Genomic DNA, 55,463 nt, shown 5'->3' with positions numbered 1-55,463 from the left:
GCATGCTCCGCATTCACCACCCGCCATGCCATCGACGGTGCGCAGGGCCCGTGCTCCTCTACGAAGCGCATCGCGTGCGAACCCGGCTCGGCGTTGACCACATAGTTGATATCGCCCTGCCGCCACACCGTGATCTTCTTGGTCCGGTGCCTGGCGACGGGCGTGTAACCCATTCTTTTGAATAGCTCTTCGAGCTTCGCCGGCTCCTCGTGTGCGAATTCCACGAACTCGAAACCGTCCGTGCCCGCCGGATTTTCGGCGCTGATTTTCGCGGGCGGCGCGTCGTGCGGAAAGGGTCCCATCGTCTTCTCCTGTGCAGGCCGGTGTCGATTGTGCTGAATCGTAGCACCGGCGCTTCGCAAAGTGCTTGCATTCGGAGTGTTCGGGCGCACTATGGATGCGAGTAAGTTGCGCGTAGGGGAGGCTTTGGATGACGAACGAGCGCATAGACGGCTTTGACCGCAAGATACTCTCGCTTTTGCAGGAAGATGCGCGGCTCACCAACAACGACCTTTCGGAGCGCGTGAACCTGTCGCCCTCGCAATGCTCGCGCCGTCGCCAGCGGCTCGAGGACGAAGGTCTCATCAAGGGTTATCGCGCCGTCCTGGACCGCGACCGGCTGGGTTTCTCGCTGGTAAATGTCATCTCGGTCACGCTCGCGACCCACAACCGCGACAACGCGCGCCGCTTTGCCGACCTGCTCACCCGCCTGCCGGAAGTGCAGGAGGCCCATGCCCTAACCGGCGAGATGGATTACGTCCTCAAGGTCGTAACACCGGACCTGAAGTCGCTTGCGGACTTCGTCAACGATGTGCTTCTGCCGCACGATTCCGTCCAGCATGTGAAGACGGCGATCGTCCTGGAGACGCTGAAGGAAACCACCGCGCTGCCGATCTGAATGTTACAAAAATTCGGCGCCCGGGTGCTTTATTGTTACATAAAGTTCTGTAGGATCGCCTGACCGAGCCGGGTAGGAAGGCAGTGAGGAGCCACTCGGCAGTCGGATCATTCAGGGAGGAACGGAATGAAGCCTGCATCCATCAGATCACTCGTCATCGCCGCGTCGCTGGCCTCGGCCGGCTGGCTGGCTACCACCTCGTCCACTCTTGCGCAGGAAGTGACCCTGCGCCTGCATCAATTCCTGCCCGCGCAGGCCAACGTGCCGACGCATGTTCTCACCCCATGGGCGGACAAGGTCGAGGCAGAGTCCAACGGCCGCATCAAGATCGAGCGCTATCCCGCCATGCAGCTCGGCGGCACGCCGCCGCAGCTCATCGACCAGGCGACCGACGGCACGGTCGATATCGTCTGGACCCTGCCCGGCTCGACGCCGGGCCGCTTCCCCTCGACTGAAGTGTTCGAACTGCCGTTCATGATGACCAATGCGGAGGCGACCTCGCGCGCCTATTGGGACCTCTTCGAATCCCGCATGAAGGATGGCGAGTTCGCCGATGTGCACGTCATCGCCGCCTGGGTGCACGGCCCCGGCGTCATCCATTCCCGCACCCCCGTCGAGAAGCTTGAAGACTTGCAGGGCATGAAGGTGCGCGCGCCGACGCGCGTCATCACGGCTCTGGTGGCCGAACTGGGCGGCACTCCGGTGGGCATGCCCATCCCGGCCGTGACGGAATCGCTCTCGAAGGGTGTCATCGACGGCGCCGTCACGCCGTGGGAAGTGGTTCCTTCGCTGCGCGTTCAGGAGCTGGTGAGCAACCATACGGAGTTCGGTGGCGATCACGCGCTTTACACCACGACCTTCGTGCTCGCGATGAACAAGGCGAAATACGACAGCCTGCCGGACGACCTCAAAAAGGTCATCGACGACAATTCCGGGCAGGACGTATCGGCACTCTTCGGCAAGACGCAGGAGCAGTACGATGCGCCCGGCCGCGAACTCGCCGTGGGCCGCAACAACAACATCATCACGCTGAGTGCGGAAGACGTCGAAGCCTGGAAGGCGGCTGCCGAGCCGGTCATCGCCAACTGGGTGAGCGAACTGGATGGCCGCGGGGCCGACGGTCAGGGACTTCTGGATGAAGCGCGTTCGCTGATTGAGAAGTACACGGCCGCGCAGTAGATTGTCCTTCTTGAGGAATCGGGGCGGATGTCGAGTCCGCCCCGCTTTGTATCCGGGGGGAGGGTAATGAGCGTAATCGTAGCCGGCGGCGGCATCGCGGGTCTTTCGCTGGCCCTGTCCCTGCATCAGGCGGGCGTCGCCGTACGCGTGTTCGAGCAGGTGGCGTCTATCCGGCCGCTCGGCGTCGGCATCAACGTCCAGCCTCACGCAGTGCGGGAACTGTTCGAGCTGGGGCTCGAAAATGAGCTCGAAGCCATCGGCGTACGCACGCGCGAAGTCGCCTACTACTCCAGCAAGGGCGGCCTGATCTGGTCGGAGCCGCGCGGCATGCTTGCCGGCTACAACTGGCCCCAGTTCTCGGTGCATCGCGGCAGGCTGCAGGCCATGCTTCTCGATGCGGTTCGCAAGCGCCTCGGCGCGGATGCCGTCATCACCGGCGCTGTCGTCACCGGATTTCGCGAGGCAGGCGGCAAGGTTGAGGTCTTCGTGCGATCCGCCGACGGTACTGAACGCGCCGAGCAGGCCGATATTCTGGTGGCAGCCGACGGCATCCATTCCGCCGTCCGCGGTCAGCTTTTCCCGCATGAGGGCCCGCCGCGCTGGGGCGGCGCGGTGCTGTGGCGCGGCACGACGACGGCCAAGCCGTTCCTGAGCGGCGCTACGATGGCGATGGTCGGCCACGAATGGCAGAAGTTCGTCACCTACCCGATATCCAAGCCCGATCCGGAAACCGGCGAGGCGCTCATCAACTGGATCGGCGAGCTGAAATACGAACCGGGCGCGGGCTGGAACCGCGAGGACTGGAACCGCAAGGGCGATTTCGCCGACTTCCTGCCCGCCTTCGAGGACTGGCGGTTCGACTGGCTGGACTGCCCGGCGCTGATGCGTGCCGGCGGCGAATGCTACGAATATCCGATGGTCGACCGCGACCCGCTGGAGCACTGGAGCCACGGCCGCGTCACGCTGATCGGCGATGCGGCGCACCCCATGTATCCGATCGGCTCGAATGGCGCTTCGCAGGCCATCATCGACGCTCGTGTGCTGACTCGCGCCTTCCTCGACCACGGCGTCGGGCAGGAGGCGCTGGCGGCCTACGAAGACGAGCGGCGCCCGGCGACCACACGCATCGTCGTAGCCAATCGCGGCAACGGGCCCGATCAGGTGATGCAGCTGGTGGAAGAGCGCTGCGGCGGTGTCTTCGACGATATCTCACAGGTTCTGTCGCGCGCGGAGCTGGAAGAGACGGCGGCCGGCTACAAGAAGATCGCGGGCTTCGATGTCGAAACGCTGAACAGGCGTGCATCGATCGTGCCGCCGGCTCCGCACGCTTCCATTCCGGCTTGATGCTGCGCGCAGATGTCTGTTATGTTCCATAACAAAAGAAGGGAGCCTTCCGGTTGCTCCACGTTCGTGCAGGTAGTAGCGTCGGGCGTGCAAATCCTGGTGGGTGGAGGAGTGTCATGAGGCGATCTGCGGCCATAGAATGGCTCGCGCGCGCGCTTGCCATACTTGGCGGGCTGGTGCTTGTCACCATCACGTTGCTGACGGTCTTCAGCATCACCGGCCGTGCCTTCGTCCGCTATGGGCTGGGGCCGATACCGGGCGACTTCGAGCTCGTCGAGGCGATGACGGCCTTTGCCGTATTCTCGTTCCTGCCATGGTGTCAGCTCAGGCGCGCGCATGCCACGGTGGACGTGTTCACCAGCTTCCTTCCCGACAGCGTCAACCGGATCATTGACCTGGTGACTGAAGTGCTGATGACGCTGGTCATGCTGCTGATCGCATGGCGGCTCTGGTACGGAATGATGGACAAGATCCGCTATCAGGAAACGACTTTCATCCTGCAGTTTCCGGTGTGGTGGGGTTTCGCCGCCGCAATGGCCGCCCTTGTCATCGGCGTGATCGTGTCGCTCTACATGACCGTCGTCAGGTTCTACGAAGTGATCGAGGGCGACAGACAGTTCGCGCCGACGCAAGGGGGAGACGCCTCGTGAGCGGTATCGAACTGGCGCTGTGGTCCTTTCCGGTCCTGCTTGTCCTGATCTTCCTGCGTGTGCCCATCGGGCTGGCGATGCTGATGTGCGGCCTGACGGGCACCTATCTTATCATGGGCAGCACGGCCCCCATCCTCGCCCGGCTCAAGGGCGAGACCTACTCGACATTCTCCAGCTATTCGCTGTCGATCATCCCGCTGTTCCTGCTGATGGGCCAGTTCGCCACGCTTGGCGGCATGTCGCAATCGCTGTTCAGGGCGGCCAACGCGTTTCTCGGGCACAGGCGCGGCGGCGTCGCCATGTCGGCCATCGGCGCCTGCGCCGGCTTCGGCGCGATCTGCGGATCGTCGCTGGCAACTGCGGCCACCATGGCGCAGGTGGCGCTGCCGGAGCTCCGCCGCTACGGCTACTCCGGCGCGCTGGCCACGGGAACGCTGGCTGCCGGCGGCACGCTGGGCGTGCTCATTCCGCCTTCGGTCGTGCTGGTTCTCTACGCCATCCTGGCAGAGCAGAACATCGCCAAGCTGTTCGTCGCGGCGTTCATTCCCGGCATTCTCGCTGCGATCGGCTACATGATCGCGATCTCGATCTACGTTCGCCTCTATCCCGATTCCGCGGGCTCCAGCCCGCGCCAGTCCTATGCCGAGCGCTTCCGCGCGCTGGCCGACGTGTGGCCGGTTCTGCTGGTGTTCCTGGCGGTGGTGGGCGGCATCTACACGGGCTGGTTCACGCCCACGGAGGCGGCCGCCGTGGGTGCTGCCGGCACCGGCCTCATCGCGCTCATCAATGGCGGGCTCACCCGCGAGACGCTGATAAGCTCCATCCTGTCGACCGCATCGGCCACGGCGCTGATCTTCTTCATCGTCTTCGGCGCGGCGATGTACAACAGCTTCCTGGCGCTGGCGCAGTTGCCCATGCAGGCAGCCGCCTTCATCACCGAGCAGGGCTTCAGCCCGTGGACGGTGCTGATCTGCATGCTGGTGTTCTACCTGCTGCTCGGCTGCTTCATGGATTCGCTCTCCATGATCCTGCTCACCGTGCCGATTTTCTTCCCGATCGTGATCGGGCTCGATTTCGGCCTCGGCGCGGAAGAGTTCGCCCTGTGGTTCGGCATTCTCATCCTGATAGTCGTGGAGGTGGGGCTGATAACGCCACCGGTCGGCATGAACCTTTTCGTCATCAATTCGATGGCGAAGGACATTCCGATCCTGCACACCTATCGCGGCGTCACGCCCTTCGTCATCAGCGATATCGTGCGAACGGTGGTACTGCTGGCGTTCCCCGTCATCTCGCTGTTCCTCGTGCGGCTGCTCTACTGACGCGCACGAAAAAACGGCCGGGACATGCCCGGCCGTTCGATCGCTCCATCGAAGTGTAGGCTTCTCAGCCCTGCTGCTCGCGCACCAGCGCGTACAGGTTGGTGCAGCGTGCGCCTGAGCGGCAATAAGCCAGCACAGGCTTAGGCAGGGAGCCGAGAGCTGCGGCCTGATCGTCCACGTTTTCCTGCGTCATCTGCCCGCTGATAACGGGGATGTAGCGGAACTCCAGCCCCGCTTCGCGCGCGGCCGCCTCAACGGCATCATGCGGCACCGCGCCGTCTTCCGTGTCGGGCCGGTTCGAGATGATGCTCTTGAAGCCCGCCGCCTTGATGAGCGGCACGTGCTCGAGGCCGATCTGCGGCGCGACGGAATAGTCTTCGGTGATCTGGCGGATTTCCATGGCGTATCCCTTGGTTCGTTCCGGCTTGATCTAGGCTTTCGCGCCGTGCTTGCCAAGGCATAGGTTTCCACGTGGCTACGCCGCCATCAGACCGCCCTTGGCCGCCAGTTCGCGCAGATGGTGGTCGCCGTCGCCGAAAAGCGTGTCGATCATGGTCACCCGCTTGAAATAGTGGCCGACGGCATATTCCATCGTCATGCCGACGCCGCCATGAAGCTGGATGGCGTTCTCGCCCACGATGCGGGCGGCGCGGCCGATTTCGGCCTTCGCGGCGTGCATGGCGCGTCCGCGCTCGTCGGCATCGTCGCTGTCGGCCATCATGGTCGCGAAAAGCGTGATGGAGCGCGCCTGCTCGATGGCAACGAACATATCGACAGCCGCATGCTGCAACACCTGAAACTGGCCGATCGCCACGCCGAACTGCTTGCGCACCTTGAGGTAATCGACCGTCAGCGCGTGCATGGCCGACATCGCGCCGACGGCTTCCGCGCAAAGAGCCGCGATGCCCGTATCGACCACGCGGCGCACCAGCGGCAGGCCGTTGGCGGGATCGCCCAACCCGTCCGCCGCGCCCACCTTCACGTTCTCGAAGGTGATTTCGGCGGCACGCGCGCCGTCCTGCGTGGGGTATCCGCGCACCGTCACGCCCGGCGCCTTGGCGTCGACCAGAAACACGCCGATCCCCGCCTCGTCGCGCGCGCCGCCGGACGTTCGCGCCGTGACGAGGAACCTGTCGGTGCTGTCGCCATGCAGCACCACGCTCTTCTGTCCGTTCAGCACGAAACCGTCGCCGTCCTTCGCGGCCGTGGTTTCCACATGGTGCAGGTCGTAGCGCGAATGGCGCTCCACCTGCGCGAAAGCGAGCTTCAGCGACCCGTCGGCGACGGCCGGAATATATTCGGCCCGCTGGTCGTCATTGCCGCCGAAGCGCAGGAAGGAGCCGCCAAGGATTACCGTCGAGAAATAGGGCTCCAGCGCCAGCGCGCGGCCCAGCGCTTCCATGACGATCGCAGTCTCGACAGGTGTGCCGGCCAGCCCGCCATCGGCTTCCGCGAACGGCAGCGCCATCAGCCCCATCTCGGCATATTGCGTCCACATGTCGGCGCTCCACCCTTCGGGCGAGGCCATGTGGCGCTTGCGGTCCTCGAAGCCGTAGCGGTCGGCCAGAAGCCGGTCGAGCGAATCCTTCAGGATCGACTGCTCTTCGGAAAGGTCGAAATCCATATGCGTCGCTCCCTAAAGTCCCAGCACGGCCTTGGCGATGATGTTCTTCTGAATCTCGTTCGAGCCGCCATAGATCGAGACCTTGCGATAGTTGAAATAGCCGGGTGCTGCATGCGCGGCGTAATCCGGCTCGATCGGCGGCTCGTTGGAGCCATCGATTTCGTCGGCATGGTAGGGGAGGGCGTGCGGCCCCATGACCTGCATGAGGAGCTGCGTCGTCGCCTGCTGGATTTGCGAACCCTTGATCTTGAGGATCGAGGATGCCGGGTCTGGCCGGCCGGTGTTGCCGCGTTTGGCATCCGCCGCCACCACCCGAAGCTGGGTCAGTTCCAGCGCCTTCAGCTCGATCTCCACCGCCGTCAGCTTTTCCAGGAAGCGCTGGTCCTCGATGAGCGGGCGCCCGCCCGACATCTCCAGCCCCGCCAGCTCGCGAATGCGCGCGATGCGCTGCTTCGACATGCCGACGCGCGCGATGTTGGTGCGCTCGTTGCCCAGCAGGAACTTGGCGTAGTCCCAGCCCTTGTTCTCCTGCCCGACGAGGTTTTCGGCCGGCACCCGCACGTCGGTGAGGAACACCTCGTTGACCTCGCGTCCGCCGTCGATGGTCACGATGGGGCGCACCTCGATGCCGGGCGACTTCATGTCGATGAGCAGGAACGAGATGCCCTCCTGCTTCTTGGCCTGCGTGTCGGTGCGCACGAGGCAGAAGATCCAGTCTGCGTACTGCGCCAGCGTGGTCCACGTTTTTTGGCCGTTGACGATATAGTGGTCGCCGTCCCGCACCGCGCGGGTCTTGAGTGACGCAAGGTCGGACCCTGCGCCGGGCTCGGAGAAGCCCTGGCACCACCAGTCGTCCAGATTGGCGATGCGCGGCAGGTATTTCGCCTTCTGCTCTTCATTGCCGAAAGTGTAGATGACCGGGCCGACCATGTTGACGCCGAAGGCCAGCGGCTGCGGCGCGGGCCATTTCTGCGTCTCTTCGAGGAAGATGTACTGGCGCATGGGGTCCCAGCCGGTCCCGCCATGCTCGACCGGCCAGTGCGGTACCGCCCAGCCCTTATCGTTGAGGATGCGCGACCAGCTTACGAGATCGTCCTTGTTGCCGTATTCGCCGTTTCCGAGCCGCTGGCGAACGTCCTCCGGCAGGTTCTCCTTCAGGAATGCCCGTACCTCGTCGCGGAATGCGATTTCCTCAGGCGTGTAGCGAAGGTCCATGTTCTATTCCTCCCTCGACGTGTTCAGGCGGTCTGCGTGGCGAGCTTGCCTTTTTCCGCCGCAAGCCGGCGCAGCAGCGGTGCGGGCTCGAACACGGCCTTGCCGGTCTTGCCATGCCAGTGATCCAGCCGCTCCACGAGGGTGCCGAGCCCTTCCAGATCGGCCCAGAACATTGGCCCACCCTTGCCGATCGGAAAGCCGTAGCCGTTGGTCCAGACGATATCGATGTCGGACGCGCGTGCGGCGATCTTCTCTTCCAGAATGCGCACGCCTTCGTTGACCATCGGATAGAGCGTGCGCTCGATGATCTCGCGGTCGGTGATTTCGCGCCGTTCGATGCCGCGTTCGCGCGCCTTTTCCTCGATCAGCCGGGCGATCTCGGGGTCGGGCTTGGGCGTGCGCGAGCCTTCCTCGTAGAGATAGATGCCCTTGCCGGTCTTCTGGCCGAAACGTCCCATCTCGCATACCGCATCGCCGATGATCGCGGTCGTGCCGAGCGCCTTGCGCGTGCGCCAGCCTATGTCGAGGCCGGCCAGATCCCACATCGCGAACGGCCCCATCGGGAAACCGAAATCGGTGAAGACGCGGTCGACCTGCTCGGGGGAGGCACCCTCCAGCAGTAGCGGTTCGAGGTCGTCGCCGCGCGCGCCCAGCATGCGGTTGCCGACGAAGCCGTGGCAGACGCCCACGACGACCGGCACCTTGCCGATCCTGCGGCCGACGGTCAGCGCGGTCAGGAGCACGTCGGGCGCGGTCCTGTCGCCACGCACGATCTCCAGCAGTTTCATGACGTTGGCCGGCGAGAAGAAATGCAGGCCGACGACATCCTGCGGCCTGCCGGTGGAGGCTGCGATCTCATTGACGTCGAGATAGGAGGTGTTGGTGGCGAGGATCGCGCCCGGCTTTGCGATCTTCTCAAGCTTGCCGAACACGTCTTTCTTGACCGACATTTCCTCGAAAACGGCCTCGATGATGAGATCGCAATCGGCAAGATCGGAATAATTGGTGGTGCGCGAAAAACGCGCCAGACGCGCGGCCTTCTCGTCCTCCTTGAGCGAGCCGCGCGCAACCGAGATCGCGTAGTTCTTCTCGATGGTCGCAAACCCGCGATCGAGCGCTTCGTCGGTCATCTCCAGAACGGTGACGGGCACGCCGCCATTCACGAAGGACATGGCGATGCCGCCGCCCATCGTGCCAGCCCCGATGACGCCCACCTTACGGATTTCGCGGGGCTGCACGTCCTTGCCGATGCCGGGCACCTTTGCGGCCTCGCGCTCGGCAAAGAAGAGGTGACGCTGGGCGCGTGACTGGTCGCCCTGCACCAGCTTGATGAAGAATTCGCGTTCCTTCGCCAGCGCCTCGTCGAAGGGCAGGGTGATCGCGTTTCGCACGGAATCGGCGCAGGCAAGCGGTGCTTCCAGTCCGCGTGCCTTCTTCGTCAGTTCCTTTACGGCCGCGTCGAATGCGGCAAGGTCGGCGCGGGCGGCCTCCAGCTTCTCATCGCGGTCGCGCACCGGAATGTGCGCTCCGCCATCCTTAGCCTTGGTTTTCGCGAACGCCACCGCCTCCGCCGTGAGGTCGCCTTCGGCGATGGCATCGACGACGCCTGCCGCAAGCGCCTGCGCCGAACCTATCGGATTTCCCGACACGATCATCTTCAATGCCGCTTCCGGCCCGATCAGGCGCGGCAGGCGCACGGTGCCGCCCGAGCCCGGCAACAGGCCAAGCTTGACTTCAGGCAGGCCGACCTTCGCCTGCTTGTCGGCGACGCGATAGTGGCAGGACAGCGCAAGCTCCAGCCCTCCGCCCAGCGCCGTGCCGTGGATGGCCGCGACGGCAGGCTTCTTCAGCGTTTCGAGCAATGCGCACAGATCCGGCAGCGACGGGCTGGCCAGCGCCTTGGGAGAGCCGAACTCGGTGATGTCGGCACCCGAGATGAAGGTGCGGCCGGCGCTCGCGATCACGATGCCTTCGACTGCATCATCGTCGCGTGCGGCCTCCAGCGCAGCAAACAGCGGTTCGCGCAGATGCAGGCTCAGCGCGTTGACCGGTGGGTTGTCGATCGTGATGACCGCGATGCCGCCGTCGTTCGCGACTTTCACATATTCGCTCATGGGACGTTCCTTGATTGTCGTGCGCTCAGCGCCAGCCCGCTTCGTTCAGGAAATCGCCGATCAGCCGCGCCGTCTCGGCCGGCTTCTCGACGCAAGGGATGTGGCCCGCACCTTCGATGATCTCGAAGCGCGCGCCCTCGATCAGTTGCGAGGTCGAGCGTACGAGGTCCGGCGGTGTCGATCCGTCTTGGTCGCCGACGATGCACAGCGCCGGCAGCTTTAGTGCGCGGGTGGATTCGGTGAGGTCCGCATCGCGGATCGCGGCACAGGTGCCGGCATAGCCGTCAACCGTCGTGCGGGTCAGCATCGCGGTGTAGCCGACGAAATCGGCGTTCTCCGGCTTGCGGTAGGCTGGCGTGAACCAGCGCTCCAGAATGGCGTCGGACATCGAGGCGATGCCCTTGGAGGTGACGGTGTCTATGCGGGCGTTCCACATCTCGGCGGTGCCGATCTTGTGGGCCGTGTCGCACAGCACCATCGCCGAAATGAGGTCGGGACGCATCGCGGCAAGCCCCTGCACGATCAACCCGCCGACGGACAAGCCGACGACCGCGGCCTTCTCGATGCCGAGGTGATCGAGCAGGGCGAACAAATCCGCGACATGGTCCATCATGCGGTAGGGGGCGGGGGTCGCTTCCGACAGGCCATGGCCGCGCTTGTCATAAAGAACGATGCGGTATCGCTTGCCGAGCGTGTCGACCACCTCGTTCCAGATGCGAAAATCGGTGCCGAGCGAATTGGAGAAGACCAGCGCGGGCGCGCCCGCGTCGCCGCGAACCTCATGATGCAAAACGACGCCGTTTACGCGCGCAAACGCCATGCCGGCTCCTCCCTTCCGGAAAACATACTACCGAGTATGTTGCAATTGTCGAACGTGGTCAATTCGCCAACGTGATTTTCACATACCCTGACGACCCTGTTGACGAATGTGTGCCTTATAGAGAACATATTGGCGGTGAAGATACAGACTACGCCACAGTTCGACAAATGGCTGCGCCGACTGCGAGACAAGCGTGGCCAGGCGCAAATCCTGTCCCGGTTGATGCGCCTCGAAGACGGCTTCTTCGGGGACGTGAAGTCGGTTGGCTCTGCTGTCAGTGAGATGCGGATAGATGTCGGACCTGGATACCGCGTTTATTTCACCCGGTTGGGTAATGTGACCGTCCTCTTGTTGGCAGGCGGCGACAAGCAGACGCAATCACGGGATATTGTTCTTGCGCGGAAGCTGGCGCGCGAGTGGAAGGAAGGCGCCAATGAGCCTGAAGCTTAGAGAGTTCGATCCTGCGGAGTATCTCGATACCGAGGAAGGCATCGAGGAATTCATGCTTGCCGCCTTTGAGACCGGCGATCCTGCTTTCATCGCAAAGAGCCTTGGCGTCGTGGCCAAAACCCGCAACATCAGCAAGCTGGCGCGGGAAGTCGGCATGAGCCGGTCGGCGCTTTATCGGGCATTGAGCGGCGAAGGAAATCCCGAATTTGCAACCATTGCCAAGGTTATGCACGCGCTGGGCATGGAGTTGACGGTGAGCCTTTCGTCCCGCGATGCTGCGTGATGATGGACTTCAGCCCCGGTCAAGTCCGGTCAGGTCGAGTTCGTCTTCCAGGGGGGCAAAGTAGGCGTCGATGTCGGCTTCGGTCACGTCTGGCAGCGCGGCGGGCGTCCATTTCGGGGCGTTGTCCTTGTCGATGATGACGGCGCGTACGCCCTCATAGAAATCCACGCCCTGCGCCACGCGGCTGACGATGCGATATTCGATGCGCATGCAGTCCTCGAACCCGGCTTGCGCTCCTTCCTTCATCTGGCGAAGCGCAATCTTCAGGCTGGTCGGAGACTTGGTGAGGATGATGGACGCCTGCTTGCCCGCCCACTCGGCAGGGTCGCCGGCCTCCGCGTCGAGGCGGGAAAGAATTTCCTCCACCGTCTCGCCGGAAAAGCAACGGTCTATCACCGGCTGGAGACAGGGCACCGCTGCTTCGGCTGCCGGTGCGGCTGAAAATGCGGCGAGTGTGGTGTCCGGGTCTCCCTTCTCGCACAGCGCATTGAGGATCGCCTCGAAGCTGGCGGAAGGCGCGGCATGGGTGGCGAAGCCCGTCCATAGCGCATCGGCCTGACCGAGCCGCGCGGCGGTGAGGCCCAGCCATGTGCCGACCTTGCCCGGCATCCGCGGCAGGAAGAACGTGCCACCGACATCGGGGAAGAAGCCGATGCCGGTTTCAGGCATCGCGAACATCAGTCGCTCGCCCGCTACGCGGTGGCTGCCATGGACGGAAAGCCCGACGCCGCCGCCCATCACGATGCCGTCCACCAGCGCGACATAGGGCTTGGGATAGCGCTTGATGAAGGCGTTGAGGCGGTATTCGTCGTGGTAGAAGGCGCGCATGGCCGGGTCGCCCGCCTTGCCCCAGTCGTGAAGCTGGCGAATATCGCCGCCTGCGCAGAACGCCTTTTCGCCGGCCGCCTTGACGATCACCAGCTCCACCGACGCGTCGTCGGCCCATGCGGCCAGCTGCGGGTGCATCAGCGCGACCATGTTGGCGTTGAGAGCGTTCAGCGCCTTGGGCCGGTTGAGCGTTACGATACCCGCGCGTCCGCGCTTCTCGAAGATGATCTCGGGTTCGGTGGACATGCGCGAGCCTCCCTGCGTTTTCCGGCGACAATAGCGTTTGATGTGCCCAACGGAACGTCAAAATCTGCATTGCCGCTGTGCGTCAATCCAGCCTGTAGGGCACCGCGCCGCGGATGTTGTGGTCTACGACCAGTCGCCTTTTCAGCGGCGGCACCGCGCGCTGGGCGCAGCCGGAACGCTCGCAGATGCGGCATGATATGCCGATCGGGTCGAAGGCGGCGCGGTTTGTGAGATCCATGTCGTCCGCGTAGACGAAGTCGCCCGCATGGGTCACCTCGCAGCCGACGGCGATGGCATATCGGCGCTGCGGGGCGCGGAAGCCGCCACCGCCCTTGGCGATCTCGGTGGCCAGGCACAGATAGCGCACGCCGTCCGGCGTCTCGGCCAACTGGCGAATGATGCGCCCCGGCGTCTCGAACGCTTGATGCACGTTCCACAGCGGGCAGGCGGCGCCGAACCGGGCGAATTGCAGCTTGGCGGCGCTGTGGCGCTTGGTGATATTGCCGGCACGGTCGATGCGCGCAAAGAAGATCGGCACGCCCTTGCGGCCGGGCCGCTGCAGCGTCGAAAGCCGGTGCGCAACCTGCTCCACACTCGCGCCAAAGCGCGTGGCGAGCAGGTCGAGATCGTGGCGTAGCTCGCGTGCCGAAGACAGCAGCGCTTCGTAGGGCATCATCAGCGCGCCGGCGAAATAGTTGGCAAGCCCGATGCGGCAGATGTCGAGCGCCTCTGCGGTGCGGAAGCCGGCATTCTCGGCAATCGCAGTTATGGCGTCGGCCATCTCCAGTTCGCCGATCTGGAACGCGGCCTGGAAGCTGCGCGTGGAGACGGGGGAGAAGGGGTTGAGATAAAGCGTTCGGGTCTCGGGATCGAAACGGCGTAGCACGCCTTCATCCGCCCCGCCGCGCACGGTGCGCACGCCGTGCCGCTGTTCCAGATGGTCTGGCAGGGCGGCAGAAGGGTCGCGCTCGGGGATGCCGAGCTTTGCCGCAAGCTCTTCGGCCGCAAGATCGAGCTCGTGAATATAGTTATCCACGAAGTGGAAGAAGTCGCGCACTTCCTCATACGCGCTCGGCTCGGCAAAGCCGGTGTTGCGGCCCAGCGTGTCGTCGAAGCTGGCGAGCTGCTCGGAATTGCGCCGGTAGGCCTGATGCGCGGCAATCAAAGCATGTGCGAAGCCCGGCGCGTTCTGGGCCACCAGCTTCAGTTCCTGAAGGCTCGGCCGGAATGTCTCGAACAGCGGGTCGTTCAGCGCCTCCGAGAGTGCGGAAAGCAGCCGCTCGCTCTCGCCGGACGACAGGTCGGAGATGTCGATGCGAAAGGCTTCGGCCAGCGCCAGAAGCACCGATGCCGAGACGGACCGCTGGTTGTTCTCGATCTGGTTGAGATAGCTGGTGGAGATGCCGATGCGCTCGGCGAACGCGGCCTGCGTCAGCCGATTGGCCTCGCGCAGGTCACGTATCTTGCGGCCGATGAACAGCTTGGTGTTACGCATTTCGCAAATTCGCTTTGTGCAATATTGCGAAGTCTACTTTATGCGCCTCCGCCCGTTCAAGCCTTTTCGCTTGACCGCGGAGGAGATATGCGGAGCCATACGGCCTATATTGCCAAAAACACGAACGAATTTCCGGGGGAATGCCCGATGCCCAAATCCCTTCTGACAGCGCGAGGCTGCTGCTGATGCGCGAGATACTGGAACAACTGGAGGAGCGGCGCGCGCAGGCGCGTCTGGGCGGCGGGGCAAAGCGCATCGCCGCGCAGCACGCCAAGGGCAAGCTCACCGCGCGCGAGCGTGTCGAGGTGCTGCTCGACGAGGGCTCCTTCGAGGAGTTCGACATGTATGTCGCGCACAGAGCGGTCGATTTCGGCATGGCCAGCCAGAAATATCCGGGCGACGGCGTGGTCACGGGCTGGGGCACCATCAACGGCCGCCTCGTCTATGTCTTCAGCCAGGACTTCACCGTGCTCGGCGGCTCGTTGTCGGAGACCCACGCGCAGAAGATCTGCAAGATCATGGACATGGCGGTGCGCAACGGTGCGCCGGTCATCGGCCTCAACGACTCTGGTGGCGCGCGCATCCAGGAAGGCGTCGCCTCGCTTGCAGGCTATGCCGACGTGTTCAAGCGCAACGTCGACGCCTCGGGCGTGGTGCCGCAAATCTCGGTCATCATGGGGCCGTGCGCGGGTGGCGCGGTCTACTCCCCGGCCATGACCGACTTCATATTCATGGTGCGGGACTCTTCGTACATGTTCGTGACCGGCCCCGATGTGGTGAAGACCGTAACCAACGAGATCGTCACGGCCGAGGAACTGGGCGGCGCGCGCACGCACACCCAAAAGTCGTCCGTCGCCGACGGGGCTTATGACGACGACATCGAGACGCTGGAGCAGGTGCGCCGGCTGTTCGACTACCTTCCGCTCAACAACCGCGAGAAGCCGCCGGTCCGCCCCTTCCACGACGATCCGTCACGGCTCGAAATGCGGCTCGACACGCTGATCCCGGATTCGGCCGCCAAGCCCTATGACATGAAAGAACTGATCCTCGCGCTGGCCGACGAGGGCGATTTCTTCGAGATACAGGAAGCCTACGCCCGGAATATCGTCACCGGCTTCCTGCGCATCGAGGGCCAGACGGTCGGCGTGGTTGCCAATCAGCCGATGGTGCTGGCCGGCTGCCTCGACATCGACTCCTCGCGCAAGGCTGCGCGCTTCGTGCGCTTCTGCGACGCCTTCAACGTTCCCATCCTGACGCTGGTGGACGTGCCGGGCTTCCTGCCGGGCACCGCGCAGGAATATGGCGGCGTCATCAAGCATGGCGCAAAGCTGCTCTTCGCCTACAGCCAGGCGACCGTGCCGATGGTGACGCTCATCACCCGCAAAGCCTATGGCGGAGCGTATGACGTCATGGCGTCCAAGCATATCGGCGCCGACATCAACTATGCGTGGCCGACAGCCGAGATCGCCGTGATGGGCGCGAAGGGCGCGACCGAGATCCTTTACCGTTCCGAGCTTGACGATCCCGACAAGATCGCCGAGCGCACCAGGGAATACGAGGTCAATTTCGCCAATCCGTTCAAGGCGGCCGAGCGCGGCTTCATCGACGAGGTGATCATGCCGCATTCCTCGCGCAAGCGCATCGCCCGCGCCTTCGCCGCGCTCCGGACCAAGAAGGCCGAGCAGCCCTGGAAGAAACACGACACGATGCCGCTGTGAGGAAACCATGACCGACGAAAAATTTCCGCCCGAGAAGAACTTCCCCGCGGGCTACGTTCCGCCGAAGGTGTGGACGAACACCGCAACCGGCGGTGCGTTCGCGTCGATCAACCGTCCGATCGCCGGCCCGACGCATGAGAAGGAACTGCCGGTCGGCAGGCATCCGCTTCAGCTCTATTCGCTCGGCACGCCCAACGGCGTGAAGGTCACGGTGATGCTGGAGGAACTGCTCGAGGCTGGCCATTCCGACGCGGAATATGACGCCTGGCTCATCAAGATCGGCGAAGGCCAGCAGTTCGGATCGGGCTTTGTCGAGGTCAATCCGAACTCGAAGATTCCCGCCCTGATGGACCGCGCGCCCAAGGGCGGCGGTGAGCCGGTGCGCGTGTTCGAATCCGCTTCGATCCTCTTCTACCTCGCCGAAAAGTTCGGCGCGTTCCTGCCGACCGACCCGCGCGGCCGCACGGAGACGATGAACTGGCTGTTCTGGCAGATGGGTTCCGCGCCTTTCCTCGGTGGCGGGTTCGGCCACTTCTACGTCTACGCGCCGATGAAGATCGAATACGCCATCAACCGCTACGCCATGGAGGTGAAGCGCCAGATGGACGTGCTCGACCGGCATCTGGCCGACAACGAGTATATGGCGGGTGCCGAGTACACCATCGCCGACATGGCGATCTGGCCGTGGTACGGCCGGCTGGCGGCCAGCGGCGCCTATGAGGACGCGGGCGATTTCCTCGAGGTCGAGAAGTACGAGCACGTCCAGCGCTGGCGCAAGCTCGTCGGCGCGCGGCCGGCGGCCGAACGCGGCTCGATGGTCAACCGGACATTCGGCGACCCCGCAAAGCAACTCCACGAAAGGCACGACGCTTCGGATTTCGAGACGAAGACGCAGGACAAGTTGGCCCAGGAATGACGATCAGGAAAATCCTCATAGCCAATCGGGGCGAGATCGCCTGCCGGGTCATCAAGACGGCGAAGAAGCTCGGCATCGCAACCGTCGCAGTCTATTCGGACGCCGACCGCGATGCGCTGCACGTGAAGATGGCCGACGAGGCGGTGCATATCGGCCCGCCGCCGTCGAACCAGTCCTATATCGTCATCGACAGGATCATCGACGCGATCCGCCAAACGGGGGCCGATGCGGTGCATCCGGGCTACGGCTTCCTTTCCGAGAACGCGGCCTTCGCACAGGCACTGGAAAAGGAAGGCGTCATCTTCATCGGCCCGCCGGTGAAGGCGATCGAGGCGATGGGCGACAAGATCACCTCGAAGAAGCTGGCCGCCGAGGCGGAGGTTTCGACCGTGCCGGGCCACATGGGGCTTATCGAGGATGCGGACGAAGCTGTCCGCATAGCTGGCTCGATCGGCTATCCGGTGATGATAAAGGCGTCGGCCGGCGGCGGCGGCAAGGGCATGCGCATCGCGTGGAACGACGCCGAGGCGCGCGAAGGCTTCCAGTCGTCCAGGAACGAGGCGAAATCGTCATTCGGCGACGACCGCATTTTCATCGAAAAGTTCGTCACCCAACCGCGTCACATCGAAATCCAGGTGCTTGGCGACCGCCACGGAAACACGCTTTATCTGGGCGAGCGCGAATGCTCCATCCAGCGCCGCAACCAGAAGGTCGTTGAGGAGGCGCCGTCGCCTTTCCTCGACGCGGCCACCCGCAAGGCGATGGGTGAGCAGGCTGTCGCTCTTGCCAAGGCTGTCGGCTATTTTTCGGCCGGCACGGTCGAGTTCATCGTCGATGGCGACCGAAACTTCTATTTCCTCGAGATGAACACCCGCCTGCAGGTCGAGCATCCGGTGACCGAACTCGTCACCGGTATCGACCTCGTGGAGGAGATGATCCGCGTTGCCGCCGGCGAGAAGCTGAGGATGACGCAGGACGACGTGAAGCTCGAAGGGTGGGCGATCGAAAGCCGCCTCTACGCCGAAGACCCCTACCGCAACTTCCTCCCATCCATCGGCCGTCTGACACGTTACCAGCCGCCGGAGGAGGGCAGGCAGGATGACGGCACGGTGATCCGCAACGACACCGGCGTGTTCGAGGGCGGCGAAATCTCGATGTATTACGACCCGATGATCGCCAAGCTGTGCACGTGGGGCGAGACCCGCGAAGCAGCCGTGGACGCGATGTCGGCGGCGCTCGACGATTTCGAGGTAGAGGGCATCGGCCACAACCTGCCGTTCCTGTCGGCGGTGATGGAGCACCCCCGCTTCAGGGAGGGCCGGCTGACCACCGCCTTCATCGCCGAGGAATGGCCGGACGGCTTCGCCGGGGTGGAACCGCATGGCGACGAGGCGCGCACGCTTGCCGCCGTCGCCGCCTTCCTCAACCTGCGCGTCCAGAAGCGCAACGTGCTGATTTCTGGCACGTTGGCCAACCATCCCCGTACGGTGGGCAAGGAGTGGATCGTCCGGCTCAACGGCACCGGCGAGTTCGCCGTTTCGGTGCGCGACGAGGGCGGCAAGACGCTTGTCGATTTCGGTGACGACGCGGTCGTCACCGTGTCGTCGGGCTGGCTGCCGGGGCGCAGCCATGCGCATTTCACGGTGGGCGGCAGGCGTGTGGGCATCAAGGTGGAAGTGGTCAACTCCGCCTTCCGCCTGCGCTGGCGCGGCATCGACGCAAAGGCCCATGTGCGCTCGCCGCGCGTGGCGGAACTGGCGCGCCTGATGCCCGAGAAGCTGCCGCCCGACACGTCGAAGATGCTGCTGTGCCCCATGCCGGGCGTGGTGACGTCCATCGCCGTCGAGGAGGGCGACGATGTGCAGGAAGGCCAGCCACTGGCCACTGTGGAAGCCATGAAGATGGAAAACGTGCTGCGCGCGGAGCGGCGCGGTACGGTGAAGAAGGTGGCGGTAGAGCCCGGCGCCAGCCTCGCGGTGGACGAGCTGATTCTGGAGTTCGAGTGATGGTCGGTGTGCGAGGCACCTCCCTCTGGCCTGCAGGCCGCCCATTGAGGGCTTTGAAATGACCAACCCGAAGCTGGGGCAGTGGCGTGCTGCCGCCGAAAAGGAGATCAAGCGTGATCCCGACACGCTGGTCTGGAACACGCCCGAGGGCATACCGGTCAAGCCGGTCTACACCGCCGACGATCTCGAAGGCATCGGCCATCTGGATTCGCTGCCCGGCATGAAGCCCTTCGTACGCGGCCCACGCGCGACTATGTACACCGGACGGCCGTGGACGATCCGCCAATATGCCGGCTTCTCCACCGCTGAGGCGTCGAACGCCTTCTACCGCAAGGCGCTGGCGGCGGGGCAGCAGGGCGTGTCGGTCGCCTTTGACCTCGCCACCCATCGCGGCTACGACAGCGACCATCCGCGCGTCGAGGGTGATGTCGGCAAGGCGGGCGTTGCGATCGATTCCGTCGAGGATATGAAGATCCTCTTCGACGGCATCCCGCTCGGTGAAATTTCGGTGTCGATGACCATGAACGGCGCGGTGATCCCGATCCTCGCGAATTTCATCGTCGCGGGCGAGGAGCAGGGCGTCTCCCGCGCGCAGCTTTCCGGGACCATCCAGAACGACATCCTCAAGGAGTTCATGGTCCGCAACACCTACATCTATCCGCCCGAGCCCTCGATGCGGATCATCGCGGACATCATCGAATACACCGCAAAGGAGATGCCGAAGTTCAACTCGATCTCCATTTCCGGCTACCACATGCAGGAAGCCGGTGCGACGCTGGTGCAGGAGCTCGCCTTCACGCTGGCCGACGGGCGCGAATATGTCCGCGCTGCGCTCGCCAAGGGGCTCGACGTCGATGCGTTTGCCGGCCGCCTGTCCTTCTTCTTCGCCATCGGCATGAATTTCTTCATGGAAGCCGCCAAGCTGCGCGCCGCGCGCCTGCTCTGGACGCGGATCATGGAGGAGTTCGAGCCGAAGAAGGCGTCGTCCCTCATGCTGCGCACCCACTGCCAGACGTCCGGCGTGTCGCTGCAGGAGCAGGACCCCTACAACAATGTCATCCGCACGGCCTACGAGGCGCTGTCCGCCGCGCTGGGCGGCACGCAGTCGCTGCACACCAATGCGCTCGACGAGGCGATCGCGCTGCCGACGGAGTTCTCCGCCCGCATCGCACGCAATACGCAGTTGATCCTCCAGCACGAGACCGGCGTGACCAAGGTGGTCGATCCGCTGGCCGGCTCGTATTACGTCGAGAGCCTGACCAACGACCTTGCCGAGAAGGCCTGGGCGCTGATCGAGGAGATCGAGGCGATGGGCGGCATGACCAAGGCGGTCAATGACGGCTATCCCAAGCGTCTGATCGAGGAAGCCGCGACGCGCAAGCAGGCGGCGATCGACCGCGGCGACGAGGTCATCGTCGGCGTCAACAAGTACCGTCTCGAGACCGAGGACGACCTCGACATTCTCGACATCGACAACAAGGCTGTGCGCGAGGCGCAGATCGCGCGCATCGAAAAGACCCGCCGCCAGCGCGACCCGAAGAAGTGGGAAGAAGCGATCGCTACGCTGCGCGAGGTCGCGAAGACTGGCAACGGAAACATCCTCGAAGCCGCGGTCGAGGCCGCCCGCGCCCGCGCCACGCTCGGGGAGATTTCCGATGCGCTGCGCGAGGCCTTCGGCGACCATTCGGCGGTGCCGAAGGTGGTGCGCAAGGTCTACGGACCCGCATATGAAGGCGAGCCGGAATACGAAAACCTCGTGCAGCGGCTTGACGAGTTCGCCAGGGTTCTGGGCGAGACGCCAAAGGTGATGGTCGCCAAGCTCGGCCAGGACGGCCACGACCGGGGAGCGAAGATCATCGCGTCTGCGTTCGGGGACATCGGCTTCGAAGTGATTGCAGGCCCGCTGTTCCAGACGCCGGACGAAGCGGCCGATCTGGCAGTGGCGCAGAAGGTGCATGTCGTCGGGATGTCGTCGCTGGCAGCCGGCCACAAGACACTGGCGCCTCAGCTCGTCGAAGCCCTGAAGAAGAAGGGCGCGGAAAACGTCATCGTCGTGGTCGGTGGTGTGGTGCCGCGTCAGGACTACCAGTTCCTTCTGGACCACGGCGTCGCGGCGGTTTTCGGCCCCGGCACCAACGTGCTGGATGCCGCCCGCGGCGTGCTCGACCTGATGGAAGGGAAGCGCCGCAACGTGTAGCCGACAGATATATTTGCTATCCTTCGCTTTCGCTTTTCGCTATTCTTGGCGAAAACGAAAGCGAAGGAAGCGCCCATGTTCCTGCCGCCGCGCCATGCCGAAATCATCCAGATGGCCAAGGATAACGGCCGCGTGCTGGTGGATGATCTCGCAGGCCATTTCGGCGTAACGCCGCAGACGATCCGCAAGGATTTGAACGACCTTTGCGAGCGGCGGCTGCTGACGCGCATTCACGGCGGCGCGCTGTTTCCCTCAGGCATCGAGAATGTCGAATACGAGGCGCGGCGCAAAATCGCGTCCGACGAGAAGGAGGCGATCGGCAGGGCCGCCGCGCGCATCATTCCCGACAACGCCTCGCTGTTCATGAACATCGGCACCACGACGGAAGCCGTGTCGAATGCCCTGCTCGACCATGAAGGCCTCATGGTCATCACCAACAACATCAACGTCGCCAACAGGATGCGCGTCTTTCCCACCATCGAGGTGGTCATTGCAGGCGGCGTTGTGCGCGGGTCCGACGGCGGCATCGTTGGCGAGGCGGCGGTGGACTTCATCCGCCAGTTCAAGGTGGATTATGCGGTGATCGGCGCATCGGCCATCGACCACGACGGCGCGCTTCTCGATTTCGACTATCGAGAGGTCAAGGTCGCGCAGGCGATCATCGCCAACGCGCGCCATGTCATCCTCGTCTCGGATTCGACCAAGTTCGAGCGCACGGCGCCCGTCCGCATCGGTCATCTCAGCCAGGTCGACACCTTCATAACGGACGCGTGCGACATTGCCTCGATCCGCACCATCTGCGCCGAGGCGGAGGTCGAGCTGATCGAGACGTCGAGAGGCGATTAGCGGGCTCGTTTTCGTTTGACATTCGTTATGATTGCGAAATAATCCAGAGGACTTTCGATAGGCGGCGTATCGCGCATTTGCAGCGCGCAAGGAGGTTTCCTTGGGCGAAAACCCCATCCACGACATCTTCGTCATCGGCGGCGGCATCAACGGCTGCGGCATCGCCCGGGACGCGGTGGGCCGGGGCTATTCCGTGTTTCTGGCCGAGATGAACGACCTTGCCAGCGGCACGTCGTCCGGCTCGACCAAGCTGATCCATGGCGGCCTGCGCTATCTGGAGCATTACGAATTTCGCCTCGTGCGCGAGTCGCTGATGGAGCGCGAGGTGCTGTGGAAAAACGCGCCGCACATCATCTGGCCTATGCGTTTCGTGCTGCCCCATCACCGCGGGCTTCGCCCTGCATGGCTGCTGCGGCTGGGCCTGTTCCTCTACGACCACATCGGCGGGCGCAAGCTGCTGCCCAAGACACGCACGCTCGACATGGAGCGCGATCCCGCCGGCCGGCCACTCAAGAAGCTGTTTTCGCGCGCCTTCGAATATTCCGACTGCTGGGTGGACGATGCCCGCTTCGTGGTCCTCAACGCGCGCGATGCGGCCGACCGTGGGGCGACCATCGTCACCCGCTCCAAGGTGACGGGCATTCGGCGCGAGGGCGATGTCTGGAGCGTCGATGTGGAAGATACGGCGGGCGCCCGCTACACCGTCAGGGCGCGCCTCGTCGTCAATGCCGCCGGCCCATGGGTCGATGCCGTGCTGGGGGAGGGGGTGCACAATGTGCGCCTGGTGCAGGGTAGCCATATCGTCGTGCGCAGGAAGTTCGACGATCCGCGCGCCTACTTCTTCCAGAATGCCGATGGCCGCATCATCTTCGCGATCCCTTATCAGGATGATTTCACGCTTATCGGCACCACCGACCGCGACTACACCGGCGATCCAGCCGACGTCGCCATCAGCGATGCGGAGGCCGGCTATCTTTGCAACGCGGCCAGCGAGTATTTCGCAGAGCCCGTGCGCCGCGAGGACATCGTCTGGACCTATGCGGCCGTGCGCCCGCTCTACGACGACGGCGCGTCGAAGGCCCAGGAAGCCACGCGCGACTACGTGCTGAAGGTTGAGGGCGGCGACAACGAGGCCAAGGTGGTCAATGTCTTCGGCGGCAAGATCACCACCTACCGCCGGCTTTCCGAGCATGTGCTGGAAAAGATCGAGGTCGTGCTGGGCGCGAAGGGCGCCAGCTGGACGAGGGACGCGCCGCTTCCCGGCGGCGATTTTCCACCGGAAGGCTTCGACGACGAGGTTGCGCGGCTTGCGCGCGACTATGTGTTCCTACCGCCCGCGCTGGCGCGCCGTCTCACGCGTCTCTACGGTACCCGCGCTGGCACCATGCTCGGCAACGCCGCATCGCTCGAAAATCTCGGCCGCTGCTTCGGCGCCAACCTGTATGAAGCCGAGGTGCGTTACCTGATGGATTGCGAATGGGCGCGCACCGCCGAAGACGTGTTGTGGCGACGAACGAAGCTCGGGCTTCGCCTCACGCCGTTGGAAGCCGGGGAGCTTGACCTTTACATGCGCGCAGCCGAAACGCAGGAAGGTGGCAGGGCGGCAAGCTAGCCGTGCTGCGATGCGGACCATCCGGGGAGGGGATATGAGCGGCTACATACTGGCCATCGACCAGGGCACCACGTCGAGCCGCGCGATCGTCTTCGACGGCGAAATGAAGATCGTGGCTACGGGCCAGAAGGAGTTTACCCAGCTTTACCCGGCATCCGGCTGGGTCGAGCACGATCCGGAGGAAATCTGGTCGAGCGTCGTCTGGTCGGTCAGGACGGCGCTTCGCAAGGCGAAGATTACGGCTTCCGACATTGCCGCCATCGGCATCACCAACCAGCGCGAGACCGTCGTCATCTGGGACAGGGCCACCGGCGCGCCGATCCACAACGCTATCGTCTGGCAGGACCGCCGTACCGCGCCGCTCTGCGCGAGGCTGAAGAAGCAGGGGCTGGAGCCCAAATTCACGAAAAAGACCGGTCTGCTGCTCGACCCGTATTTTTCCGGCACCAAGATCGCATGGATGCTGGACAAGGTGAAGGGCGCGCGCAGGCGTGCGGTGAAGGGCGAGCTGCTGGCCGGCACCATCGATGCGTTCCTGATCTGGCGTCTCACAGGTGGCAAGGTGCACGCCACCGACGCAACGAACGCGTCCCGCACGCTGGTCTACAACATCGAAAAGAACGAGTGGGACGCCGAGCTTCTGGACCTGCTAGACATACCGGCAGCGATGCTGCCGGAAGTGAAGGACTGCGCCGCGGATTTCGGCGCTACCGAAACGAAACTGTTCGGCGCGGCGATCCCTATTCTCGGCGTCGCGGGCGACCAGCACGCCGCCACCATCGGTCAGGCCTGCTTCGAGCCCGGCATGATGAAGTCCACCTACGGCACCGGCTGCTTCGCGGTGCTGAACACGGGCGACAAGCTCGTGCGGTCGCGCAACAAGCTCTTGACCACCATCGCCTACCGGCTCGACGGCAAGACGACTTACGCGCTCGAAGGCTCGATCTTCATTGCCGGTGCGGCCGTGCAGTGGCTGCGCGACGGCATCAAGGTCATCGGCAAGGCGGCGCAGAGCGGCGAGCTTGCCGCGAGGGCTGACGACGCGCAGAACGTCTATCTCGTGCCGGCCTTCGTCGGCCTCGGCGCGCCGCACTGGGATGCGGATGCCCGCGGCGCGATCTTCGGCCTGACGCGCAACACCGGCCCGGCGGAGTTCGCCCGCGCCGCTCTCGAATCCGTCGCCTACCAGACCCACGATCTTCTGGTCGCGATGAAGAAGGACTGGAAGGGCGGCGACGCGAAAACGGTGCTGCGCGTGGACGGCGGCATGGTCGCGTCCGACTGGACCATGCAGCGGCTTGCCGACCTGCTCGACGCGCCGGTGGACCGGCCGACCATCCTCGAGACCACGGCGCTCGGCGCGGCATGGCTGGCCGGCCAGCGCGCCGGCGTCTGGCCCAAGGCCGCCAAGTTCGCCAAAAGCTGGGCGCTCGACCGGCAGTTCCGCCCGTCCATGGACGACGCAACCCGAAAGGCGAAGCTGGCCGGCTGGGCCGACGCCGTCTCGCGCACCCTGTCCAAAGGCTGAGTAGGGCCGACCCATGTGCCCGCCTGACGGGACGCCTGTCCGGTGCTACAATACGCGCCGTCGCGAAGGGGAGGGGAGACCCGGTCGCGGGAGGACGCAGCCATGCGCAGGACGGCGCTGTTTCTGATCTGCCTCTTCGGTCTATGGGGGTGCTCGACGCCGCCGCCGCGCGTCGATCCCAACGACCCCGGCATCGTGTCCGGCAAGCTGATGGTGTTCTGGGACGGCGAGGACCGTTTCGTCTACTTCCCCTATTACGACGACCCGCTGGTCTACACGCTGCCGAAGCACGTCGCCCAAAGGCTCGGGGTCACGACCATTCGGCCCGGCGCGATCTATACCGACGGCGGCTCGATCCCGCGCGCGGTGCGCGGCGTGGTCGGGTTCTCGCCCTGGGGCTACGGGCCGGCCTACATCGTCCACGACTGGCTGTTCGTTGCCCACCACTGCATCGTCCATGACGGCGTCGGCACGCTCGACCGGCGCGATCACGACGAGGCGGAAAAGGTGCGCAACGTGGATTTCCCGATGTCCGCGGACATCCTCGGCGGCATCATCCAGGCGCTCATTCGGCAGGAGAAGGTGCCGCCGCGCGCGCTGGCGCCGGATGCCATATACGGCGCGGTCGATTCGTTCGTCGCAAAGGGCCTGTGGGACAATGACGACCCGCGATCCTGCAAACCGGTTCCGCCCAACGTGATAGCCGGTATCGAGGAATCGCTGCGTCGCCCGCAGTTCGACGGTCAGCCCGAGAGCGGCAGGGTGTTGCCCCGGCTGGTCTACGTGCAGGATTTCTGAGCGGGCATCGGCAACGCGATCTGCGCTTCCCTTTCCGCCATCTCCGTGTTACCAGCCACCGCCATCCTGAAAGGGAGAAAACGAGTCGCCGCCAGCCTCCGGGTCAGGGCGCTCCTCCCGCGCACCCGAAAGTCGAAGGATCGGCAATGGCAAGAATAATCGAGACCGCAACCGGCGCTCTGGCGCTCACCTTCGACGACGTGCTGCTTCAGCCCGGCCACTCCGAGGTGATGCCCGGCCAGACCGACGTTTCCACGAAGATCGCCCGCGACATCGAGCTGAGCATCCCGATCCTGTCGGCCGCGATGGACACCGTGACCGACGCGCGGCTGGCGATCGCGATGGCGCAGGCCGGCGGCATCGGCGTCGTCCACCGCAATTTCTCGCCCGTGGAGCAGGCCGAGCAGGTCCGCCAGGTCAAGAAATTCGAGAGCGGCATGGTGGTCAACCCTCTGACCATCGGGCCGGACGCGACGCTGGGTGACGCGCAGGCGCTCATGCGCACGCACGGCATTTCCGGCATTCCGGTGGTCGAGAACGGCGGCAGCGGCGGCCACACCACTGGCCGCCTCGTCGGCATCCTTACCAACCGCGACGTGCGCTTCGCCTCAGATCCGGCGCAGAAGGTCAGCGAACTGATGACGAAAGAGCGGCTCGTCACCGTTCGTGAGAATGTCGAACAGGGCGAGGCCAAGCGCCTGCTTCACCAGCACCGCATTGAGAAGCTGCTGGTGGTGGACGATGCCGGCCGCTGCGTCGGCCTCATCACCGTCAAGGACATGGAGAAGTCGCAGCTCAATCCCAACGCTGCCAAGGATGCGCAGGGCCGCCTGCGCGTGGCGGCGGCTACCAGCGTCGGCGATGACGGCTTCGAGCGCGCGGAGCGCCTGATAGACGCCGGGGTGGACCTTCTAGTCATCGATACAGCCCACGGCCATTCGCAGCGCGTGCTGGATGCGGTCGCGCGCGCCAAGAAGCTTTCCAACTCCGTGCGCATCATCGCGGGCAACGTCGCCACCGCCGACGGCACCATGGCGCTCATCGATGCCGGCGCCGACGGCGTGAAGGTCGGTATCGGGCCGGGCTCGATCTGCACCACCCGCATCGTGGCGGGCGTCGGCGTGCCGCAGCTTTCCGCCATCATGTCGGCGGTTGAGGCCGCCGACCGCGCAGGCGTCGGCATCATCGCCGATGGCGGCATCAAGTTCTCGGGCGACTTGGCCAAGGCGCTGGCGGCCGGTGCTTCGGCCGCGATGATCGGCTCGCTGCTGGCCGGCACGGATGAAAGCCCGGGCGAGGTCTATCTGCACCAGGGCCGCTCCTTCAAGGCGTATCGCGGCATGGGGTCCGTCGGCGCGATGGCGCGCGGCTCGGCCGACCGCTATTTCCAGGCCGAGGTACGCGACACGCTCAAGCTGGTGCCGGAAGGCATCGAGGGACAGGTGCCTTACAAGGGGCCTGTCGGCGGCGTGCTTCACCAGCTCGTCGGCGGCCTGAAGGCGGCGATGGGCTATGTCGGCGCGGCCAACCTGACCGAACTGCGCGAGCGCGCGACCTTCGTGCGCATCTCGAATGCAGGCCTGCGCGAAAGCCACACCCACGACGTGACGATCACGCGCGAAAGCCCGAACTATCCGGGCGGGATGTAGGCTTATCGTCTTTCGGCGCGCCTTCGCAGATCCGTTGCGGCGCGCGCACCGTAGAATTATTGCAGCATTTGGACGGCGGGGTAGTTGAAGTGAACCAGACAGCAATCTTCTGGCCGATGATCGCGCATGTCGCGCTCGTATTCGCGCTCTACGCGCTGCTGGGCGTTCGTCGCAAGGAGGCTGTGACCAACGGCAGCGTAAAGATTTCACAGTTCCGGGAGAACCTGAACGAACCTGCCGAAAGCCTGTTCGCGCGCAATGCGCTTTCCAACCAGTTCGAGCTGCCGGTCCTGTTCCACATCGGCTGTCTGGCGCTCTACGCCACGGCGGGAGCGGGAACGCTGGCGCTGGTGCTGGCTTGGGTGTTCGTGCTGTCGCGCTATGTGCACAGCTTCATCCACGTCACGTCAAACCGGATTCGCTACCGCCAGCCCGCTTTCACGCTCGGCTTCATCGTCGTGTTCGTGATGTGGGTGCTGCTGGCCATCCACCTGCTCGGCGCCTGACGCGGCGGCCAGCCCGCGAATAATGGCTGCGAGCGACCGGCATTCGCCCTGCCGGCTCGAATTTCTGCGCCATGCGAACGCCAGCCGCCGCGCCGGCATCGGGTCGGCGAACGGTACGACCCGGAGGTCCGGCATCGCCTCGCTGGCCGTCCGCGCCATCTCGGGTATCAGCGTCACGCCCTGGCCGTGCGCCACCATCTGCAGCAGCGTCGTCAGGCTGGTCGCGCCGTAGTTCGCCATCGCGGCGGGGCGAACGCTTCCGCATATCGCCAGCGCCTGCTCGCGCATGCAGTGGCCTTCCTCCAGCAGCATCAGCCGTTCCAGCGCGGGGCTTTCCGGCGGTACGGGCGGCGCGACGAAGCCGGGGTCCGACGCGGGGACCGCCAGGAAGAAGCGATCCTCGAACAGCGGCTCCACCGCTACAGCGGGATGCTCCAGCGGCAGGGCAGCGATCATGCCGTCCAGCCGCCCGGCGGCGGTTTCCTCGATCATCGTTGCGGTCACGGCCTCTCGCAGCTCGATCGCAAGCGCCGGAAACCGCTTGCGCAGTTCCGGCAGAAGCTGCGGCAGAAGGTAGGGCGCGACCGTGGGGATGACGCCCAGCCGGAAACGCCCCTCCATCGCGCCTCGGCCACGCCGCGCCGTCGTCTCGATCTCGCGCATCTCGGCCAGCACGCGTTCGATGCGAGGCCGTAGCATGCGAGCGTCCTCCGTCAGATGAACGGTTTTGCCGCCGCGCTCGAACAGCTTCCTGCCAAGCCGCTCCTCCATCTCGGCGATCTGCGACGACAGCGCCGGCTGGGTCACGCCGGCCAGTTCGGCCGCCCTGCCGAAATGCAGGGTCTCGACCAGCGCCTCGAAATATTCCATCTGCCGTATCGTCAGTCGTATCATAAGCAGAAATTATCGAAACGAGTAGGAAACGCAATTTGTTTCTATGGCGCGGCGGCGTTAGTTTGGAACCATTCCAGATTGAGGAGCCAAGCGGGATTCCCCGCCAAGGCTCCGAAAATGCTTCGGAATCGACCGCTTGAAGCCGGTCCGGTCCGATGCGGAACGATTCTAGCAATCGCCAGACGAGCGGAGAGAAAGATGGACAAGAAGGTTGAAGACAATGCGGGCAAGTGCCCGTTTTCGGGTGGGTCGCGCGGCCACAGAAACCGCGACTGGTGGCCTGAGCAGCTCGATATCGAGAGCCTTCACCGCAACTCCGACCTCTCCGACCCGATGGGCAAGGACTTCGACTACGCCAAGGAGTTCGAGAGCCTCGACCTCGACGCGGTGATCGCCGACCTGCACGCGCTGATGACCGATTCCAAGGAATGGTGGCCGGCAGATTTCGGCCACTATGGCGGTCTCATGATCCGCATGGCCTGGCACAGCGCTGGCACCTACCGCATCACCGACGGGCGCGGCGGCGCGGGTGCTGGCCAGCAGCGCTTTGCGCCGCTCAATTCGTGGCCGGACAATGCCAACCTCGACAAGGCCCGCCGTCTGCTCTGGCCGATCAAGCAGAAGTACGGCCGCAAGCTGTCCTGGGCCGACCTGATGATCCTCACCGGCAATGTCGCGCTGGAATCCATGGGTTTCAAGACGTTCGGTTTCGCCGGTGGCCGCGCCGATGTTTGGGAGCCGGAGGAGCTGTTCTGGGGCCCTGAGGGCACCTGGCTGGGCGACGAGCGCTACAGCGGCGAGCGCCAGCTCTCCGAGCCGCTCGGCGCGGTGCAGATGGGCCTGATCTACGTCAACCCGGAAGGCCCAAACGGCAACCCGGACCCGATCGCGGCGGCCCGCGACATCCGCGAGACGTTTTTCCGCATGGCGATGAACGACGAGGAGACGGTCGCGCTGATCGCCGGCGGCCACTCTTTCGGCAAGACGCACGGCGCGGGCGACCCATCGCTGATCGGTCCCGACCCCGAGGGTGGCGCGATCGAGGATCAGGGCCTGGGCTGGAAGAGCACCCACGGCACCGGCTTCGGCGCTGACGCCATCACCGGCGGGCCTGAAGTCACTTGGACGCAGACGCCCACTCAGTGGAGCAACCTGTTCTTCAAGAACCTGTTCGAGAATGAGTGGGAGCTGACGACCAGCCCCGCTGGCGCGAAGCAGTGGGTGGCCAAGAACGCCGAGGCGACCGTGCCCGACGCGTTCGACCCGGCGAAGAAGCACCGGCCGACTATGCTGACCACCGACCTGTCGCTGCGCTTCGACCCGGAATACGAGAAGATTTCACGCCGCTTCTACGAGAACCCCGACCAGTTCGCCGATGCGTTCGCCCGTGCCTGGTTCAAGCTTACCCACCGCGACATGGGTCCGCGGGTGCGCTACCTCGGCAAGCTCGTGCCGCAGGAAACGCTCATCTGGCAGGACCCTGTTCCGGAGGTCGACCACGCGCTGGTCAGCGATCAGGACATCGCCGATCTCAAGGCGAAGGTGCTCGCATCGGGCCTGTCGGTGACGGAGCTGGTTTCGACCGCCTGGGCGTCGGCCTCCACCTTCCGCGGGTCCGACAAGCGCGGCGGCGCCAACGGGGCGCGCATCCGTCTGGCCCCGCAGAAGGACTGGGAAGTCAACGAGCCGGCCACCCTGGCCAAAGTGCTGGACAGGCTGGAAGCGATCCGTGCCGAGTTCAACGCGGCACAAAGCGGCGGCAAGAAGGTTTCTCTGGCTGACCTCATCGTGCTCGCCGGTGCAGCGGCCGTCGAGAAGGCGGCGAAGGACGGCGGCGTCGAGGTCTCGGTGCCGTTCACGCCGGGCCGCATGGACGCCTCGCAGGAGCAGACCGACGTCCAGTCCTTCGCGGCTCTGGAGCCGCGCGCCGATGGTTTCCGCAACTACCTCTCCGGTCGCCAGTTCATGGCTCCGGAGGAGGCTCTGGTCGATCGGGCACAGCTTTTGCGGCTCACCGCGCCGCAGATGACCGCGCTGCTGGGCGGCCTGCGCGTGCTTGGCGCAAACCATGCCGGCTCGAAGCACGGCGCGTTTACCGATCGTCCGGGCGTCCTGTCCAACGACTTTTTCGTCAACCTGCTCGACATGGGCACGGTGTGGAACGAGGTAGGCCAGAACGCTTATGAGGGCCACGACCGCAAGTCCGGCACGCTGAAGTGGACCGCGACCCGCGTCGACCTCATCTTTGGTTCGCACTCGCAGCTTCGCGCGTTCGCCGAGGTTTATGCGACTGATGATTCGAAGGAGAAGTTCGTGCGCGACTTCGTGGTTGCGTGGAACAAGGTGATGAACGCGGATCGTTTCGATCTGGCGTGAGCCTACTGGCAACACCTGCCAGCCATCGAAAATGTGAACGGGCGCGGAGCAATCCGCGCCCGTTTGGCTTGTATAGAGGCGGTTCCTGAAGTCTAATCCGCTCGACCAACGGATGCGGTTAACACACTTTGCCGTCCGGAAAGTTTTCGTTAACCATAAAGCCATACTGCTTTGCATGAGCCAAGGGTTTGGGGGACGTCATGACAATTTCGCGCCGCGGGTTCCTGATCGGATTGCCGCTGTTTGCAGCAGGCTGCTCGGTCACCGAGTATCGCACCGATTTCCAGAACTATGCCGCAGTGCCGCATCCGCGATTTCCGCTGGCCGCGCTATCGCCCGAAAAGATCAAGCCGGAGCTGCGCCGCAGGGAAGTCGCCTATGACGGCAAGCACAAGGCCGGCACCGTCGTGGTCAACACCCCGGAGCGCCGGCTCTATTACGTGATGGGTGACGGGCGCGCCATGCGCTACGGCATCGGCGTCGGCCGCGAGGGGCTGGCCTTGCGCGGCGCCGCTACCGTCGGCCGCAAGGCCGAGTGGCCGAACTGGACCCCCACGGCCAACATGATAAACCGCGATCCTCGGAACCTGCAGTATGCGGGCGGCGTGCCGGGCGGCCTGACGAACCCGCTGGGCGCGCGTGCGCTGTATCTCTATCGCGGCGGCCGCGACACCATGTTCCGCATCCACGGCACCAACCAGCCCGATTCCATCGGCCTCGCCGTCTCCAGCGGTTGTGTGCGCATGCTCAACCACGACGTGGTGGACCTCTACGAGCGTGTGCCCGTGGGCGCCAACGTCGTCGTCATCCAGGCCTGAAGCGGCACACGCGGGATGGCCCGGAGCCGGCCTGAGTGATCCAGCATCCGCCGAGCGAGCGGCTCGTCGCCATGCCCATGGCCGCGCTCGCCGGCTTCGTCGATGCGGTCGCCTTTCTTCATCTGGGCGGCTACTTCGTTTCCTTCATGACCGGCAACACGACGCGTCTGGGCGCGTCGATCGCCGAGGCGGAGCCGCAGACCTGGCTGCCCGCCTTCCTCATCCTTCTTTTCGTCGCAGGCGTGGTCGCCGGCACGTTGTTGCGGCAGGCAGTGCCCGCGCGCAAGCCCGGCTGGGTGATGGTGCTGGTCACCGCAATGCTGCTTTCCGCCGGGCTTGCAGCCGCTGCCGGTCACCATTGGCTGGCGGTAGTCTTCCTTGCCATCGCAATGGGCGCGGAGAACACGGTTTTCGAGCGCAACGGCGAGGTCAGCATCGGCGTCACCTACATGACAGGCACACTCGTCAAGATGGGCCAGCACATCGCGGCGGCCCTGCGCGGCGGCAGCCGCACGTCGTGGGTTTGGTATGCGCTGTTGTGGCTTGGTCTCGCGCTCGGCGCGGTAATGGGGGCGACCGCCTTCCTCGCCCTCGGCCTCGGCGCGATCTGGATCGCGGCGGCGGCCTCGGCCATCATCGCCGTGCTTTTCTTCGTCCCCAATCTCGGCATCGAGACGGCCTAAGGCGCTTTCTCGTCGCGGTCGGTTGCCGCCCGTCCCCGAACCGTCTAACAGCGGGCGACGGGTCAACCGAAGCGGGAACACCGATATGAGACTGGGCGGCAGGCTGGCAGCAGCCATCGAGATACTGGACGACATCGACAGGCGGCACCGCCCCGCGGCGGACGCCCTCAAGGACTGGGGCCTGTCGCACCGTTTCGCCGGCTCCGGCGATCGTGCCGCAATCGGCAACATCGTCTACGACGCGCTGCGCCGCAAGCGCTCTGCCGGATGGCTTTTCGATGCCGATTCCTCCCGCGCGCTGGCGCTCGGCGCGCTGATGCTGGAATGGGGGATGGACGCAGCCGCCATCAACGCCGCGCTCGATGGCGACCGCTTCGCCCCTGCCGAACTCTCGCAGGAAGAGCGTTCCGCTTTATCCGGCAGGACGCTGGACGACGCGCCGGATGCCGTGCGTGCCGACTGCCCGGACTGGTGCGTGCCGCTGGTGGAGGACGCCTTCGGCGCGGACTGGGTGGGCGAGATCGCCGCGCTTGCGGCGCGCCCTCCGCTGGATTTGCGGGTCAACACGCTGCTCTCGACGCGCGAAAAGGTGCTGTCCGAGCTTGAGGGGACCGGCGCGACACCCTCCGTCCTTGTCGCCGACGGTATCCGCATTCCGCCGATCGCGGGCGACGGCCGCCACCCCAACGTCCAGGCCGAGCCTGCCTTCCGCAAGGGCTGGTTCGAGGTGCAGGACGAAGGTTCGCAGATCGTCGCGGACCTCGCAGGCGCCGCGCCGGGAATGCAGGTGCTCGACTATTGCGCCGGCGCGGGCGGCAAGACGCTTTCGATGTCGGCGGCGATGGACAATCGCGGCCAGATATTCGCGCACGATGCCGAAAAGCAGCGCCTCGCGCCCATCTTCGACAGGCTTCGCCGCGCCGGCAGCCGCAATGTGCAGACGGTTGCGGGCGCAGCCGGCCTGGCGCCCCTTGAGGGCGAGATGGACCTCGTGCTGGTCGACGCGCCCTGCACGGGCAGCGGCACGTGGCGGCGCAGGCCCGACGCGAAATGGCGGCTCACCGATCGCCAGCTCGATGTGCGGCTGCGCGAGCAGGCCTCCATTCTCGAAGCCTCGAAATCCTATGTGAAGCGGGGCGGCCGGCTGGTCTACATCACCTGTTCCATCTTCCCCCAGGAAAACCAGAAGCAGATCGAGAACTTTCTGGCGGCAAACCCGGATTTTTCCGTCGGCAACCACGAGGAGCTTTGGGCGGGCATCGCCGGCGGCCAGCCGGGCCGCGCACGCTTTTCGGGCACGGGCCTTGCACTCACGCCGGCCGCCACCGGCACCGACGGGTTCTTTTTCAGCGCGCTGACGCGGTCGTGACGGCACCAAGGGAACCGCGTTCACGTTAAGCCGTTCTGGCCAAAACACGCGTTGGTTCTCATGACCCGTTTCATTCCGCTCGTTCTCTTCATCCTGCTCGTCGTAGGCGGCGGCTCGCTCATCGGCGCCACCAACACGCCCGGCGAGTGGTACGCCGCGCTCGAAAAGCCACCCTTCAATCCGCCCAACTGGATTTTCGCGCCCGTCTGGACGACGCTCTACGTGATGATCGCCGTTGCCGGCTGGCGCATCTGGCGGCAGGCGCGCACGGGCGGCGCGATGACCGCGTGGTGGCTGCAGATGGGCCTCAATTTCCTCTGGTCGCCGGTCTTCTTCACCCTCCAATCCGTGGGGCTGGCACTCGCGGTGATCGTCGCGCTGCTCGCCGCGATCGTGGCCTTCATCGTGCTTGCCTGGGATCGGGACCGCCCCGCCGCATTGCTGTTCCTGCCCTATGCGGCTTGGGTCGGCTTCGCGACGCTGCTGAACGCCTCGATCTTCTGGCTCAACTGATCATTTGCTGCGCTGCACAATTCAACGTTGCCCAGCCGTCGCGGCTTTGCCATAAGCGAAGCTGGCAAAGCTGAGGGAGTGAAGCATGTCGGTGAAGTTCGAGCCGCAGGGCGACTACGAAGGCCGCGTAAGGACGAGTTTCGCTCGCCAGCAGATCATGACCTCCATAGGCGCCGAACTCACCCGCGTGAATGCCGGCGAGGTCGAGATCGAGATGCCCTACCGTGCGGAATACACCCAGCAGCACGGCTTTCTGCATGCGGGCATAATCTCCACCGCGCTCGATTCAGCCTGCGGCTACGCGGCATATTCCGTCATGCCGGCCGATGCGGCGGTTCTGACGATCGAATTCAAGGTCAATCTGCTGTCGCCGGGCAGGGGCGAGCGGTTCCTGTTTCGCGGGTCGGTCACAAAGCCCGGCCGCACGATCATCGTTGCCGACGGGCAGGCCTATGCCTACGACACCGAGGGCAACGCGCGGCTCGTCGCCACCATGACGGCGACGATCATGGTCGTGAGCGGGCGCGATGGCATCGAAGGTTGAGCCGACGCCGGTTGCCGGCAGGCAGGTGCTGTTCGTCATGGCGGCCGCACCGGAATATGGCGACCATCTGAAGGCGCGCTTCACGCCGCTCATGACGGGCGTCGGCCCGGTCGAGGCGGGCGTGGTTCTTTCCGCGGCGCTCGCCCGCCTGCAAGCCGCGGGGCCGTTGCCAGATCTCGTGGTCTCGCTCGGTTCCGCCGGCAGCCGGACGCTGGAGCAGACCGGCGTCTATCAGGTGTCCTCCGTCGCCTATCGCGACATGGATGCCTCGCCGCTGGGTTTCCCCAAAGGCGAGACTCCGTTTCTGGATTTGCCGCGCGTGGTCGAGCTTCCGCTGCGCGTTTCGGGCATCCCTGCCGCCACCATCTCGACCGGCGCGAATATCGTTTCGGGCGGGGCCTACGATGCGATAGAAGCCGACATGGTCGACATGGAAACCTTCGCCGTGCTGCGCGCATGCCAGCATTTCGGCGTACCGCTGGTCGGCCTGCGCGGCATTTCGGACGGCGCGGCCGAGCTGAAGCAGGTGGGCGACTGGACCGTATATCTCCATGTCATCGACGAGAAGCTGGCCCTAGCGGTGGACCGGCTGGCCGAAGCGCTGGATCGGGGCCTGCTTGAAGGCTGAGCCGGCGCGAAACCGGCGCTGGCGACCCATTGCGCCGACTCGCTTCTTTCACTAAAGGCTCACCATGACCGACACAGCCCATCCCGACACCGTCCTCATCATCGATTTCGGCAGCCAGGTGACGCAGCTGATTGCGCGCCGCGTGCGCGAGGCCGGCGTCTATTCCGAGATCGTCCCTTTCCAGTCCGCGCAGGAAGCGTTCCGCCGGATGAAGCCGAAGGCGGTGATCCTTTCGGGCAGCCCGGCCTCCACCGTAGACATCGGCAGCCCGCGCGCTCCGCAGGAGATTTTCGAGGCCGGCATACCGGTTCTCGGCATCTGCTATGGCGAGCAGACCATGTGCGCACAGCTCGGCGGCAAGGTCGAAAGCGGCCATCATCGCGAGTTCGGCCGCGCCTTTCTCGAGATCGAGGATGAAAGCGCGCTGTTCGACGGCGTCTGGGCCAAGGGCACCCGCCATCAGGTGTGGATGAGCCACGGCGACCGCGTGACCGCCCTGCCGGCAGGCTTCCGCGTCATCGGCACCTCGACCGGTGCGCCCTATGCGGCCATCGCGGACGAGAAGCGTCGCTTCTATGCCGTTCAGTTCCACCCGGAGGTTGTGCATACGCCGGATGGCGCGAAGCTTCTGGCGAATTTCGTGCACAACATCGCCGGCCTTGCCGGCGACTGGACCATGGCTGCCTATCGCGAGCAGGCGATTGCGGCGATCCGCGCCCAGGTGGGTGACGGGCGCGTGATCTGCGCGCTTTCGGGCGGCGTCGATTCCTCCGTCGCGGCGGTTCTCATCCATGAAGCCATCGGCGAGCGGCTGACCTGCATTTTCGTCGACCACGGCTTGATGCGGAAGGGCGAGGGCGAGCAGGTCGTTTCGATGTACCGCGAACACTACAACATCCCGCTCGTGCACGTGCAGGCGCAGGAGATGTTCCTGTCGGCGCTGGAAGGCGAGGCGGACCCCGAGAAGAAGCGCAAGACCATCGGCCGCCTGTTCATCGAGGTTTTCGAGGACGAGGCGAAGAAGCTGGCAGACGCCGGCAAGCCCGCCGATTTCCTCGCGCAGGGCACGCTCTACCCCGACGTGATCGAAAGCGTGTCGTTCACCGGCGGGCCCTCGGTGACGATCAAGTCGCACCACAATGTCGGCGGCCTGCCCGAACGCATGAAGATGAAGCTGGTGGAGCCGCTGCGCGAGCTCTTCAAGGACGAGGTTCGGGCGCTGGGCCGCGAACTGGGCCTGCCGGACCATTTCATCGAGCGCCATCCCTTCCCGGGGCCAGGTCTGGCCATCCGCTGCCCCGGCGCCGTGACGCGCGACAAGCTCGACATCCTGCGCGAGGCCGACGCCATCTATCTCGACGAAATCCGCAAGGCGGGGCTCTACAACGCCATCTGGCAGGCCTTCGCCGTGCTGCTGCCCGTACAGACGGTCGGTGTCATGGGCGATGGGCGCACCTACGAATATGTCTGCGCGCTGCGCGCCGTCACCTCGGTGGATGGCATGACGGCCGACTTCTACCACTACGACATGGAATTTCTCGGCCGTGCGGCCACTCGCATCATCAACGAGGTTCGCGGCATCAACCGCGTCGTCTACGACGTGACTTCCAAGCCACCCGGTACCATCGAGTGGGAGTAGGCGCGCGGATGGCTGTGACGATCTACGGCATCAAGACGTGCGACACGATGAAGAAGGCGTTCGTCTGGTTGAAGGCGCACGGCATCGACTATGCCTTTCACGACTATCGTGCTGAAGGCATCGCCGCAGCCGACGTGAAGCGCTGGTGCAAGGCTGCCGGCTGGGAGAAAGTGCTCAACAAGTCGAGCACGACTTTCCGCGCGCTTCCCGACGAGGCGAAGGCCCGACTTGATGAGGCCAGGGCCATCGAGCTGATGGTCGCCGAGCCGACGATGATAAAGCGGCCAGTGCTGGACACCGGCACCGCTATCGAAGTCGGCTTCAAGCCCGAACGCTATGAGGCGATATTCGCCGGATGAGCCAGGGGCACTAACCGGGGGCCGCAGAATCCACTTTTACATGTTCATGATTTGTTCTATTTTGTCGTATGCAGTATGCATTCGACTTCGGAGAGCGTGAGGATATCGGGGCAACCTGCGGTCCACGTGCTGTCGGGCCAGCGCCGCAGGATTCGGATACATATTTCCTCGCCCTGCGTCCTGACGGCGAGGCTATTCGGCGCATTGTCAACGAGACGATGCCGTGGATCAGTCGCAAATTCGGCGTGATCGAATCTGCCACGAAGCCGGCCAATCTGCATGTCTCCGTTCTCGGTGTCGCGCAAAGCGCGTCGTATTCGGCCGCGCTGATCGCTCGTGTGTGCGAGGGGACGCAGCGGCTGCATTGTGCGCCATTCGTGATAGATTTCGACCGCCTGATGAGCTTCCGGGGGCGACGGCGGAAGACGGCGGTGGTGTTGACGACGCGGCGTGCGCCGCAGCCGTTGTGCGATCTGCGCAACGATCTTCGCGCAAGACTGGCGGGGATCGGCGTTGGTGCGCCCAGAGGCTTCACGCCGCATGTGACGCTTGGATACAGCGAAATGAGGATCGCTGAAACGCCCGTCGCGCCGGTCGGCTGGGGCGCGACGGCCATATACTTCATTCACAGTTTTCACGGGCAGGCACGACACGAGGTGCTGGCGACCATTCCTCTGGACGGCTGACCGGCACAACCATCAAGCCTCTTTCGTCTATGCCAATGGTGGTTCGGTATTGCAGGGGCATCCTGCGCCGGTAATCTCCGGCGCAATGGATTCTCAGGCCCGCTCCCCTCTCGCTTATGCACTCGCCGGCATGGTCGCCATGGCCGTCGCCATGGGCATCGGCCGGTTCGTCTACACGCCCATCCTGCCCGGCATGATGGACGGGTTGGGGCTGACCGCGTCCGATGCCGGGCTGATCGCTTCGGCCAACTATGCAGGATACCTCGTCGGCGCCATTCTGGCGGCAGGCAATTGGGGGCAGGGCAGGGAGCATGGGGTTGCCATGGCGGGCCTTGCCGCCAGCACCCTTCTGGCCGCCGCCATGGGCCTGACGGAAAGTGTCGGCCTTTTTCTGGCGATACGCTTCCTCGCCGGCGTGGCCAGCGCGTTCGTGATGGTTTTCCTGTCCACGATCGTTTTCTCGCGGCTGGCAGTCGCGGGGCGAAGCGACCTTCAGGCATGGCATTTCGGCGGAGTCGGCGCGGGCATCGCCATTTCGTCGCTGATGACGGCCGCGCTGCTTCTGGCGGGCGCGCAGTGGCAGGCGAGCTGGCTCTGGTCCGGTGCGCTCTCGGCGCTCGGTCTTGCCGTGGTGTGGATGGTGATCGACCGCGGCCCGGCCCCGGCGCACAAGCCGGTGGCGGAGCCGCCCATGCCGCGCAGCACGTCGATGACGCGCATCGTCGTGGCCTATGGGCTGTTCGGCTTCGGCTACATCGTCACCGCCACTTTCCTTGTCGCGATCGTCCGGCAGGGCGGGGCAGACCGCATGTTCGAGTCCGTCGTCTGGCTGGCTACCGGCCTCGCGGGCTTGCCGTCGGTCTGGCTTTGGGGCTTTGCGGCACGGCGCTGGGGGCTTTCGAAGATGTTCGCCGTCGGCTGCGTGGTCGAGGCTTTGGGCGTGGCGGCAAGCGTCATGCTTGGCGGATATGTCGGGCCGTTGCTGGGTGGTGTGCTGCTTGGCGCCACGTTCATCGCGGTCACCGCGATGGGCCTCCAGCTTGCAAGGCAGCTCGCCGGCAACGCACCTCGTCGTGTGCTGGCCTTGATGACGGCGTCCTTTGGGCTGGGGCAGATACTCGGCCCGATCGTGGCGGGCATCGTTGCCGACAGCACCGGCAGCTTCACTGCGCCGTCGCTGCTGGCAGCGCTCGTCCTGCTGGCCGCCGCCGTCGTGGGACGCGGCGCGAAAGCCTGAGCGGTTCAGCCGTCGCCCGCCGTCTCCGTCATATAGGTGCGATAGCTCACGCAGCGGATGTCGGGCTGCGCGCAAGCATCTTCCGCGAAGCGCTCCAGTGCGCGCCAGTATGCCCCGCCGTTCATCAGCGTGAAGTGCAGGCCGATCTGCAGCGGCACGCGGTCGCCCGTCATCTGCTCGTCCAGGGCGGCGCGGAAGGCGGAAAGCGCGCGCTCCTCGAACACGCCGTCCCGGTCGTCGCGCTCGATGCCGCCCGAATGGCGGACGAAGAGATTGTAGTCCATGGCGATGACCGGCCGCGCCGAAGGTCCTTCCGGGATCATCGGCAGGGCGAAGCGTGGCACGGTCGTGCCTTCCGGCATGGCCGGCCCGCGAGATACGGTGCTGGCGTCGTAGGCGAAGCCGTCTTGCGCCAACGCATCGAACAGCCCCTGGCCGGTCGATAGATAAGGCGCGCGGAAACCGACGATCTCGTCCTTCGCGAAATCCCGCCAGCCGGCGGGTTCGTCCGATCCCACCCCGTTGGCCACCCAGGCATCGGCGAGGATGGACGAGAACTGGCCGAACTCGGCCCGCCATTCTGCGGCGGTCCATTCCCCGCCGTCGAAATGGCCGCAGGCGTGGCTCGCGATCTCGTGGCCTTCCGCACGCGCGCTCCATATCTGGCCGAGGCGTTGCGCGGCCTCCTCCCTCGTCTGGGCAAAGCCGACATTGGAGCGTCCGATCTCTTGGCGGGGCGGCTGGTAGCCGGCGCGGTTCTCGCGCGCGACGAGATAGACACAGGAGAGGAAATAGGTGAACTGCGCGCCCGTCCTGTCCGCCAAGGCGCGACTGCGATCCCACTGTTCCAGCGGCCCCGCGCCGTCGAATGAAATCAGCACATATTGGGGAGAACGCGCTTGCGCGGGCCCTGCTGCGACGGCCGGAAACGCAAGGACGCAGGCTGCGGCTGACAGGCAAAGAGATCGGCATGAATGCATGGAGGATACGCGGTGCAAACTGGATGGGAAGCCGCACCCTGCCAGCCGAATATGGCAAGCATGGGGTGCATGACGCGGCCGTGAAGCCGGCTTTTTGCCAAAACCCCTTCCATGCCACCAAATTTCAGCTAAAACCCATGCCCATACGGCCGGGCGGAGTTCCCGAGCCTCGATTTCCCAACAATGCCGGTGACCGATGTCGGACGACAGTTTCTTTCGCGAAGTAAACCAGGAGCTACGCCAGGATCAGGCGAAGGCGCTGTGGACGCGCTACGGCCCTGCCGCGATCGTGATTGCGGTGGCCGTCGTGCTCGGCACGTCGCTTTGGGTCGCGTGGGACTACTGGTCTCAAACGCGCGCGAACAACTCGGGCGACGCTTATTCGCAGGCACTGACGCTCGCGCGTGAAGGCAGGACGGATGAGGCGACCGCTGCGCTCCAGCAGCTCGAGGCCGATGGTTACGGCGCCTATCCGGTGCTGGCGCGGATGCGCGGCGCGACTGTGCTTGCCGAGGCCGGCGACTTTGCAGGCGCGGTTGCGGCTTTCGACAGTGTCGCGGCCGATCGCGCCGTGCCCGAATCCATCCGCGACATGGCGAAGCTGCGCGCCGGGCTGCTTCTGGTGGACCACGGCAGCTACGCCGACGTATCGGCGCGTGTCGAGGCGCTGACGAGCGAAACCAACACGTTGCGCCACAGCGCGCGCGAGGCGCTCGCGCTCTCGGCATGGAAAGAAGGCCGCTTCTCCGACGCGGCGACGCTGTTCGGCCAGATCAGCGACGACCAGCAGGCCCCCGCCAATATGCGCCAGCGCGCCGAACTCATGTCCGAACTGATTCGCGGTTCGGGCGCGTCGTCGTGATCGACGCCAATGTCCTTCAAGGTAGCGATCATCGGCCGTCCCAATGTCGGCAAATCGACGCTTTTCAACCGGCTCGCCGGGCGGAAGCTCGCGCTCGTCGATGACACGCCCGGCGTAACGCGCGACCGCCGCGTGCACGCCGGCAAGCTCTATGATCTCCGCTTCGATGTCATCGATACGGCCGGTCTTGAGGATGCGGCGGCGTCCTCTCTGGAAGGCCGCATGCGTGCCCAGACCGAAGCGGCCATCGACGAGGCCGATCTCGTCATCTTCATCATGGATGCGCGCGCGGGCATCATGCCCGACGACCGCACCTTCGCCGACGTCGTGCGGCGCACGGGCAAGCCGGTGGTTCTGGCCGCCAACAAGTCGGAATCGCGCAGTTCCGAGGGCGGCGCGATCGAGGCGTGGGAACTGGGGCTGGGTGAGCCGATCCCGATCTCGGCGGAGCACGGGCAGGGTATGGCCGATCTTCGCCACGCGATCGTCGAGGCGCTGGGCGAGGACCGCGCACTTGCCGAAGACGAAGAGGATGAAGCGCCCGGCATCGCCATTTCCGATGGGCTGATCGGCGAGGACATCGAAGACCCCGACGCGGAGATCGTCCCGGAATACGACACCACCAAGCCGCTTCGCATTGCCATCGTGGGCAGGCCGAACGCCGGCAAGTCGACCCTCATCAACACGATGCTGGGCGAGGAGCGGCTGCTGACCGGGCCGGAAGCAGGCATCACGCGCGATTCCATTTCGGTCGATTGGGAATGGCGGGGCCGCCGCATCAAGCTGTTCGATACGGCCGGCATGCGCCGCAAGGCGAAGGTGCAGGAGAAGCTCGAGAAGCTCTCCGTCGCAGACGGCCTGCGCGCGATCCGTTTCGCCGAGGTCGTCATCATCGTCTTCGATGCGACGATCCCGTTCGAAAAGCAGGATCTGCAGATCGCCGACCTCATCATCCGCGAAGGCCGCGCGCCCGTGCTGGCGTTCAACAAGTGGGACCTGATCGAGAACCGGCAGGAACTGCTGGCCGAACTGCGCGAAAAGACCGAGCGGCTGCTTCCGCAGGTGCGCGGGCTTCAGGCCGTGACGATTTCGGGCGAGACGGGCCGAGGCCTCGACAAGCTGATGGAAGCGGTCGAGAAGACGCACCGCGTCTGGAACCGCCGTATCTCGACCGGCAAGCTCAACCGCTGGCTTGAAGGCGTTCTCGCGCATCATCCGCCTCCGGCCGTCGCGGGCAGGCGATTGAAGATCAAGTACATTACGCAGGTCAAGACGCGCCCGCCCGGCTTCGTGCTATCGTGCTCCAGGCCGGATGCGATGCCGCAGTCCTATATCCGTTATCTGATAAACGGGCTGCGCGAGACGTTCGAGATGCCGGGCGTGCCGATAAGGATCGCGCTGCGGGCTCCCGACAATCCGTTCGCCAGCAAGGCAAAGAAGCGCCGCTGAGACACCCCGGTTACAGCCGGAATGTCCAGTACAGGCACGCCAGCGTCGCCGCGAGAAACACGACGAAGAAGATCGTGCGCAGCAGCACGTTGCGGCGCAGTTCGTTCATCGTCAGATGCGCGGCGATGATGGCGAATGCGAATATGAACTGCCAGTCGATCAGCACGGATAACGCTTCGCGGCTGCCGAATGCGAACCGTGCGGCCTGCACGCCGATTATCGTGGAAAGCAGCACGAGCGCCGTTGAATAAAGCGGGCCGGCTGCATTGGCGTGAACGAAACCTGCGGCGCGCAGCGGCAGCAGCATCATCAGCGCGGCGGCCAGTGAGTAGATCGCAGCCAGCGGGACGAAGGTCGCAGCACTTGCGATATTGTCCAATCGGCCCGAACCCAGCGCACCGAACCCGTAGCCCTTGTTGACCAGCGCGATGCTCAACACGGCAAGGAGGGCTGTCAGCACCCCGACCAGCAGGAATGCGGAGACGGTTCGGTTCATGGCTCCCTCCACCGAGAATCACCCTGAGAAAGCGGATAGGACGGGCGGGGCGGCAAGGGAAGCGCGAAGACACAATGGCGGCCACCCGCTGCCCCAAAATTAACAATCCATCAAGGTTAATGCACCACTATCGTGGCTCGACTTCTTGGGTTGCGTTTTCTGGAGAGTTTTCGTGTTGCGTCGACAGGTTCTGCGCCAGCGAGACATCGTTGGCGGGGTACGAGCTTTCGCTGCCCCGTTCTTCATCGGTCTCGGCATCTGGGTTTGCTCACCGACCCCCGCCGCCTACCAGGACATAGCGAGCCTCGTTTCCGGGGCCGAGCGCGCCGACGAGCGGTGGGGTGCATTCGTCGTCACCGCTGGCGCCGGCTCGGTCCACAAGGCGGAAATGCCCTTTCTCGACGCTTCGGCCACCGGCTCGATAGCTGGCGGCGGCGTTACGGCGGCAGGGCTGGGAACGGTGGCGTTCCGTGGCAAGGGCGTTGCCAGCGAGACACCCGACGAACAGCGCGTCAACCGCAGCGAGAAGCGCGGCCGCATCGTAAACATCGCGCCGGTCGCGCCGCCGAAATCCTTCAATGCGGGCTCGGTCTTCGAGCGCACCAGTTCGCTGCTGGATCCTGCTGTCGAAAGCCAGTTCGAGATGGCTTTCGTTGTTCCCGAGATCAAGGGCAAGGAAGTCCAGATCGCCGCAGCCTTTCACGTGAAGGAAGACAAGGTTTCGCCCGGCGTTCCGGAATTTCTTGCCTCGCTGGTCACCAGCGACAAGGCCGACATTCTCGCTACCGCATATGCGCCCCCGGCGCCCGACTATGCCACCGCCTCGCCCTTTGCGAGCCTGCTCCACCATGAGGTTGACGCTGCCGGCGGCCGCTTCATTCCGCCCGTCACCGATGGCGACCATGTGTGGATGACCCAGCCGCTGCCCGCAACCGTGTTCTCCGCCAAGGAGCAGCAGTGCTTGGCCGAAGGCATCTACTTCGAGGCGCGCGGCGAGGACGTGAAGGGGCAGGCGGCCGTTGCGCAGGTCATACTGAACCGTGTGCGCAACCCGACCTATCCCGCCACGATCTGCGGCGTGGTGTACCAGAATCAGAGCTGGCGCAACCGCTGCCAGTTCTCCTTTGCCTGCGACGGCACGCGGCCCCGCGTGCGCAGCGCGCACCACTACAAGGTGGCTCAGGAAGTGGGCATGGCGGTCACGGCCGGGAAGATATTCATTCCGGAAGTCGGTTCGTCGACCCACTACCACGCGACTTACGTAAATCCGCGCTGGGCGCGCACCATGGAGAAAATGAAGAAGATCGGGCTTCATATCTTCTACCGAACCCATGGCGGAGGCTGGAGCTGACGCCGCAGGCGTGCGGATTCGCGCCGATCCCCTGCGGGCAATCGGCATGACGCATTGTCGCACATTGCTAACCGGCTGAATTTTTTAGCAAATTAAGTTCTTTTTGGCGGTCTCGCCCCGGCTTGACTGGGGCGGGACCCCTAACTATGTTGCGCGCGACTTTAGAAGCGGAGAGCCGGAGGCTGGCTGTCCGGGCAGGAGAGGGTTGAGATGGCCGGCTCAGACAGGCCAGACGAAACCGCCAAAAGCGCGCCCGGCGCATCTTCAGGTCCGGAAGGCGACGATCTCGCTCGCCGCACCCGTGCACTCGAAGCAGCGCTCGCAGCCAGGAAACCGGCGCGGCGTGACGACGAAGACAAGTCCGCAACCGGCTCGATGGCCGGCTTCGGGCAGGCGATGAAGCTTTCCAGCGAGTTCATCGCGGGAATAGTGGTTGGAGCAGGCCTAGGGTGGCTGATCGATCGTATGGCGGGCACTTCGCCGTGGGGTCTCATCATCTTCCTGTTTCTCGGGTTCGGCGCAGGGGTACTCAATGTACTGCGTGCGGCGGGCGTGGTTGCCGAGCCCGGTTCCAAGGCTGCGGGCGACGACGCCTCGAAGCCCGAAAGAAAATGAGCCGCGCCTTTCGGCGCAATTGAAATATCCAGGGGGTCAGGTTGGCCGACGATCCGATTACGCAGTTCCAAATCTCGAAGCTTGTCCCTATCGAGATTGGCGGGCTCGACTTCTCGTTCACCAATTCCTCGCTGTTCATGGTCGCCACCGTGGCAACCGCCAGCGCGTTTCTCTATCTGACCACGTCCAGCCGCGGGCTGGTGCCGAGCCGCCTGCAGTCGGTCTCGGAGATGTCGTATGAATTCGTCGCCAACATGCTGCGCGACGCGGCGGGCACTGCGGGGATGAAATTCTTCCCGCTGGTGTTCTCGCTGTTCACCTTCGTGCTCGTGGCGAACATGTTCGGCATGTTCCCGTATTTCTTCACCGTCACCAGCCAGATCATCGTCACCTTCGCGCTGGCGCTGCTGGTGATCGGAACGGTGCTCGTCTACGGCTTCTGGAAGCACGGCTTCAAGTTCCTGAAGCTGTTCGTGCCGAGCGGCGTGCCGGCAGCGGTGCTGCCTATGGTCGTCATCATCGAGATCATCTCGTTCCTGTCGCGGCCGATCAGCCTGTCCGTCCGTCTTTTCGCCAACATGCTGGCCGGGCACATCACGCTGAAGGTCTTCGCGGGCTTCATCGTTTCGCTCAGCTCGCTGGGCGCGATCGGCATCGGCGGCGCGATCCTGCCGCTCATCATGACCATCGCGATTACCGCGCTGGAATTCCTCGTCTCGTTCCTTCAGGCCTATGTCTTCGCCGTGCTGGCGTGCATGTACCTGAATGACGCGGTCCACCCGGGACACTGACGCAAAGTTCACTGGCGGTTCGCCGCCGACAGAAAACCGCAATCTCGAAAGTCACAAGGAGTTTGACATGGAAGCGGAAGCAGCACGTTACATCGGCGCAGGTCTGGCTTGCCTCGGCATGGCTGGTACGGCCCTCGGCCTCGGCAACATCTTCGGCAGCTACCTCTCGGGCGCCCTGCGCAACCCGTCTGCAGCCGACGGCCAGTTCGGCCGCCTGATCTTCGGCTTCGCGGTGACGGAAGCGCTCGGCATCTTCTCGCTGCTGATCGCGCTGCTGCTGCTGTTCGCCGTCTAAGACCAGTGCATGAGCCGGCTGCGGTTTGCGCGGCCGGCTTCTTTTTGACAGGGGAAGCGCATGTTCGTTGCGCCTGCATTTGCGCAGGAATTGGAAACGGAAGCGGACCAGAACGGCCACACCGAGGTCGGCGTCGAGCATGGCTCGACCGGGGTCTTCCCGCCTTTCGATTCCTCGACCTATCCTTCGCAGCTTCTTTGGCTGGCGATCACCTTCGGCCTGTTCTACCTCTTCCTGAAGAAGGTCGTCCTGCCGCGCATCGGCGGCATCCTCGAGGTGCGCAGCGACCGTATCGCGCAGGATCTCGACCAGGCCGCACGGCTGAAGGAAGAATCCGACGCCGCTCTTGCCGCCTACGAGCAGGAGCTTGCCGACGCCAAGGCCAAGGCCGGCGCGATCGGTCAGGAAGCTCGCGATGTCGCCAAGGCGGAAGCCGACGCGGAACGCAAGAAGGTGGAAGCTTCGCTGGAGTCCAGGCTCTCGGAAGCCGAAGCCCGCATCGCGCTGATAAAGGACGCCGCCATGCGCGACGTCAGCCAGATCGCCGAGGAGACCACCGGTCTCATCGTGCAGGAATTGCTGGGCAGCAAGACCGACAAGGCTGCGGTCTCGGCCGCCGTCAAAGCGGTGAGGGGATAGACCATGGACGCCACACTCTGGGCCACGATCGCTCTCTTCATGTTCCTTGGGTTGATTGCCTATCTCGGCGTCCCGCGGATGGTAGGCAAGTCGCTCGACGCACGTGCGGATCGCATTCGCGCCGACCTCGAAGAGGCGCGCCGCCTGCGTGAAGAAGCACAGCAGCTGCTGGCCGAGTATCAGCGCAAGCGCAAGGAAGCCGAGCGCGAGGCAGCCGACATCGTCGCTGCAGCCAGGCACGAAGCCGAGATACTCGAGGCAGACGCGCGGCAGAAGACGGAAGACTACGTCACCCGCCGCACCGCATTGGCCGAGCAGAAGATCGCGCAGGCAGAACGCGACGCAGTCAACGAAGTGCGCAGCCGTGCCGTCGACATCGCCGTCGCCGCGGCGGGCAAGCTTCTGGCAGACAAAGTCGACGCGAAGACGGACGCGACGCTGTTCAAGTCCTCGCTGGACGACGTGAAGGCGAAGCTCAACTGAGCTGCCGATCCCTCGTCACATCAAACGAAAACGCCGCCTCCGGGCGGCGTTTTCGTTATACGAAGCTGCGAAATCTGGCGGCGGTCAAACCCTGAATGGCGCAAAGGACATCCGGTGGAGCCGGGTGACCGGGCCATGCTCGACGATCGCCGCGCGATGCCTGACCGTGGCGTAGCCCATGTGCACTTCGAACCCGTAGCGCGGGTCGCAGGCGCCGGCACGCGCCATCATGCGGTCGCGCATCACCTTGGCGACGATGGAGGCGGCTGCGATCGACTGCGAACGCTGGTCGCCCTTGACGACTGCGCGCGCAAGACAGGGCAGGCCGGGCGGCACGTCGCGCCCGTCGGCCAGCACCAGAAGGGGCGCGACCCCCAGCGTTGCCACCGAACGGCGCATGGCTTCCAGGCTCGCCTTGCGGATATCGCCGCTGTCGATCGTGCCGGCACAGACCGACGCGAACGAGACGGCAACGGCCCGCGCGAGGATATCGGCAAAGACCAGTTCGCGCGCTGCCGCATCGAGCCGTTTTGAATCGTCCAGTCCGTCGGGAATATTGTCTGGGTCGAGGATGACGGCCGCCGCCATGACCGGTCCCGCCAGCGGCCCCCGGCCTGCCTCGTCGGTTCCGGCTACCGGCCAGCGGCCCTCGCGCCGCGCCTCGTTTTCGAACGAGAAGTCGGGGCGCACGGGCAACTCGAAAAGAAGCGGAGAATCGGAGCGCAAGCGAGACATGTTGCGGCGATGCTCGCACCGGCTCCGATTCTCCGCAAGTCCTTCCCGCCTTTTGGGGCGGGGCGGGAAGGCTCCGTCGGCGTCGAGGGGGACAGGGAAGCCGGACGGAATTCGTCAAAAATCCTAAAGCAGGACCAGTTGCTGGCCGGCACCTCCCGGCTGCTTGAACAGGTCGTTGCGCAGACGCCGTCTTTCCGTGTTGAGGCCGAGGCGTTTTGCCGCGATCTCGAAGCGTCGACCGATCTGCCACGCGTAGGGTCCGGCACCCTTCATCCGCTTGCCCCACTCGGCGTCATAGTCCTTGCCGCCGCGCATGGAGCGGATGAGCGAGACGACATGCCGATAGCGGTCCGGGTAATGGCGCAGGAGCCATTCCTTGAAGATCGGGGAAACCTCGAGGGGCAACCGCAGGATGATGTACCCTGCCTCGCGCGCACCCGCCGCATAGGCCGAGTCCAGTATGCGCTCGATCTCCTGGTCGTTCAGCGCGGGGATCACCGGACCGATCATCACCGACACCGGTATGCCCGCATCCGAAAGCGCGCGCATCGCTTCAAGCCGCAGAGGCGGTGTCGCAGCGCGGGGCTCCATCGCCCGTGCCAGCTTGCGGTCGAGCGTGGTGACCGACAGTGCAACCTTGGCCAGACCCTTCTCGGCCATTCTGCCGAGAATATCGATGTCCCGCATCACGAGCGCCGACTTGGTGACGATGCCGACAGGGTGGTTGTGCGCTTCGAGCACTTCCAGAACCTCGCGCATGATCCGCCACTGCTTCTCGATGGGCTGATACGGGTCGGTGTTGGTGCCGATCGCTATGGTCCGCGGCTCGTATCCCGGCTTGGCCAGTTCCCGCTCCAGCAGGCGCGCGGCATCGGGCTTGGCAAACAGCTTCGCCTCGAAGTCGAGCCCCGGCGAAAGCCCCATGAAGGCATGGGTGGGACGCGCAAAGCAGTAGACGCAGCCATGCTCGCAACCACGATAGGGGTTGATCGAGCGGTCGAAAGAGATGTCGGGCGACGTGTTTCGCGTAATGATGCTGCGCGGCTTCTCGACCTGCACCTCGGTCTTGAACGGCGGCAGTTCCTCAAGGCTGCTCCAGCCGTCATCGAAGACATGCCGTGTCAGCGGCTCGTAGCGTCCCGACGGGTTGACGCCCGCAGCCCTGCCGCGCCTGCGGTCGAAGCCGACGCGCATGCCGCTTTCCTCGATCAGTGCATTCGCCATCGGCGCGCCATTGGCAAAGGCGGCAACATCCGCCTGTCTGACAGGTTCCATTTCCGGGCTCCATCGGCGAGCGACTCGCCTGCGTTCCATGAAACTATTCCTATTTTCCGAAACGGAACAAAGCAAGAACTTTCTTTGCTGCGGCGCAACACTGGTTTTGGCCGGCGCTTTAGGCTATGGCCGTTTCATGCTCTCCGTCCTGATAGAGACACGGAACCATGAGGACGCGCTCGCGCGCACGCTATCCTCTCTCGTCGGAGGAGCCGTCGAAGGTGTCGTTCGCGAGGTGATCGTTTGCGACGACGGGTCGTCCGACCGCACCCATTCGGTCGCTGAACATGCCGGTTGCAGCTATCTGGCCGAGGCGGGCGTCGCAGCAGGAATCAGGCAGGCGCGCAGCGAGTGGCTGCTGCTGCTGGAGCCGGGCGCGCGGCTGTTGGACGGGTGGATGGACGCGGTGCTGGAGCATGCCGGTCACGGCAGCGGGGCTGCCCGCTTCACGCGCGCGAGGCAGTCGAAGCAGCCGTTCCTGATGCGTATATTCGGTGGCAGGCGACCACTCGCAGATGGCCTCGTCATCACCAAAAGGCAGGCGCTGTCGCTTGCTCGGGGCGAGGGTACGGCTTGCGACATAGCCAAATCCGTCTCCGCGCGCCGGCTGGGCGCCGAAATCTTGGCTGCCCCGATTCCAAGAAGGGATTAGGCGCTCTTCCCGCCGGCCCGCTTCAGATGCTCATCAAGCCGCGGCATGATCTCCACGAAATTGCAAGGCATGTGTCGATAGTCGAGCTGCGGTTTGAGGATATGGTCCCACGCATCGCGGCACGCGCCGGGCGATCCCGGAATGGCGAAAACGAAGGTGGCGTTGACGACGCCGCCGGTCGCGCGCGACTGGATCGTCGACGTGCCGATCTTGTCGTAGGAGATGCGGTGGAAGACTTCCGAGAAGCCGTCCATGCGCTTTTCGAACAGAGGTTCCAGAGCCTCCGGCGTCACGTCGCGTCCGGTAAAGCCAGTGCCGCCGGTCGTGATGACGACGTCGATCCCGTCGTCCTTCGACCACTTCATGACGACGGAGCGGATGGCCTCGACATCGTCGGTGACGATCTCGCGGGCCGCCAGCCGGTGCCCCGCCTCTTCGATACGAGCAGCAAGGGTCGCTCCCGACTTGTCGTCCGCGAGAGCGCGCGTATCCGATACGGTCAGCACCGCTATGCCGACCGGAAGAAACGGACGATTTTCGTCAATGCGCGACATCGGCTGCGGCTTTCTCGATCGTGGCGGTAGCCTGAACGTACCACGAAGGTTCGGCGGCTGCGATGCTGGCTGCCGCCCGTTCCGCTTGGGCGAAGGAGCCGAACAGCCCGAAGCATGTCGCGCCGGAGCCCGACATCCGCGCCAGCGCGGCACCGCCGTTATCGAGCGCGGCCAGCACGTCGGAGATCACGGGCGCGACGGACATGGCCGGCGCCTGCAGGTCGTTTCGCGTGGGGGCCAGCCATGCGGTGAAGTCGTGGAAGCCGCAGCGCGCGGGCAGGGCGGGCAGTGGCGGGTTCTCGCGGTTCGCCAGCGCACGAAACACGGCTGGCGTAGGCACGGCCACGCCGGGGTTGACGAGCACCATGGCGAGAGGCGGCAGGCCAGTCGCCGGCTCCAGTTCGTCGCCGATGCCCCGCGCTACGAGAGGCGTTGCTGCCAGGCACATCGGCACATCCGCGCCGAGCGAAAGTGCAGCCTGCTTCAGTTGAGTATCGTCTGTCGAAAGCCCCCAGAGCTTGCGAAGCGCCCGCAATGTGGCTGCGGCATCGCTCGATCCCCCGCCGATGCCGGAGGCTATGGGAAGGTTCTTCTCCAGCATGATGAAAACCGGACTGCCGTTGCCGGCAAGTTCGCGCAGCAGGTCGCGCGCGCGCAGCACCAGATTGTCGCTTTCGCCTTGCAGGCCACTCGCAAAGCGGCCCTCGACATGAAAGGCGTCGGTGTCTGCATCGCATACCGAAACGCGATCACCAGCCCCTGTGAACACAACCAGCGTGTCGAGCAGATGGTATCCGTCCGCTCTGCGCCCCGTAACGTGCAGCGCAAGGTTAACCTTCGCCGGCGCGTGCTCAACCAGCGTCGCGCGCGCAAGCTGCGCGGCATCAGTCCTTGAGGAGATGATATTCACCCGTCTTGGGGTCCTTCACCAGCGTGCCCTGGGTTCCGGACTGCTTCTCGGCCTCGGCGCGGCGCGCTCTCGCGGTGATGCGCTCGGCCTCGCGGATGAATGAGCGGTAGCCCACATAGGCGACGACGCCAACGAGAGCGAAGAAGATGATCTGGGGCATTGTCCGGTCTCCTCCCGTTGGCTGGGCGTTGCGGATACTGTGGCCGTTACGCCCAACTCTAGTGCTTTTTCGCCAGCCGTCAAAGGCCGAAGCGGCTCCACAGTGCGCGTTCCTCCGCGGCGTCGATCAGCCCGTCGGCCGCAGAGGCAGCGATCTGCGACGAATGGGATGACGACACGCCGAGCTTTCGCCCAAAGAGCCCGCGCGGCATGGTGATGAGCTGCAACCGCGTCTTTTCGCCATAGCGCTGCTTGAGGAACGAGCGCATGTCGCCGAGGCCGTCCACCAGCCCGAGTTCGACGCCTTTCACGCCCGTCCAGAACATGCCGGTGAAAAGGTCGGGGTCATTCGCAAGCTTCGGGCCGCGACGCTCCTTCACCAGATTGATGAAGGTGTCATGGATTTCGAGCTGCAGCGTCTTCAGCCGCTCGACGTCTTCCTTCTTTTCCGGGCGAAAGGGATCGAGGATGGATTTGTTCTGCCCGGCCGTATGCACGCGGCGCTCGACCCCGATCTTCTTGATGAGGTCCTGGAAGCCGAAGGAGGCCGACACAACGCCGATGGAGCCGACGATCGACGATGGATCGGCGATGATCTCGTCGCCAGCTACCGCGATCATGTAGCCGCCGGACGCGGCGATATCCTCGACGAAGACGATGACACGCTTGTTCTTCTCTTCGGCCAGATCGCGGATGCGCCGAAAGATCAGGCGCGACTGGACCGGAGATCCGCCCGGCGAGTTGATCGATATCGCGACGGCAGGCGCATCCTTGATCGAGAACGCCTTCTCGATAAGCCCGGCCGTGGTGGCAAGCGAGAGGCTGGGCCTGAACTGATTACCGCCCGTCATGATGGCGCCATGCAGGCGGATCACGGGAATGGTCGTTACTTTCGAACGCATCGAGGCGGGAAGAAGGCGGCTGAAAAGTCGTCTCAACAGATATTTCTCCTGGAAATCCCAACGGATGTAGGGTTTTGCGCGGCGTGCGCAATATCGGGGCGCCGACTTTGGGTCTTCAATCGCCGAAAAGCGTCGCGCGTCCGTTGGTGATGGCGTCGGTCTGCGCCGAGAAGCGCTCGCCGTCCGCTTCGTGGATGGAGAGCGCAGGCATGAGCGAGAGGCCCGCGCGCGAGCCGCGTGTGGCGCGCACGACGATGCGGATTGCGGCCTCGTCCGGGCGCGGGTGGATCGGCTTGATGCATGCACCGCCGAACCGGCCTTCCATCGCCGCAAGTATGACGGGAAGCGACTGCGGCCGCGCGATCAGCGCAAGCCCGCCGCGCGGGCGCAGGATGGCTGAGGCAGTGCGCAGCCAGCGCTCGAACAACGCGTCGTCTTCCATCACGTGTGCCGAGCGGCGAAGCGCATCGGGGGAGGCCCGATCCGCTCCCGCGTTGAAGGGCGGGTTCATGATGGCAAAATCGAACATCCGGTCGGCAAGCCCGGCCTGCTGGCGCGCTCGGCCGGTCAGCGTGACGTCGGCAACGAGAATTTCGGCGCGGCCCGCGATGCGGCCATTGGCTTCATGCGCAATCGAACGTCGCGCGAAATCGGCCATTTCCTCCGACCGCTCGATCAGCACGACATTTGCGTTCTCGCAGCGCGCTGCGACCGCCAGACCCGCCGCGCCGGCACCTGCGCCCAGATCGGCAAGACGGCCGGAAAAGCCGGAGGGCACCGCAGCCGCCAGCATCATGGCGTCCATCCCGGCCCGATGTCCCTTGCGGGGCTGCACCAGAAAGAAGTCGCCGCGATGGAACGCGTCGAGCGTCTCCATCTGACTGGCCGGCATGTCGGCCGTCTCCACAGGCGCGATCATTTTTCCTTCATCTCGTCGGCGATGCCGGCATCCGCCAGCAGCCTGCGCGCCTCTTCCAGTTCGTCCTGCGAAACCATCACGCGGCGAGGCAGGATGCCGATGGACCCTTCGATCACGCTCATGTTCTGGTCGGCTACGAAATAGCCGACGCCCGCGTCGCGCAGCAGCGCCTCCACGAAGGAAATCAGGACGGGATCGTTCGTGCGCATCAGTTCTATCATGGAGGCGAGGCTTTCAGGTTGGAACGCAAATGTAAACGGCCCGCCGCGCCAATTCGCCACTTGCCGCGCATGGCGCGCCTGCCTACAGTCCCGCGCGAAAGATGGCGGTGGGCCAACCGCGCGCAAGGAGTTCCATGTGGTGGGTGTCGTAGTCAATATCGAGGGCGGCAAGCGGGAGAACGCTTCCATCGAGGCGATGATTGCGCTGACGCGCGCCGACATGGGCCGCGTGAACGAGCTGATCCTTTCAAGGGCCGGCTCCGACGTGGAGATGATCCCCGAGGTTGCCAATCACCTCATCTCGTCGGGCGGCAAGCGGCTCCGGCCGATGCTCACCTTGGCCGCCGCGCAGATGTTCGGCTACAAGGGCGACGGCCACGTGAAGCTGGCCACCAGCGTGGAGTTCATGCACACTGCCACGCTGCTGCACGACGACGTGGTGGACGAGAGCGACCTGCGGCGCGGCAAGCGCACGGCCCGCATGATCTGGGGCAACCAGGCAAGCGTCCTTGTGGGCGATTTCCTGCTCGGCCAGGCCTTCCGCATGATGGTCGATGTCGGCTCGCTGGAGGCGCTCGACATCCTGTCTGCGGCCGCGTCGGTGATTGCCGAAGGCGAGGTGATGCAGCTCGGCGTCGCCAAGAATCTCGAGACCACCGAGGACGACTATCTCGCCGTCATCAAGGCCAAGACCGCCGCGCTGTTTTCCGCCGCCGCCGAAGTAGGCCCCATCGTGGCCGGCGCATCCAGGACGGACCGCGCAGCACTTCGTTCCTATGGCACCAATCTCGGCCTCGCCTTCCAGCTCATCGACGATGCGCTCGATTATGGCGGCAACGCAGAGGATCTCGGCAAGAACGTCGGCGACGACTTCCGAGAGGGCAAGGTAACGCTGCCGGTGATTCTCAGCTATCGCCGCGGTACGGCCGAAGAACGCGAGTTCTGGAAGTCGGCGATCGAAAACGACCAGACCGACGATGATTCGCTGGAGCGTGCCAAGAAGCTGATGGCCAAGCATGGCGCGATCGGCGATACCATCGGACGCGCACGCCATTTCGGCGAGATAGCCCGCGATGCGCTTGCGCCCCTGCCGCAGACCCCGCAGAAGCAGGCGATGCTGGACGTCATCGACTTCTGCATCAGCCGCGTCAACTGATCGGGCTACGGCCAAAGCGTTACGGGTATTGA

57 protein-coding genes (1 of these 57 cut by a window edge) are annotated in these 55,463 nt (G+C 64.7%); 38 read left to right on the top strand and 19 right to left on the bottom strand.

Features of this window, described 5'->3' with window-relative positions:
* Positions 1 to 302: the 5' portion of a 4-hydroxyphenylpyruvate dioxygenase gene (hppD, locus tag FY036_RS12800; protein WP_148915122.1), read on the bottom strand. It extends 814 nt beyond the left edge of the window; the window shows 302 of its 1,116 coding nt (coding positions 1–302); the start codon lies at positions 300 to 302; its stop codon lies beyond the left edge, outside the window.
* A 128-nt stretch (positions 303 to 430) separates the two neighbouring features.
* Here hppD and FY036_RS12795 point away from each other — a divergent pair, with 128 nt between their 5' ends.
* The 5 genes from FY036_RS12795 (at position 431) to FY036_RS12775 (ending at position 5,390) form a co-directional block, all read left to right on the top strand.
* Positions 431 to 898, top strand: a complete 468-nt coding sequence (locus FY036_RS12795) for an Lrp/AsnC family transcriptional regulator (protein ID WP_148915121.1) — start codon at positions 431 to 433, stop codon at positions 896 to 898.
* Positions 899 to 1,024: 126 nt separating this feature from the next.
* On the top strand, positions 1,025 to 2,077 hold the full coding sequence (locus tag FY036_RS12790; protein WP_148915120.1) for a TRAP transporter substrate-binding protein: 1,053 nt from the start codon (positions 1,025 to 1,027) through the stop codon (positions 2,075 to 2,077).
* Positions 2,078 to 2,143: 66 nt separating this feature from the next.
* Positions 2,144 to 3,421: a flavin-dependent oxidoreductase gene (locus tag FY036_RS12785; RefSeq protein ID WP_148915119.1), complete on the top strand. Its 1,278-nt coding sequence runs from the start codon at positions 2,144 to 2,146 to the stop codon at positions 3,419 to 3,421.
* A 116-nt stretch (positions 3,422 to 3,537) separates the two neighbouring features.
* On the top strand, positions 3,538 to 4,071 hold the full coding sequence (locus FY036_RS12780) for a TRAP transporter small permease (RefSeq protein ID WP_148915118.1): 534 nt from the start codon (positions 3,538 to 3,540) through the stop codon (positions 4,069 to 4,071).
* Positions 4,068 to 5,390: a TRAP transporter large permease gene (locus FY036_RS12775; protein WP_148915117.1), complete on the top strand. Its 1,323-nt coding sequence runs from the start codon at positions 4,068 to 4,070 to the stop codon at positions 5,388 to 5,390. Before FY036_RS12780 ends, FY036_RS12775 begins: the two co-directional genes overlap by 4 nt.
* Positions 5,391 to 5,454: 64 nt before the next feature.
* Here the strand turns inward: FY036_RS12775 and FY036_RS12770 are convergent, their stop codons facing one another.
* The 5 genes from FY036_RS12770 to pcaD all read right to left on the bottom strand — a co-directional run bounded on the left by FY036_RS12770 (position 5,455) and on the right by pcaD (position 11,163).
* Positions 5,455 to 5,790, bottom strand: a complete 336-nt coding sequence (locus FY036_RS12770; protein WP_148915116.1) for a TIGR01244 family sulfur transferase — start codon at positions 5,788 to 5,790, stop codon at positions 5,455 to 5,457.
* A 75-nt stretch (positions 5,791 to 5,865) separates the two neighbouring features.
* Complete coding sequence (locus FY036_RS12765) at positions 5,866 to 7,014, bottom strand: acyl-CoA dehydrogenase family protein (RefSeq protein WP_148915115.1); 1,149 nt, start codon at positions 7,012 to 7,014, stop codon at positions 5,866 to 5,868.
* Positions 7,015 to 7,026: 12 nt separating this feature from the next.
* Positions 7,027 to 8,229: a pimeloyl-CoA dehydrogenase large subunit gene (gene pimC / locus FY036_RS12760; RefSeq protein WP_148915114.1), complete on the bottom strand. Its 1,203-nt coding sequence runs from the start codon at positions 8,227 to 8,229 to the stop codon at positions 7,027 to 7,029.
* A gap of 23 nt (positions 8,230 to 8,252) precedes the next feature.
* Entirely contained in the window at positions 8,253 to 10,343 is a 2,091-nt protein-coding gene (locus tag FY036_RS12755) for a 3-hydroxyacyl-CoA dehydrogenase NAD-binding domain-containing protein (protein WP_148915113.1), read from the bottom strand.
* Positions 10,344 to 10,368: 25 nt separating this feature from the next.
* Positions 10,369 to 11,163, bottom strand: a complete 795-nt coding sequence (gene pcaD / locus FY036_RS12750) for a 3-oxoadipate enol-lactonase (RefSeq protein ID WP_148915112.1) — start codon at positions 11,161 to 11,163, stop codon at positions 10,369 to 10,371.
* Between the two features lie 135 nt (positions 11,164 to 11,298).
* Here pcaD and FY036_RS12745 point away from each other — a divergent pair, with 135 nt between their 5' ends.
* Together FY036_RS12745 and FY036_RS12740 are read left to right on the top strand one after the other, a co-directional pair.
* Positions 11,299 to 11,613 (top strand): type II toxin-antitoxin system RelE/ParE family toxin, encoded by a 315-nt coding sequence (locus FY036_RS12745; protein WP_201744763.1) that lies wholly within the window; start codon positions 11,299 to 11,301, stop codon positions 11,611 to 11,613.
* A complete protein-coding gene (locus FY036_RS12740; protein WP_148915111.1) occupies positions 11,597 to 11,896 on the top strand; it encodes an addiction module antidote protein in 300 nt (99 codons plus the stop codon). Before FY036_RS12745 ends, FY036_RS12740 begins: the two co-directional genes overlap by 17 nt.
* A gap of 9 nt (positions 11,897 to 11,905) precedes the next feature.
* Here the strand turns inward: FY036_RS12740 and FY036_RS12735 are convergent, their stop codons facing one another.
* Both FY036_RS12735 and FY036_RS12730 read right to left on the bottom strand, forming a co-directional pair.
* On the bottom strand, positions 11,906 to 12,970 hold the full coding sequence (locus tag FY036_RS12735; protein WP_148915110.1) for an enoyl-CoA hydratase/isomerase family protein: 1,065 nt from the start codon (positions 12,968 to 12,970) through the stop codon (positions 11,906 to 11,908).
* An 82-nt stretch (positions 12,971 to 13,052) separates the two neighbouring features.
* Positions 13,053 to 14,465, bottom strand: coding sequence for a helix-turn-helix domain-containing protein (locus FY036_RS12730; protein WP_148915109.1), 1,413 nt, complete (start codon positions 14,463 to 14,465; stop codon positions 13,053 to 13,055).
* Positions 14,466 to 14,650: 185 nt separating this feature from the next.
* On the opposite strand from FY036_RS12730, the gene FY036_RS12725 reads away from it, so the two are divergent.
* The 10 genes from FY036_RS12725 (at position 14,651) to FY036_RS12680 (ending at position 28,241) form a co-directional block, all read left to right on the top strand.
* Positions 14,651 to 16,183 (top strand): acyl-CoA carboxylase subunit beta, encoded by a 1,533-nt coding sequence (locus FY036_RS12725; RefSeq protein WP_148915271.1) that lies wholly within the window; start codon positions 14,651 to 14,653, stop codon positions 16,181 to 16,183.
* A 7-nt stretch (positions 16,184 to 16,190) separates the two neighbouring features.
* Positions 16,191 to 17,099: a glutathione-dependent disulfide-bond oxidoreductase gene (gene yghU, locus FY036_RS12720; RefSeq protein WP_148915108.1), complete on the top strand. Its 909-nt coding sequence runs from the start codon at positions 16,191 to 16,193 to the stop codon at positions 17,097 to 17,099.
* A complete protein-coding gene (locus FY036_RS12715) occupies positions 17,096 to 19,105 on the top strand; it encodes an acetyl-CoA carboxylase biotin carboxylase subunit (RefSeq protein WP_148915107.1) in 2,010 nt (669 codons plus the stop codon). The genes yghU and FY036_RS12715 overlap by 4 nt, the downstream gene beginning before the upstream one ends.
* Positions 19,106 to 19,163: 58 nt before the next feature.
* Positions 19,164 to 21,302, top strand: a complete 2,139-nt coding sequence (gene scpA / locus FY036_RS12710) for a methylmalonyl-CoA mutase (RefSeq protein ID WP_148915106.1) — start codon at positions 19,164 to 19,166, stop codon at positions 21,300 to 21,302.
* A 75-nt stretch (positions 21,303 to 21,377) separates the two neighbouring features.
* Positions 21,378 to 22,148, top strand: a complete 771-nt coding sequence (locus FY036_RS12705; protein WP_148915105.1) for a DeoR/GlpR family DNA-binding transcription regulator — start codon at positions 21,378 to 21,380, stop codon at positions 22,146 to 22,148.
* 100 nt (positions 22,149 to 22,248) lie between these two features.
* Positions 22,249 to 23,760, top strand: a complete 1,512-nt coding sequence (gene glpD, locus FY036_RS12700) for a glycerol-3-phosphate dehydrogenase (protein WP_148915104.1) — start codon at positions 22,249 to 22,251, stop codon at positions 23,758 to 23,760.
* A 34-nt stretch (positions 23,761 to 23,794) separates the two neighbouring features.
* On the top strand, positions 23,795 to 25,288 hold the full coding sequence (gene glpK, locus FY036_RS12695) for a glycerol kinase GlpK (protein WP_148915103.1): 1,494 nt from the start codon (positions 23,795 to 23,797) through the stop codon (positions 25,286 to 25,288).
* Positions 25,289 to 25,390: 102 nt separating this feature from the next.
* Positions 25,391 to 26,086 carry a hypothetical protein gene (locus FY036_RS12690; protein WP_148915102.1) on the top strand — a complete coding sequence of 232 codons (696 nt, stop codon included), beginning with the start codon at positions 25,391 to 25,393 and terminating at the stop codon, positions 26,084 to 26,086.
* A gap of 146 nt (positions 26,087 to 26,232) precedes the next feature.
* On the top strand, positions 26,233 to 27,735 hold the full coding sequence (gene guaB / locus FY036_RS12685; RefSeq protein ID WP_148915101.1) for an IMP dehydrogenase: 1,503 nt from the start codon (positions 26,233 to 26,235) through the stop codon (positions 27,733 to 27,735).
* A gap of 116 nt (positions 27,736 to 27,851) precedes the next feature.
* The gene (locus FY036_RS12680; RefSeq protein WP_201744762.1) at positions 27,852 to 28,241 is read left to right on the top strand and encodes an MAPEG family protein; all 390 of its coding nucleotides are present in this window, start codon (positions 27,852 to 27,854) and stop codon (positions 28,239 to 28,241) included.
* On the opposite strand, the gene FY036_RS12675 is transcribed toward FY036_RS12680, so the two are convergent.
* On the bottom strand, positions 28,143 to 29,135 hold the full coding sequence (locus FY036_RS12675) for a hydrogen peroxide-inducible genes activator (protein ID WP_148915099.1): 993 nt from the start codon (positions 29,133 to 29,135) through the stop codon (positions 28,143 to 28,145). The two genes, FY036_RS12680 and FY036_RS12675, sit on opposite strands and share 99 nt — an antisense overlap.
* 198 nt (positions 29,136 to 29,333) lie before the next feature.
* Between FY036_RS12675 and katG the strand changes: the two genes are divergently transcribed.
* The 11 genes from katG (at position 29,334) to FY036_RS12620 (ending at position 39,987) form a co-directional block, all read left to right on the top strand.
* On the top strand, positions 29,334 to 31,511 hold the full coding sequence (katG, locus tag FY036_RS12670; RefSeq protein WP_148915098.1) for a catalase/peroxidase HPI: 2,178 nt from the start codon (positions 29,334 to 29,336) through the stop codon (positions 31,509 to 31,511).
* A 200-nt stretch (positions 31,512 to 31,711) separates the two neighbouring features.
* Positions 31,712 to 32,329, top strand: coding sequence for a L,D-transpeptidase (locus FY036_RS12665; RefSeq protein WP_148915097.1), 618 nt, complete (start codon positions 31,712 to 31,714; stop codon positions 32,327 to 32,329).
* A gap of 35 nt (positions 32,330 to 32,364) precedes the next feature.
* A complete protein-coding gene (locus FY036_RS12660; RefSeq protein ID WP_201744752.1) occupies positions 32,365 to 33,012 on the top strand; it encodes a YoaK family protein in 648 nt (215 codons plus the stop codon).
* An 85-nt stretch (positions 33,013 to 33,097) separates the two neighbouring features.
* On the top strand, positions 33,098 to 34,381 hold the full coding sequence (locus FY036_RS12655) for an RsmB/NOP family class I SAM-dependent RNA methyltransferase (protein WP_148915096.1): 1,284 nt from the start codon (positions 33,098 to 33,100) through the stop codon (positions 34,379 to 34,381).
* 60 nt (positions 34,382 to 34,441) lie between these two features.
* Positions 34,442 to 34,894 carry a TspO/MBR family protein gene (locus FY036_RS12650; protein ID WP_148915095.1) on the top strand — a complete coding sequence of 151 codons (453 nt, stop codon included), beginning with the start codon at positions 34,442 to 34,444 and terminating at the stop codon, positions 34,892 to 34,894.
* Positions 34,895 to 34,979: 85 nt separating this feature from the next.
* A complete protein-coding gene (locus FY036_RS12645; protein ID WP_148915094.1) occupies positions 34,980 to 35,438 on the top strand; it encodes a PaaI family thioesterase in 459 nt (152 codons plus the stop codon).
* The gene (locus FY036_RS12640; RefSeq protein WP_148915093.1) at positions 35,422 to 36,066 is read left to right on the top strand and encodes a 5'-methylthioadenosine/S-adenosylhomocysteine nucleosidase; all 645 of its coding nucleotides are present in this window, start codon (positions 35,422 to 35,424) and stop codon (positions 36,064 to 36,066) included. Before FY036_RS12645 ends, FY036_RS12640 begins: the two co-directional genes overlap by 17 nt.
* Positions 36,067 to 36,130: 64 nt before the next feature.
* Positions 36,131 to 37,705 carry a glutamine-hydrolyzing GMP synthase gene (guaA, locus tag FY036_RS12635; protein ID WP_148915092.1) on the top strand — a complete coding sequence of 525 codons (1,575 nt, stop codon included), beginning with the start codon at positions 36,131 to 36,133 and terminating at the stop codon, positions 37,703 to 37,705.
* Between the two features lie 8 nt (positions 37,706 to 37,713).
* Positions 37,714 to 38,064: an arsenate reductase gene (locus tag FY036_RS12630; RefSeq protein ID WP_148915091.1), complete on the top strand. Its 351-nt coding sequence runs from the start codon at positions 37,714 to 37,716 to the stop codon at positions 38,062 to 38,064.
* 245 nt (positions 38,065 to 38,309) lie between these two features.
* Complete coding sequence (locus FY036_RS12625; RefSeq protein ID WP_161601130.1) at positions 38,310 to 38,750, top strand: 2'-5' RNA ligase family protein; 441 nt, start codon at positions 38,310 to 38,312, stop codon at positions 38,748 to 38,750.
* Between the two features lie 85 nt (positions 38,751 to 38,835).
* Entirely contained in the window at positions 38,836 to 39,987 is a 1,152-nt protein-coding gene (locus FY036_RS12620; RefSeq protein ID WP_235897658.1) for a YbfB/YjiJ family MFS transporter, read from the top strand.
* Between the two features lie 5 nt (positions 39,988 to 39,992).
* On the opposite strand, the gene FY036_RS12615 is transcribed toward FY036_RS12620, so the two are convergent.
* Complete coding sequence (locus FY036_RS12615; protein WP_407941162.1) at positions 39,993 to 40,967, bottom strand: polysaccharide deacetylase family protein; 975 nt, start codon at positions 40,965 to 40,967, stop codon at positions 39,993 to 39,995.
* 196 nt (positions 40,968 to 41,163) lie between these two features.
* Here FY036_RS12615 and FY036_RS12610 point away from each other — a divergent pair, with 196 nt between their 5' ends.
* Both FY036_RS12610 and der read left to right on the top strand, forming a co-directional pair.
* Positions 41,164 to 41,829, top strand: a complete 666-nt coding sequence (locus FY036_RS12610) for a tetratricopeptide repeat protein (protein ID WP_148915088.1) — start codon at positions 41,164 to 41,166, stop codon at positions 41,827 to 41,829.
* 9 nt (positions 41,830 to 41,838) lie between these two features.
* Complete coding sequence (gene der, locus FY036_RS12605; protein WP_148915087.1) at positions 41,839 to 43,278, top strand: ribosome biogenesis GTPase Der; 1,440 nt, start codon at positions 41,839 to 41,841, stop codon at positions 43,276 to 43,278.
* A gap of 10 nt (positions 43,279 to 43,288) precedes the next feature.
* Here der and FY036_RS12600 read toward each other — a convergent pair whose 3' ends face one another.
* On the bottom strand, positions 43,289 to 43,774 hold the full coding sequence (locus FY036_RS12600; protein WP_148915086.1) for a hypothetical protein: 486 nt from the start codon (positions 43,772 to 43,774) through the stop codon (positions 43,289 to 43,291).
* Between the two features lie 175 nt (positions 43,775 to 43,949).
* Between FY036_RS12600 and FY036_RS12595 the strand changes: the two genes are divergently transcribed.
* The 6 genes from FY036_RS12595 (at position 43,950) to FY036_RS12570 (ending at position 47,948) form a co-directional block, all read left to right on the top strand.
* Complete coding sequence (locus FY036_RS12595) at positions 43,950 to 45,125, top strand: cell wall hydrolase (protein WP_407941181.1); 1,176 nt, start codon at positions 43,950 to 43,952, stop codon at positions 45,123 to 45,125.
* A 210-nt stretch (positions 45,126 to 45,335) separates the two neighbouring features.
* Complete coding sequence (locus tag FY036_RS12590) at positions 45,336 to 45,740, top strand: AtpZ/AtpI family protein (protein WP_148915084.1); 405 nt, start codon at positions 45,336 to 45,338, stop codon at positions 45,738 to 45,740.
* Between the two features lie 41 nt (positions 45,741 to 45,781).
* Positions 45,782 to 46,531, top strand: coding sequence for a F0F1 ATP synthase subunit A (locus FY036_RS12585; RefSeq protein WP_148915083.1), 750 nt, complete (start codon positions 45,782 to 45,784; stop codon positions 46,529 to 46,531).
* Positions 46,532 to 46,598: 67 nt separating this feature from the next.
* Positions 46,599 to 46,826 (top strand): F0F1 ATP synthase subunit C, encoded by a 228-nt coding sequence (locus FY036_RS12580; protein ID WP_091517659.1) that lies wholly within the window; start codon positions 46,599 to 46,601, stop codon positions 46,824 to 46,826.
* A gap of 60 nt (positions 46,827 to 46,886) precedes the next feature.
* Complete coding sequence (locus FY036_RS12575; protein ID WP_148915082.1) at positions 46,887 to 47,465, top strand: F0F1 ATP synthase subunit B; 579 nt, start codon at positions 46,887 to 46,889, stop codon at positions 47,463 to 47,465.
* A 3-nt stretch (positions 47,466 to 47,468) separates the two neighbouring features.
* The gene (locus tag FY036_RS12570) at positions 47,469 to 47,948 is read left to right on the top strand and encodes a F0F1 ATP synthase subunit B (protein ID WP_148915081.1); all 480 of its coding nucleotides are present in this window, start codon (positions 47,469 to 47,471) and stop codon (positions 47,946 to 47,948) included.
* Between the two features lie 84 nt (positions 47,949 to 48,032).
* Here the strand turns inward: FY036_RS12570 and FY036_RS12565 are convergent, their stop codons facing one another.
* Entirely contained in the window at positions 48,033 to 48,683 is a 651-nt protein-coding gene (locus FY036_RS12565; RefSeq protein ID WP_148915080.1) for a ribonuclease HII, read from the bottom strand.
* A 123-nt stretch (positions 48,684 to 48,806) separates the two neighbouring features.
* A complete protein-coding gene (locus FY036_RS12560; RefSeq protein ID WP_148915079.1) occupies positions 48,807 to 49,958 on the bottom strand; it encodes a PA0069 family radical SAM protein in 1,152 nt (383 codons plus the stop codon).
* 136 nt (positions 49,959 to 50,094) lie between these two features.
* On the opposite strand from FY036_RS12560, the gene FY036_RS12555 reads away from it, so the two are divergent.
* The gene (locus FY036_RS12555; RefSeq protein ID WP_148915078.1) at positions 50,095 to 50,610 is read left to right on the top strand and encodes a glycosyltransferase family 2 protein; all 516 of its coding nucleotides are present in this window, start codon (positions 50,095 to 50,097) and stop codon (positions 50,608 to 50,610) included.
* Here the strand turns inward: FY036_RS12555 and moaB are convergent.
* The 6 genes from moaB to FY036_RS12525 all read right to left on the bottom strand — a co-directional run bounded on the left by moaB (position 50,607) and on the right by FY036_RS12525 (position 54,275).
* Positions 50,607 to 51,164, bottom strand: coding sequence for a molybdenum cofactor biosynthesis protein B (moaB, locus tag FY036_RS12550; RefSeq protein ID WP_148915077.1), 558 nt, complete (start codon positions 51,162 to 51,164; stop codon positions 50,607 to 50,609). The genes FY036_RS12555 and moaB overlap by 4 nt on opposite strands.
* Complete coding sequence (locus tag FY036_RS12545) at positions 51,151 to 52,065, bottom strand: 4-(cytidine 5'-diphospho)-2-C-methyl-D-erythritol kinase (RefSeq protein WP_235897670.1); 915 nt, start codon at positions 52,063 to 52,065, stop codon at positions 51,151 to 51,153. Before FY036_RS12545 ends, moaB begins: the two co-directional genes overlap by 14 nt.
* Positions 52,049 to 52,234 carry a hypothetical protein gene (locus FY036_RS12540; RefSeq protein WP_148915076.1) on the bottom strand — a complete coding sequence of 62 codons (186 nt, stop codon included), beginning with the start codon at positions 52,232 to 52,234 and terminating at the stop codon, positions 52,049 to 52,051. The genes FY036_RS12545 and FY036_RS12540 overlap by 17 nt, the downstream gene beginning before the upstream one ends.
* A 79-nt stretch (positions 52,235 to 52,313) precedes the next feature.
* Positions 52,314 to 53,171, bottom strand: a complete 858-nt coding sequence (locus FY036_RS12535; protein WP_148915075.1) for a S49 family peptidase — start codon at positions 53,169 to 53,171, stop codon at positions 52,314 to 52,316.
* Positions 53,172 to 53,250: 79 nt separating this feature from the next.
* On the bottom strand, positions 53,251 to 54,054 hold the full coding sequence (locus tag FY036_RS12530) for a tRNA1(Val) (adenine(37)-N6)-methyltransferase (protein ID WP_235897656.1): 804 nt from the start codon (positions 54,052 to 54,054) through the stop codon (positions 53,251 to 53,253).
* A complete protein-coding gene (locus tag FY036_RS12525; protein ID WP_148915074.1) occupies positions 54,051 to 54,275 on the bottom strand; it encodes a putative signal transducing protein in 225 nt (74 codons plus the stop codon). Before FY036_RS12525 ends, FY036_RS12530 begins: the two co-directional genes overlap by 4 nt.
* 139 nt (positions 54,276 to 54,414) lie before the next feature.
* Between FY036_RS12525 and FY036_RS12520 the strand changes: the two genes are divergently transcribed.
* On the top strand, positions 54,415 to 55,431 hold the full coding sequence (locus tag FY036_RS12520) for a polyprenyl synthetase family protein (protein WP_148915266.1): 1,017 nt from the start codon (positions 54,415 to 54,417) through the stop codon (positions 55,429 to 55,431).
* The last annotated feature ends 32 nt before the right edge of the window (positions 55,432 to 55,463 follow it).

The organism is Neoaquamicrobium microcysteis, assembly GCF_008180155.1.
Classification (GTDB): domain Bacteria; phylum Pseudomonadota; class Alphaproteobacteria; order Rhizobiales; family Rhizobiaceae; genus Aerobium; species Aerobium microcysteis.
Note: the sequence above shows the minus strand (reverse complement) of the source record. Positions and strands in the feature narration are given on the sequence as shown.

What these genes read in the sequence shown, in the direction of transcription:
- FY036_RS12610 (WP_148915088.1), top strand. Translation starts at nt 41,164, where the DNA reads ATGTCGGACGACAGTTTCTTTCGCGAAGTAAACCAGGAGCTACGCCAG.
- FY036_RS12730 (WP_148915109.1), bottom strand. Translation starts at nt 14,465, where the DNA reads ATGCGTAACACCAAGCTGTTCATCGGCCGCAAGATACGTGACCTGCGC.
- der (WP_148915087.1), top strand. Translation starts at nt 41,839, where the DNA reads ATGTCCTTCAAGGTAGCGATCATCGGCCGTCCCAATGTCGGCAAATCG.
- FY036_RS12650 (WP_148915095.1), top strand. Translation starts at nt 34,442, where the DNA reads ATGACCCGTTTCATTCCGCTCGTTCTCTTCATCCTGCTCGTCGTAGGC.
- FY036_RS12630 (WP_148915091.1), top strand. Translation starts at nt 37,714, where the DNA reads ATGGCTGTGACGATCTACGGCATCAAGACGTGCGACACGATGAAGAAG.
- FY036_RS12680 (WP_201744762.1), top strand. Translation starts at nt 27,852, where the DNA reads ATGATCGCGCATGTCGCGCTCGTATTCGCGCTCTACGCGCTGCTGGGC.
- FY036_RS12565 (WP_148915080.1), bottom strand. Translation starts at nt 48,683, where the DNA reads ATGTCTCGCTTGCGCTCCGATTCTCCGCTTCTTTTCGAGTTGCCCGTG.
- FY036_RS12725 (WP_148915271.1), top strand. Translation starts at nt 14,651, where the DNA reads ATGCGCGAGATACTGGAACAACTGGAGGAGCGGCGCGCGCAGGCGCGT.
- pimC (WP_148915114.1), bottom strand. Translation starts at nt 8,229, where the DNA reads ATGGACCTTCGCTACACGCCTGAGGAAATCGCATTCCGCGACGAGGTA.
- FY036_RS12645 (WP_148915094.1), top strand. Translation starts at nt 34,980, where the DNA reads ATGTCGGTGAAGTTCGAGCCGCAGGGCGACTACGAAGGCCGCGTAAGG.
- FY036_RS12675 (WP_148915099.1), bottom strand. Translation starts at nt 29,135, where the DNA reads ATGATACGACTGACGATACGGCAGATGGAATATTTCGAGGCGCTGGTC.
- FY036_RS12530 (WP_235897656.1), bottom strand. Translation starts at nt 54,054, where the DNA reads ATGATCGCGCCTGTGGAGACGGCCGACATGCCGGCCAGTCAGATGGAG.
- moaB (WP_148915077.1), bottom strand. Translation starts at nt 51,164, where the DNA reads ATGTCGCGCATTGACGAAAATCGTCCGTTTCTTCCGGTCGGCATAGCG.
- yghU (WP_148915108.1), top strand. Translation starts at nt 16,191, where the DNA reads ATGACCGACGAAAAATTTCCGCCCGAGAAGAACTTCCCCGCGGGCTAC.
- FY036_RS12620 (WP_235897658.1), top strand. Translation starts at nt 38,836, where the DNA reads ATGGATTCTCAGGCCCGCTCCCCTCTCGCTTATGCACTCGCCGGCATG.
- FY036_RS12640 (WP_148915093.1), top strand. Translation starts at nt 35,422, where the DNA reads ATGGCATCGAAGGTTGAGCCGACGCCGGTTGCCGGCAGGCAGGTGCTG.
- FY036_RS12790 (WP_148915120.1), top strand. Translation starts at nt 1,025, where the DNA reads ATGAAGCCTGCATCCATCAGATCACTCGTCATCGCCGCGTCGCTGGCC.
- FY036_RS12600 (WP_148915086.1), bottom strand. Translation starts at nt 43,774, where the DNA reads ATGAACCGAACCGTCTCCGCATTCCTGCTGGTCGGGGTGCTGACAGCC.
- FY036_RS12770 (WP_148915116.1), bottom strand. Translation starts at nt 5,790, where the DNA reads ATGGAAATCCGCCAGATCACCGAAGACTATTCCGTCGCGCCGCAGATC.
- glpK (WP_148915103.1), top strand. Translation starts at nt 23,795, where the DNA reads ATGAGCGGCTACATACTGGCCATCGACCAGGGCACCACGTCGAGCCGC.
- pcaD (WP_148915112.1), bottom strand. Translation starts at nt 11,163, where the DNA reads ATGGCGTTTGCGCGCGTAAACGGCGTCGTTTTGCATCATGAGGTTCGC.
- scpA (WP_148915106.1), top strand. Translation starts at nt 19,164, where the DNA reads ATGACCAACCCGAAGCTGGGGCAGTGGCGTGCTGCCGCCGAAAAGGAG.
- FY036_RS12580 (WP_091517659.1), top strand. Translation starts at nt 46,599, where the DNA reads ATGGAAGCGGAAGCAGCACGTTACATCGGCGCAGGTCTGGCTTGCCTC.
- FY036_RS12735 (WP_148915110.1), bottom strand. Translation starts at nt 12,970, where the DNA reads ATGTCCACCGAACCCGAGATCATCTTCGAGAAGCGCGGACGCGCGGGT.
- FY036_RS12765 (WP_148915115.1), bottom strand. Translation starts at nt 7,014, where the DNA reads ATGGATTTCGACCTTTCCGAAGAGCAGTCGATCCTGAAGGATTCGCTC.
- FY036_RS12755 (WP_148915113.1), bottom strand. Translation starts at nt 10,343, where the DNA reads ATGAGCGAATATGTGAAAGTCGCGAACGACGGCGGCATCGCGGTCATC.
- FY036_RS12780 (WP_148915118.1), top strand. Translation starts at nt 3,538, where the DNA reads ATGAGGCGATCTGCGGCCATAGAATGGCTCGCGCGCGCGCTTGCCATA.
- FY036_RS12785 (WP_148915119.1), top strand. Translation starts at nt 2,144, where the DNA reads ATGAGCGTAATCGTAGCCGGCGGCGGCATCGCGGGTCTTTCGCTGGCC.
- FY036_RS12795 (WP_148915121.1), top strand. Translation starts at nt 431, where the DNA reads ATGACGAACGAGCGCATAGACGGCTTTGACCGCAAGATACTCTCGCTT.
- FY036_RS12555 (WP_148915078.1), top strand. Translation starts at nt 50,095, where the DNA reads ATGCTCTCCGTCCTGATAGAGACACGGAACCATGAGGACGCGCTCGCG.
- FY036_RS12540 (WP_148915076.1), bottom strand. Translation starts at nt 52,234, where the DNA reads ATGCCCCAGATCATCTTCTTCGCTCTCGTTGGCGTCGTCGCCTATGTG.
- FY036_RS12715 (WP_148915107.1), top strand. Translation starts at nt 17,096, where the DNA reads ATGACGATCAGGAAAATCCTCATAGCCAATCGGGGCGAGATCGCCTGC.
- FY036_RS12655 (WP_148915096.1), top strand. Translation starts at nt 33,098, where the DNA reads ATGAGACTGGGCGGCAGGCTGGCAGCAGCCATCGAGATACTGGACGAC.
- FY036_RS12590 (WP_148915084.1), top strand. Translation starts at nt 45,336, where the DNA reads ATGGCCGGCTCAGACAGGCCAGACGAAACCGCCAAAAGCGCGCCCGGC.
- FY036_RS12525 (WP_148915074.1), bottom strand. Translation starts at nt 54,275, where the DNA reads ATGATAGAACTGATGCGCACGAACGATCCCGTCCTGATTTCCTTCGTG.
- FY036_RS12560 (WP_148915079.1), bottom strand. Translation starts at nt 49,958, where the DNA reads ATGGAACCTGTCAGACAGGCGGATGTTGCCGCCTTTGCCAATGGCGCG.
- katG (WP_148915098.1), top strand. Translation starts at nt 29,334, where the DNA reads ATGGACAAGAAGGTTGAAGACAATGCGGGCAAGTGCCCGTTTTCGGGT.
- FY036_RS12615 (WP_407941162.1), bottom strand. Translation starts at nt 40,967, where the DNA reads ATGCATTCATGCCGATCTCTTTGCCTGTCAGCCGCAGCCTGCGTCCTT.
- FY036_RS12665 (WP_148915097.1), top strand. Translation starts at nt 31,712, where the DNA reads ATGACAATTTCGCGCCGCGGGTTCCTGATCGGATTGCCGCTGTTTGCA.
- FY036_RS12570 (WP_148915081.1), top strand. Translation starts at nt 47,469, where the DNA reads ATGGACGCCACACTCTGGGCCACGATCGCTCTCTTCATGTTCCTTGGG.
- FY036_RS12740 (WP_148915111.1), top strand. Translation starts at nt 11,597, where the DNA reads ATGAGCCTGAAGCTTAGAGAGTTCGATCCTGCGGAGTATCTCGATACC.
- guaB (WP_148915101.1), top strand. Translation starts at nt 26,233, where the DNA reads ATGGCAAGAATAATCGAGACCGCAACCGGCGCTCTGGCGCTCACCTTC.
- guaA (WP_148915092.1), top strand. Translation starts at nt 36,131, where the DNA reads ATGACCGACACAGCCCATCCCGACACCGTCCTCATCATCGATTTCGGC.
- FY036_RS12705 (WP_148915105.1), top strand. Translation starts at nt 21,378, where the DNA reads ATGTTCCTGCCGCCGCGCCATGCCGAAATCATCCAGATGGCCAAGGAT.
- FY036_RS12575 (WP_148915082.1), top strand. Translation starts at nt 46,887, where the DNA reads ATGTTCGTTGCGCCTGCATTTGCGCAGGAATTGGAAACGGAAGCGGAC.
- FY036_RS12690 (WP_148915102.1), top strand. Translation starts at nt 25,391, where the DNA reads ATGCGCAGGACGGCGCTGTTTCTGATCTGCCTCTTCGGTCTATGGGGG.